This window comes from Rhizobium sp. CFBP 8762 (genome assembly GCF_014841565.1).
Classification (GTDB): Bacteria; Pseudomonadota; Alphaproteobacteria; order Rhizobiales; family Rhizobiaceae; genus CFBP-8762.
The window spans coordinates 165,116-221,710 of record NZ_JACYUD010000008.1 but is presented as its reverse complement, the minus strand read 5'-3'; the positions used below and the strand labels follow the sequence as shown (position 1 = coordinate 221,710).

The window sequence follows — 56,595 nt, the reverse complement described above, 5'->3', positions numbered from 1 at the left end:
GCCTTGGCGCGCTCGATGATGTCGTGCAGCCGCTGGCGGGAGCAATCCCTGACACTGCCAGCGCAAAGTTCCGCAAAAATGATATCGTGAACAACCGTGCGGTCGTCCGCGTTCGGCACGATGACGTCGAGCCCGTGCGTAGACATGCGGTCGGTGTAAAATCCATGCTCCATCGTGTAGCGGGTCGCCAGCAGAAGAGGGCGCTTCGCACCCTGCGCTTTCAACCGTAAAGCCGTCTCGTCAACTATATGAATTAGCGGCACGGAGATGGATGTTTGTACGTCATCAGCAATGAGATGCATCGTATTGGTGCAGATCATCACGCAATCGGCACCAGCGGCTTCCAGCCCACGGGCGACTGTGGATAGCCGGGCGGCAGCACCGGCCCAATTGCCTGCCTTCTGAAGATCGACAATGCTTTGAAAATCGACGGAGTGGAGCAGAATGTCTGCCGAATGCAAGCCGCCAAGCTGCGCGCGAACGGCCTCGTTGATCATGCGGTAGTAGACCGCCGAACTCTCGAAACTCATTCCACCGATCAAACCGATTGTCTGCATATCCATCTCCTTGGCTTCGTGCTTCACTATAAAAGCAATGTGTTGCAAGGAGCGTGCATTTATCTGCAATAAGGACGGTCAAGGTGCAAAAATTCTGCTATAATGGTCGAACGAATGCAAATAAAAATCAGGAATGATGATGGACGAGCGAGATCGGAAGCTTTTGGGCCTGATGCAGGAAAACGCGGATATATCGGTCAATGAACTGGCGGAACGGGTCCATCTCACTGTGTCCACCTGTTCACGCCGCATCGCCCGGCTAGAAGAGGGCGGTTACATCAAGGGCCGCGTGGCCGTTCTGGATCGCGTCCGCATGGGTGTGCCCACGACCGTGTTCGCGCTGGTCAAAACCGCCCATCACAGTGACGAGTGGATCGAGCGTTTTCGCAAATCCATCGCCGATATCCCCGAAATCGTCGAAACGCACCGGCTGACGGGGCACTATGATTACATCATCAAGCTCGTGCTGCCATCGGTGGAGCATTACGACACCATCTACAAGACGCTCGTGCGCCGTGTTGAACTGTTCGATGTATCAGCCTCCATTTCCATGGAAACGATCAAATCCGGCACGGCTGTGCCGCTGGATTATGTGCGCTAGGGAACGATTCACCCGGCAAACGGTTTACGCGTCTGTGATCAACACAGGGAGACGGGCCGTGCAAGTCAGCGAAGCAATGAGCATACAGGTGGTAACAGCCAAGCCCACCGACACGGTGCAGGATGTGGCCCGGATCATGTCCGAAATCGACAGCGGCGCAGTGCCGATTGTTGATGGCGGCGTCGTCGTGGGGCTGATCACTGACCGTGATATTGTTGTGCGCGTGGTCGCAGAAGGCGGGGATATCTCCAGCGCGGTGAAGGAGTTCATGACCGAGGGTGTGGAAAGCTGTCTGGAGGATGACGATATCACCGACGCTGCCAATCTCATGGCGGAAATGCAGATGCGCCGCCTTGTTGTTTATAACAATGACGGCGCGTTGACGGGCATTCTGTCGCTGGGCGATATTGCTCTGGAACATCGCGGCGATCTGGCCTCGTTTGCGCTCGAAGAAATCTCCGAGGACGACGACTGATCGGGTTTGCCTTAGAGCATAATCCGACCGGAGCGAAGCGAGGATCGAAAAGATTATGCTTACAAATAAATGACTTAGAGCGCCGATCTGATTCAATCAGATTGAATAGCGCTCTAGGGGCCGACATCGCTTTGAAGCTTTGCGGCCTCTTTTTCCAGCACTGCGCGGTTGTTTCCAAAGCGGGCAATCAGGTCTTTGACCTGCACCGGTAGCAATCCGTATTTCTCCGCGAAATACTCCACTTCGTAATCTTCCGATCCACTGACTTTCGTGCGGTCTCGTCCGTCCTGCTGCGTTTTATTATCGGTCATGACATTCCTCCTTCGTAACAACCAATAATTAACTCATGCAACTCGACAGTGTTCCGGCACGTCGCGGAGTGTTGCCATGAAGATTGCCAGTTTCAACATCAACAACATCAACAAGCGTCTGGGCAATCTGCTGGCATGGCTCAAGGATTCGAAGCCGGATGTGGTGTGCCTGCAGGAATTGAAGGCGCTCACACGCGACTTTCCCGAGGATGCCTTGGAGGAGGCGGGCTATCAGTCCGTCTGGAAGGGGCAGAAAAGCTGGAATGGCGTGGCCATACTGGCACGTGGAACACAACCGGTGATGACGCGCGATGTGCTTCCCGGCGACGATAGTGACGAGCAAAGTCGCTATATCGAAGCGGCGGTGAATGGCGTTCTGATTGGCTGCCTCTACCTGCCCAATGGCAATCCACAGCCGGGACCGAAGTTCGACTACAAGCTACGCTGGTTCGAGCGCCTGATTGCCCATGCGGCAGATCTGCGCAAGATGGATGTGCCTGCCGTGCTTGCTGGCGACTATAATGTGGTACCGACCGATTTTGACATTTACCGCATCCGGTCCATGAAGGACAACGCACTGGTACAGCCGGAAAGCCGCGCCTTGTTCCAGCGGCTGCTGGACGCCGGATGGACGGACGCGTTGCGGACGCTCCATCCCGATGACCCGATGTACTCGTTTTGGGACTACAAGTTTCAGGCGTTCGAGCGCAACCACGGTATGCGGCTCGATCATTTCCTGCTGAGTGACAATCTCGTGCCGCGCCTGACGTCAGCGGGTGTGGACCGGGATGTGCGGGCCGCTGACAATGCCAGCGACCACGCTCCTGCTTGGATGACTTTAAAGCACCGATCTGACTGAATCAGATCGGTTCTCTAAGCCAAAGCACGCTTGAACACGCGTGACAGCCGCGCGGAGAAGGCCCTCGCATCCTCCGGCTTGTCGCCATCCAGAATGCGGGCTTCATCCAGCAGAAGCTGCACGGCGTCTTCGCGGAATGTCTCGTCACCGCCAAGCTCACCAGAGGCGGCAGTGGCCAGCGCTGTAATCAACTCATGGGTCGGGTTGATTTCCAGCACCGGCTTGGTGGTCTGGCTCATGCGACCCGCGCCGGAGAGGATTTTCTCGAGCTGACGGTCCGGTCCGTTTTCCGGGGCAACAAGGCATACGGCGCTTTCCGTCAACCGGTCGGAGGCGCGCACATCCGTCACCGCGTCGCCCAGCGTCAGCCTGGCATAGGCGATGAACTGCTGCACATCGTCGGCCACCGGGACATCGGGCTTGGCATCGGCATCGTTCGCGCTGATGTCAGCCAGATCGGCCGCGCCCTGCGTCACGGATTTAAAGGTCTTGCCCTCAAACCCCTGCGAAGACGTGACCCAGAAACTATCGACCGGGTCAGTCAGCAACAGCACTTCAATGCCGCGCGCGCGGAACCCTTCCAGATGCGGAGAGCTTTGCAGTTGGGTCGCGTTGTCGCCGGTCAGATAGTAGATGGCCGTCTGCTTGTCCTTCATATCGGCAACGTACTCAGCCAGCGACCTCCAGCCGTCGCCCGCTGTGCTGCGGAAGCGCGACAGGCCAAGCAGTTGCGTCTGGCGCTCGTAATCCTCGTAGAGGCCTTCCTTGATCACGCTGCCGAAATTGTCCCAGACGGCGGTAAAGGTCTCGGGCTCGTTTTCGGCCAGTTTCTCGATGCTGGTGAGGATGCGGTTGGTGACCCCCTTGCGGATTGCGGCAAGGATCGGGCTCTCCTGAATCATCTCGCGCGACATGTTGAGCGGCAGATCGGAGGTATCGACAAGACCGCGCACGAAGCGCAGGTAACGCGGCAGCAGTTCCACATCATCGGTGATGAACACGCGCTTGACGTAGAGCTTCATGCGGCCTTTGCGGTCCGGGTCAAACAGATCGAACGGCTTGGAGCCGGGCACGAAGGCCAGCGTCGTATATTCATGACGCCCTTCGGCGCGGAAATGGACCGTTGTGGCGGGCTCATCATACTGGCTGGAAACACCACGGTAGAAATCCGCGTATTCCTCCTTGGAAATTTCAGCCTTGGGCTTGGTCCACAGCGCCGTACCATCGGCAATCTGCGCGGGTTCTGCGTCCGGCTTGTCCAGAATGGAGATCGGCACCGGCACGTGGCCGGATTGCGATTTCACGATATTCTCCACCTGATAGCGTTTGGTGTAGCCCTTTGCATCCTCGAGAAGATGCAGCGTAATGCGCGTTCCGCGCGCGGGCGCGTCGTTTAAGTCAGCCGGCGCGATGGTGTAGCTTCCCTTGCCGTCGGAGGACCACAGGAAGGCGTCATCCGCACCGGCGCGGCGCGAGACCACATCCACCCGTTCTGCCACCATAAAGGCGGAATAGAAACCAACACCGAACTGGCCGATCAACTGCGCGCCGTCCTTGTTCTGCGCCGCTGCCTCAACGCGCTCCATGAAGGCGCGCGTACCGGAGCGGGCGATGGTGCCGAGCGCTTCCGTCATCTCGGTGCGGCTCATGCCGATACCGTTGTCTTCCAGTATCAGGCGGTTGGCGTCTTCATCGAGCGTAATGGTGATGCGCGGGCTGGCGTCGCTGCCCAGAAGCTCCGGCGCGGTGATTGCCTCATAGCGAAGCTTTTCACAGGCATCTGCGGCGTTGGAAATCAGCTCACGCAGAAAGACATCCTTATCGGAATACACGGAATGCACCATCAGGTGCAAAAGCCGGCTTACATCCGCCTCGAAGACGTGGCTCTCGGCGGTCGCGTGTGGGGCGTCAGTCATAAGGGTCAAAACCTCCTTCAGATTGCGGCCAACAGGTGGCAAGCCCTGCGGGAAAATTCAAGACACATTTTGCTATCGCGAGAGATGGCTGGTCAAAACTTGCTCTTTTGAATGATTATAAGTGAACTGGGTCGAATTTTCTCTCGTATGGACGCGTTATATCATCCTATGAGCCCCACAGAGTGCTTGCGAAGCTGGTTTTCGAAGTTTAGTAAGTACATCCGTAAATACAAATGTTATGCGTCGTTAAACCGCAGCGGGTGAGTCACCATGCTAATGTCATCCCTCAGCCCATCTGTATTGAGCACCGAAGACCGCCTCGATATCCTCGAGAGAAAACTGGATGCAGGGATCTGGATGTGGGATCTGCAGACCTCGGAGGTTACGTGGTCGCCCGGTATTTACCGGCTCACCGGTCTGGACCCGGCAAAGGTTCGCCCCAGCCTTGATGTCTACCACTCGCTGATGCACCCCGAGGACCGGTTGAGCTTTGGTGATACGGTCGGGCTGGTGGAGGGCCCCACGCTGAAGGACCGCAAGTTCCGGGTTATCCTTCCCTATGGCCGTTTGCGTTGGATGCACAGTCGCGCCCAGACCTATTATGGCCGCAACGGTGAGCCGACCCATGTGGTGGGGGTGCTGCGCGATATCACGGAAGAGGTGGCGATTGAAAACGCGCTGAAAACCGAGACCGCGACCAATCAAACTATCGGCAAGCTCATCAACGGATGTGTCTGGCGCGCATCGGCAGACGGAAAGCTTCTGGATACCGCTGCCTGGACCCGCCTGACAGGGCAAACCACGATGGAGGCGCGCAACTGGGATGACCTTTCAGGTTTTCATCCCGATGATCGCCAGATGTTCAGTGAACATTGGGCGGCGGCCGTGGCCAACGCGTCTGATCTGAACGTTACCGTGCGCGTTCGCAAGGCGGATGGTTCCTACGTTACCATGACGCATCGGGCCACCCCCTTGCGCAACGGGCAGGGTGCCATCGATCAGTGGATTGGGATTTCAAAATATGTGTCGGCGGAACCGATGCGTATGGGTGCCAAAACGGATGTCAAGCTGTTACCACAGCATATTCGTGCTGGCCGTGCATTTCTAGGTTGGTCGGGACCGCGGCTCGCAAAGGAAGCGAAGCTATCATTCTCAACCGTGCGACGTATGGAGCAATCAGCCGATATCGTGCGTGACAAGAGCCTGCGTTGCGTATTGCGGGCATTCGAGGAGGCGGGAATCTCATTTGGCATCGGGAACGATGGTTCAATTTCCATGACAGTGAAACCTTTGTAAATTGCCTTTCGTATGCCCTTCTGTTCAAGACTGTCGGCGAAATTCCGAATGCGCTCGCCAACGGGCGAAAACCAATTGGTGAGTAATTTGACAAAAATTTCCGAGCGTCAGTTCCGGGAGTATGAGAACAATTATAACAAGAAAATGAATTCCGTCGGTCTTTTGACCGGTCTGTTCCTGTTCAATATGTACTTTATCGCGGACGTAATCTATGTGCCGGAAATCATTGAGATATCGTTTTTGGTACGAGCGGGATTGGTCACTCCAATCATGCTTTCGTACTTTATTTTCAGAAACTGGGCATTAGAGAGCGATCCCGCCTCTATAAACCATGAGATTGCCTACACAGTTGGCGGTATCATTATTACAATTCTTTATTTCATTGTATTCTCATCGATAAGTTTCGCTTCTACATCACTATATTTGATGCATGTGGCTGCAATGATAACCTATATGAACACGGTCCATAGAAAGCCCTTTTTTCTACATGCAGTTGGAACAGTCGGATGTTTGATGGTTGCTTGTATTGGCATGTATCAGTTGCCTATCACGCCACCTGGCGGTGAGACGGCTCTGATTTCCCTCCTCACTATCAGCTTGATCTCATTGTTTGCGGCTTATCGCATCAATCAGGCCGTTCGCCGGGATTTTATCACAACGTGGCGCGAACGCAGTATGAGAGCGGAGCTTCTACGCATCAATCTCGAACTGCAACATACGTCGAACACCGATGAGTTGACGCGTATTCCCAACCGCCGTGCCTTCGACCGCACAGCCTCTGCGGTGGATCAACGAAAACTGGATAATTTCGCCATCATCTTTATCGACGTCGACTACTTCAAGAACTTCAACGATTCGTTGGGGCATACGGTTGGCGATGACTGTCTGAAACAGATTGCGATCTGCATGCAGGCCGCACTAGAAAATACCGAGCATATGCTGGCCCGTTACGGTGGCGAGGAGTTCGCGATCTTGCTGGAGGATTGCGTGCCCGATGATGTCCAGGCACTCGCAGAACGCCTTCGTCGGTGCGTTTACGATCTCAACATCAAGCACCCCGCCCGGCAGGATAACCTGAAGAATGTCACGATCAGTGTCGGCTGGTCCATGAAGCTGGCGCAGACGGAAACCACGGTTGACGTGATGATGCGTGCGGATGATGCACTCTACGATGCGAAAGACCGCGGTAGAAACTGTAGTGTGTCGCATCTCAAGCGACTTGCTTGAGATGCTGACTGTGCTGCAATCCAAAAAATTGCGTCTCGCAAAGCCGCGCCAAGCATCGCGACAGCTCTAGCTCTCTTGTTTAGTCGCATTGCCCAGACGTGAAAACGACTCCGTTTTCACTGGAAATGCTCTAGCTTCCCAGATGACGCTGCCCACGGCTGCGGGCCAGTTCAATCTGGCGTTGGCGCTGCCGGTAGCGGTTCCGGTCCTCGTCCGTGCGCGTATCATGGCAGTGTACGCAGGTCACGCCATGCTCGTGTACGGGGGAGGCAATATCTTCCGGAGTCAAAGGTTGGCGGCAGGCGTGGCAAAGGCTGTGTTCGCCCTCCTGCAAGCCGTGGGTGACAGATACCCTATCATCGAAAACGAAGCAGGCACCTTCCCAAAGGCTTTCCTCCTGCGGCACCTCTTCGAGGTATTTCAGAATGCCGCCCTTGAGGTGGTAGACCTCGTCAAAGCCATTTTCTTTCATGAAGGCCGTTGCCTTCTCGCAGCGAATGCCGCCGGTGCAATACATGGCGATCTTTGGCTTTTGCAGCTTGTCTTCGTTCTGGCGGACCCAGTCCGGAAACTCCCGGAATGTTTTCGTCTGTGGGTCCAACGCGCCCTTGAAAACGCCGATAGCTGTTTCGTAATCATTGCGTGTGTCGATCACGATGGTATCGGGATCGCTGATCAGGGCATTCCAGTCCTGCGGCGCGACATAGGTGCCGACGATCTGGTTGGGGTCGATATCCTCGACGCCCATGGTCACGATTTCCTTTTTCAGGCGGACCTTCATGCGCAGGAACGGCATACGCGACGCGCGGCTTTCCTTGTGCTCCAGAGCGCTAAATTCCGGTTGCGCGCGCAGATAGGTGAGCACCGCCGCAATCCCCGCATCCGTGCCTGCAATCGTCCCATTGATGCCCTCATGCGCCAGAAGCAGCGTACCCTTCACGCCGTTTTCATCGCAGATGTGCTGCAGCGGTTCGCGAAACGCTTCAAAGCTTGGAAACCGGGCAAAATGGTAGAGGGCAGCCACCAAAAAGGGGCCACCGGGCTGGTGCTGTGACGTTGCGTGCATATCGGTCATGCGCGCTCAAATACAGCTTTCTGAGGTGCTACGCAATTGCCGTTGCTGTCGCAGGCACATTTCGTCGTTTCGTTCTCGACAAGAGCGGCTTTCCAGCGGTATTCAGAGGCCATCTTCGAATGACAGGAAACCGCCATGAGCAGCAAGACCGATACTCTCCTTTCCATCCTGAAACTTCAGCCCGTGGTACCGGTTCTGGTGATCGAGGATGCCGCGACCGCCGTACCGCTGGCACGCGCTCTTGTGGCAGGCGGCTTGAAAGCCATTGAAATTACCCTGCGCACACCTGCGGCACTCGACGCCATCCGCGCAGTTGCCAATGAAGTGGAAGGTGCCGTTACCGGTGCCGGCACTATCTTGAATGCCGCACAGTACGAACAGGCTGTGGAGGCCGGGTCAAAGTTTATCGTCAGCCCCGGCACAACGCAGGAATTGATTGACGCGGCCAATGATTATGAAGCCGCTTTTCTTCCGGGTGCTGCCACGGCCAGCGAAGTCATGGGCCTGCGCGAGGAAGGCTATCAGGTCATGAAGTTCTTTCCGGCGGAACAGGCCGGTGGCGCTGCCTATCTGAAATCCCTGTCATCCCCGCTGGCTGGCACCTTCTTTTGCCCCACGGGCGGCATTTCGCTCTCCAATGCGCGCGATTATCTGTCGCTACCCAACGTCGTGTGCGTTGGTGGCTCGTGGGTGGCACCGGCACACCTTGTAGCCGCAGGCGATTGGGCTGGTATCACCAAACTTGCAGCCGAAGCTTTTGCGCTGAAAACGGCTAATCCATAACGTCCGGTCGCCAGACAATTGAAATCCCGACATTGCGCCTTATTTCAGGAGTCCTGAATAACGAATGGAGCAAGGCGACAATGTTGGATCCGAAAAAATTGCTGGAACAGTTTCTGGGTGGTCAGTCTGGTGACAGGTCCCGTAGTGGCCAGTCCGCGGGCGGTCAGTCGATGGGCGGCTTGTTTGGCGGTGGTTCATCCGACCGGCAGGATCAGAATACACAGTCCGGCCAGTCGTCCGGCGGCGGTCTTGGTGGCTTGGGTGGCTTGGGCAGCGCGCTCGGCGGTGGCAACCTGCGCGACACGGCCAATCAGGCAATCGACATGATCCGCAATAACCCCGGCAAGGCTGCGGGTCTTGCTGCCGTTTTGTTTGGCACGGGTGCTGGCCGCAAAATGGCCGGTCCCGCAATTCAGATGGGTGGCCTGGCGGCAATTGCTGGGCTGGCCTATAAGGCTTACCAGAGCTATCAGGCTGGACAGGCACCGGCCGACCCCGCAACCGCGCAGCCCATTCAACACCTGCCAGCGCCGCCAGCCGACTCCGGCTTCCATCCGGACCTGAATTCCATGGATGATGATTTCGCCCTGGTGCTGGTGCGCGCAATGATTGCGGCCTCCAAGGCCGATGGCCATGTGGATGCCGAAGAGCGCACCCGTATCATGGAAAAGCTGAGTGTGTCCGGTCTCGGAAGCGAGGCGGAAGCCTTCCTTGAAAAGGAACTGGCAAACCCGATCGATATCGACGCGATTGTTGCTGCTTGTAAAAGCGAAGAGCAGCGCGTTGAGCTTTACACCGCATCGCGCCTGACGGTGAATGCGGATAACCGTGCCGAGCGCGGCTATCTCGATCTGCTGGCGGGTCGCCTCGGTATGGCTGATGCGTTGGTCGACCACGTGGAAGCCACGGTCTCCGCAGCGCACGTCTGACACGGCAAAAGGGGCGGCCTTGATTGCGAACAGGGGGCTGCCCCCTCATTTTTGTTGCGTGCGTATGCAACCTGCCCTATCCAGAACCTCCAACGGGAGGACACCATGGACAATCTGGCACATTGGAAGGGCTGCGCTGCCCCTGCCGCAATCACTGCAACGGGCCGGTTTGTGAGCCTGCTGCCCTATGATCGCGATGCCCATGTGCAAGCGCTTTGGGATGCCTTTGGTGGTAAGCAAGGGATCAACCCGCTGCTGACCTATTTTACGCAAGATGATTTTGGCTCGATAGACGATTTCGCCGCTTGGCTTGAAACCAACAAGACCAATGGCTGGGTGGCACAGGTTTTCCGCGATAATGCCACCGGTCAAGTCGTGGGAATGGCCAACTATATGCGCGCCGACCCGGCCAATGGTTCAGTGGAAGTGGGTGGAGTCATTCACGGTCCGGACATGGCCCGCTCGCCGCTCTCCACCGAAGTCCACTACCTGATGGCCAAACATGCGTTCGAAGATCTTGGTTACCGCCGTTACGAGTGGAAGTGCCACAATGGCAACCTCGCCAGCAAACGGGCAGCAGAACGGCTGGGCTTTACCTTCGAAGGCGTTTTCCGACAGCACATGATTTCCAAGGGTGCCAATCGGGATACCGCGTGGTTCTCCATGATTGACGGCGAGTGGCCCCTGCTGGCCCGAGCTTTCGATCTCTGGCTGGCCCGAGAAAATATTGGCGAAGACGGCGTTCAGAAACGCCGATTGCAGGATATCCGTGCCAGCCTGACCGATGGGGGTGAGGCGTGAGCCAGTTAGACAAGCAACCCCGGTCTCCTGCGTGGGCTGCGGCCATCATTCTGCTGATCGTCGGCTTTGCATTCTTCCTCTTGCCGACGATCATGATCGATCTCGGCCAGATTTCCCCCTGGCTTGCAGCCGTCGTCGGCACGGGCTTCGTGCTGGCGTTTTTCCTGATCTTCTGGCTACGGGCGCGCTACCAGCGTCGGCGCGGGCTTTAGAGCATAATCTTCGGATATGCTCTAAGCCGTTAGCGCGGCACCCAGAAGCGTCAGCCCCAGAACCAGCACCAGAAGCGCCCCGGCAATCTCAATGCCGTGGGTTACCAGCGATGCGGTGGACCCGGTCCTGACAAATCGCAGTGCCAGCCCCTTGGCCAGAACGGCCATCGTGGCCAGCACCGATACGGTGATGGCCGTACCAATCGACATGGCGAACACGGATAGCAACCCCGCGCCATACAGTCCGTTCAGCAGTGCGAAGGACAGAACGATCAGCGCACCCGAGCACGGCCGAAGGCCGACTGCGATGATTGCCGACCACGCTTCACGCAGATTGAAACGCTCACCACTGAGCAAGTGGGGGTCGGCGGCATGGCTGTTGCCGCAGACGGCACAGGCTTCGTTCTCGCCGATGGTCTCATGACGGTAGCTGAGCTTGACCGGCCCGCGTGCACCCGTGAGTGCGGAAGAAGCGCTAAAACTGGACGAAGCATTGCAGGCAACGTCGACCGATGCCGGGCGGGCCAGTAGCGAGCGGATTTTCTTGAACAGCAGCCACGCGCCAAAGGCAGCAACCAGGGCAAAGCTTGCAATCTCCAGAAATTGCGTCGCCTGCGTCATGGTGATCGAGGTTCCGCGCAGCACCAGATAAGCAGCCCCCACCACCAGAACGGCCACCAGACCTTGCAACAGCGAGGAAACGAAGGACAGCACAATGCCGCGTTTCAACTGGATTTCATTGGCTATCATATAGGATGAGATGACGGCCTTGCCGTGCCCGGGGCCAGCGGCGTGGAACACGCCATAGGCGAAGGAGATGCCAATCAGCGGCCACGCGGCGCTCCAGGGATTATCCCGCATGTCTTTCAGCCCGGCATTCAGGGCGCGGTAAAAGCTTTGCTGATGCTGGTTGATCCAGGCGAAGAACGAGCCAAACAGACCGCCGGTCTGAAAGGCCGGTTCCGCGCTGCCTATACCCAGAGGCGATTGCGCGAACGCAGAGTGGGAATACAGCACCAGCACACACACAGCGGCCAGCACGGTAACAGGTTTCAGTTTCAGCATGTTACCTCAAGGCGGGTCGCAAACATTTTTGACATGTCGGTGCCGGTTGGGTCATTGAAAAATGCATCCGTCAGGTTGGCCTGATTTTGTGCCAGAACCTCATCGGGATCGGGCCGCACAACCTGCTTTTTACAAGAGGCAAACTGCGGGCCAGTGGCAACGAGATCGTCGTCCTTGGTGAAATCCATAGCCGTATACATGGTGGGGTCCCAGACCCCGAATGTCATACGGCCCTTGATTGGCATCGGCTGGCTCGGCTTGACGGAAAAGAACATCAGAAGCCGTCCATCCTGAAAATCCACATGGATGGTATCCGGCTTGAGGACGGGAATGTTTTTGCCGTCCTGCGTAATAGACGTGTAATAATTATACTCTTCCAGCGATTCCAGCACCGTCTTGCTGACTTCCGCCAGTTCTTCCGGGTCCAGCTTCGTGTTGGCATTCTTGTCGAAATCCATCAGCACGCTGGCGGAAAACATTTCGTCAAAGCGCCAGACATCGCGCAGCTCGGAAATGGCGCCGTTCTCGCCAGCCATTACCTCAAGGCGGGCTTCGGCGAAGATATGAGGATGTGCCAGTGCCGATAGCGGCGCATAAAGCAACGCAGGCAGCAATGTGGCGGTGGTCAGAAACACGGTTTTCATAAATTGCTCTTGGCTGCCAAATTAGACGGAATTACGTAACGCATCTGTTTGACTGTTTTTACGAAACCAGCTGTGGAGAAAGTCAACCAGTGTGCGAACTTTGGCCGGAAGATAGCGGCGGTGCGGATATATTGCGTATATCCCCCGGTCAGTCGGCAGATATTCATCCAGCACGGCCACCAGCGTGCCCTCGGCAATCTTGGAGCGCGCGATGAATTCCGGCACCTGCGCCACGCCCAGACCAGTGGTTGCGGCACGAACGGCTGCGATGGGGCTGTTGACCTCGATATGGCCGCTGACCGGTACGCTGAACCCTGCACCCGAGGCGGGATCGACGAAACGCCAGTTGTTGTGAGAGCGGCCGTTGGTATCGATGATACAGGGCAGGCGGGCCAGATCGCTCGGATGCTTGATTTCACCCACCCGCTCCAGAAACTCCGGCGTTACACACATTTTGAGGGAAAAGTCATCGAGCTTGCGCGCAATCAGGCCGGAGTCTTCCAGCCGGGTGATGCGGATGGCAACATCGAACCCTTCTTCCACCAGATCGACGAAACGGTCATCGGACACGATTTCCAGCGAAAGCTCTGGATGTTCGCGCCCGAAATCAATCAATGACTGGCCGATTTCCGCGTCGACAAAGGTGCGTGGTGCTGAAATTTTGAGTCGTCCTTTGAGGTCGGTATTGTTCTCTCGAACCAGATCGGACAGGCTGTCGATCTCCTTCAGAATTTCCGATGCGGTGCGGTAGTAGGTATTGCCGGATTCGGTCAAAGAAAATTGTCGGGTGGTGCGATTCAACAGCAGCGCACCCAGCTCGTCTTCCAGCTCGCGAACATATTTTGACAGCAGCGCCTTGGAGCGCCCAACCTTGCGTGCTGCGGCAGAAAACCCTTGTGCATCAACCACATCGATGAAAGCGCGCATGCGTGTCAGAGTGTCCATAAAGTGTTGCATCCCGTCATAAAAGCAATTGTTCATGAAATGTGAACGATGCGCGCCCAACAGGCAACGAAAAAAATTCGGCTTCACTGAAATTAGGTCTTGATTGCGACAAAGATTTTTCATATCTCCGCCTTGCCCAAAGTCGCACGTGCCCATGTGTGTCCGCCGCTTCCTCGACAAGGTGAGGAAATCGGTAAGGTACCTGGAACTAACCCCTCCAGTCGTTTTCCCGGCCAACCGGGATGGCGAGGACATATGAAGCAACGACGGTGCGGGCCTTTCTGGTTCTCTGCCGGCTTTCCAACAGCCGGGGTTACTGAAGAGGCACACCATCATTGCCGACGTGCGGTAGGTTCACCCTCCCAATCCAAGGCAGACAAAGCCGAACCACATTCTCCTGACAGAGTGTGCGGTTCAAACTATCGCGGTCACGCGATGCGTTCTGTTCCAGGGTCTCCACAGGCTGGTTCGGAAGCGTTGCTGACTCAACTCTTTGTCCACCCCGGTTTTCCGGTTGTTCTGGCCCGGTTTTCCCGGATCTTTGGAATGGATCAGTTCTATGACAACAACGGCACGCATTCGCGACTTCATCACCACCCAGCGCCCGGAAGGTCCATGCCTTGTGGTCGACCTTGACGTTGTGCAGGACAATTTCAAAGCGTTCCGTCACGCCATGCCCGATAGCGCCATTTACTACGCGGTGAAGGCAAACCCGGCACCGGAAATCCTGAAGCTGTTGGCAGGCATGGGTTCCAATTTTGATTGCGCGTCCGTCGCTGAAATCGAAATGGCGCTGGCCGCTGGTGCGACACCTGCACGCGTATCCTACGGCAACACGATCAAGAAAGAGCGTGATGTGGCCCGCGCTTTCGCGCTCGGTGTTTGCCTGTTTGCGGTCGATAGCCATGAAGAAGTTGAAAAAGTGGCCCGTGCAGCCCCCGGCGCACGCGTGTTCTGCCGCGTTCTGACCGATGGCGAAGGCGCTGAATGGCCGCTGTCGCGCAAGTTTGGCTGCGTTCCGCAGATGGCTGTCGACGTTCTCGTCTACGCCCACCAGCTCGGCCTCGTGTCCTACGGCGTGTCGTTCCATGTCGGTTCGCAGATGACCAAGCTGGATGCCTGGGATGCCGCTTTGGGCGATGCCAAGCGCGTGTTCGTTTCGCTTGCCAAGCAGGGCATTGAATTGAAAATGGTGAACATGGGTGGGGGCTTCCCGACCAAGTACCTCAAGGATGTACCGACGGCAGAAGCCTACGGTCAGGCCATCTATGGTGCGCTGCGCAAGCATTTCGGCAACAAGCTGCCGGAAACCATCATCGAGCCCGGCCGTGGCATGGTTGGCAATGCCGGTGTGATCAAGGCGGAAGTGGTGCTGGTCTCCAAGAAGTCGGACAATGACGATGTGCGCTGGGTTTTCCTCGACATCGGCAAGTTCGGTGGTTTGGCAGAAACGATGGACGAAGCCATTCGCTACTCCATCCGGACCGAGCGCGATGGCGACGCGATGGAGCCCTGCGTTCTGGCTGGCCCGACCTGCGACAGTGCCGACGTGCTTTACGAAAAGAAGCCATACCCGATGCCGGTCACGCTGACGATTGGTGACGAAGTGCTGATTGAAGGTACAGGGGCTTACACCACCACCTATTCGGCGGTGGCATTCAACGGCTTCGAGCCCTTGAAGTCCTACGTTATCTAATCAAAAGAGCGCCGTAACAAATCGGCGCTCCCTTTCACAATTATCTTTACGTTTAATAGCGGGAGGCTTTCATGGCCGCTGTTGTTGACACTGCACGCGCTTTCCTTGGCGAAGCCGCGTTTACCATCGATGTTGAAAACGCTGGCGATGTCGTGGCGCGCGAGCGTCTGCTGGACCGCGCCATGGGCCCGGAGCGCCGCCGCAAGTCTTCCGAAACGCTGCGCCGCAATCGTGTGCCTGCGGAAGGTTTAGCGCTGGTAGCGCGCGACCGCGATGGTCACGTTATCGGCACCGTGCGTTTGTGGCATGTTTCAGCCGGCGTGAATGCTGGAGGCGAAACCGTGCGAGCCTTGCTGCTTGGGCCACTGGCGGTGGATTCAAGCTTTGAAGGGCAGGGTGTAGGTTCCAGCCTGATGCGCGCTGCCATTGGCGAAGCTGCAAAGCGCGGCCATGGTGCTGTACTGCTGGTGGGGGATGCCCCTTACTACGAACGTTTCGGCTTTTTCGCCCGCCATGCCCAGCATCTGGTGATGCCCGGCCCGTTCGAACGGTCGCGTTTTCTGGGTCTGGAACTGAAGGATGGTTATCTGGCCGATGCTGCGGGCATGTTGACGGCCAGCGGTGCCATGCTGGAGCGCCAGCCGCAGCGCAGAGCCGCCTGAACCGAATTCCTAATGTAAACGGTGGCCAAGTGCCACCGTTTGCTTTTGCATGATGATGTTTTCGTGCTTTTCAGTACCGAGTTCAAACCATGTTGACCCTATCGATGTGAAACCCTCGCGTTTGTAGAAGCTGATAGCGCGTGTGTTGCCGTGGTAAACAGTTAGCCAAACTGAGTCGGTTTCGCACCCAGAGAGCGCGTGCCGCAGCAAGTCAGCGCCGATACCTTGACCAACAAAATGAGACTGAACGTAAAGTGTGACGATTTCGGTCGTGCAGTCAGGGTCCGTAGGGCAGACGCTGCCGGTTTTCAGACGAATGAAGCCGAGGACATGGCCGTTCCGTTCATACAGCGTGAAGCGTTCGGCCGGATCGGCCAAAGCCGATGCGAAGGCCACTTCTGTCAATTCCGTCAGAACGTAGTTTGACAGTTCGTGCCGGATGCCCTGGGTCGCATAGGTATGCAACCAGACCTGAATAGACAAAGCTGCGAGATTGGCGGCGTCATCGACAGTTGCGCGGCGCATCATTTTTTGTAGGGCATCAACATGATGGCTGAGGTCAGCACCGCGCCGCCAAAGACGGATGCCAGCGGCAGGGATAGCATCAGAAACACCAGTATGGGGTTTTGCGAGTGGCCCAGTTGTGTGCCAATTCCGCCGAGATCAAAATAGACCAGAACACCCGCCACAACAATGCCAAGCACCATGCCGAAAGCAGCATTGGTCGCCATGAAGCGCAGCATTGCCCAGTGATCTCGCTTCGCTTCCTGCCTGCGACGTTCTTTCAACTGGTCCAGCATGCCAAACCTCGCTATGTGCTCTGGTTGATAAGGGGAGTATATCTCAAATTCCGTCCCGGCAACAGGCCAACTGAAACACGGCGCTCATGTCACCCTCCAAAATCTTTATTGTGGTTGCGGGCAGCGTGATGGTTTGTGTCATCGCGACGCTGTTGCTCTGGCCGGGTCAGGATGACGACGAGCGCCCCGATCCCGGTGCCACGAAGAGCCTGACCGAACGTCTGGCAACGGGGGATGCCAGTCAGGCATCCGGATTGATCGGCAGGTGCCAGCGCTGTCACACGATCGAAAAGGGCGGGCGAGCTTTGGCCGGACCCAATCTGTGGAATATCGTCAACCGTCGCGCGGCTGCTATTCCCACCGCAACCTATTCCGGTGCGATGCGCAAACGAGGCCGGGACGGCCATCTCTGGGACTTTGCGTCGCTGGACGCTTTTCTGGCAGCGCCCCGTACCTATCTGCCGGGAACGACGATGACTTACAGCGGAGTCAAAAATACACAGGACCGTGCCAACCTGATTTTATACCTGCGGACGTTATCAGATCAGCCGGCACCACTTCCGTAAATTATAAAACCCTAATTAAGACATAGTTGCTTCCGAGAGTATTCTCACGGGAGGCGGCATGAATCATCTTATTGTTTTTATTCTCATACTAACCTTGTCCGGTTGCGCAATGATCGATCCGCTGTTGCAGGCACGCGTGGAACGGGCTGTGCTGGAGCCACCCAATGGTGGACGGACAATGGTTGATCTTGATTATTACAGGTTTGATCGCACTTTGCTTGACGAGGCTTATACGGTCTCTGTCGGTCCTCCAAAGGCAACACTGGCCTATTGGGTTACCCGCCCGACAGAGGTTCGATTTCAACGGTTGCGTAAGGCATTGCCGTCGGGGATGACGCCTTGCGAGAGGGCTTCAGACAAGAGCCGCGTAGCGGTTCTGCTTCATGGTTGGTCACGAAACTCCGTCCGTCACGGAACGGATATGCGCAATGTCTATGCTGCGCTGTTGTGCCGGGGTTACACAATACTATCGCCGGATTTGCGGGGGTTTGGCGCGTCCACAGGGGATGTGGCGTCCAATGGCATTTATGACAAGCAGGACGTGAAGCAGATGATGGATGATGCGCAACGCCGCGGGTTCGGCAGGGGCGATTATGTCTTGCTTGGCCACTCCTATGGCGCGGCAGTTGCCATTCAAACCGCAGCGCATGACCCGCGCGTTCGCGGCGTCGTCGCCATGTCCGCGCCAAGGGATGTGTTGTCGCTCGGCCAACCCGTCCGCGCGATTGCACGCGAAGAGCAGCCGGTTTTGTATGCGCTCTTCGGCAGCAGATTGTCCGATGATATCATCGGGGCTGCTATTGCGGACGCTGCCAAGCGTCATGGCCTGGATCCCACACAGGCCAGCGCTGCCTCGGCAGCACGAAACCTGCGGGTACCTGTGCTCATCGCGCACGGAGAGAAGGACGCTGTCGTGCCGTTTGCACACGCCGAGGCGATACGCGCCGCCGCTCCCGCAAAAGCAACGTTATGGCGCAGCAAGACGGACGACCATTGGAGTTACCGTGACCGTGAGGTGTTTTTGCAGGCTTTGGGCCAGTGGCTGGTGAATTTGCGGTAGTGGTTAACCCGCAATATCCACCACGCCGCAGTCACCCTTTTCAGACGCAAAAGCCAGGCGGCGGCCTTCGCGGCTCCATGCCATGGCGGTGATTGCGCCCTTGCCGGGGCGACGCAGCAGAACCTCTTTGTTATCGGCAAAGCGGGCAGCCAGAATCATGCCATCGGTAAAGCCGATGGCAACGAGGTCTTCGGTCGGGTGGCAGCTGACTGACGTAACCATGATGTTGGCGCGGGTGCCGAGTTCCAGCGGTGGCTTGCCCATCGGGCCATCCTTGCCGGAAAACGGCCAGACAATGGCGGCAGGCGCGCCGGACGATGCGAGCCATTTGCCCTTGGCGGACCAGGACACGGACTTGATCTTGGCGGGGTAGCCGGTCATGCGCATATGGCGCGCTTCCGTGCCGGGTTTCACGTCCAGCTTCCAGCCATGAAGCGCGTTTTCCTGCATGGTAGTAACGATGAAGCGCCCATCGGGCGAAAATGTCACGCCGTTATGCGCGCCCTTCCATTCCAGATCCACCGGCTTGCCGGGTGTGGCGACCCAATGCAGGGAGACGCCATTGTAGCGGGCCGTGGCAAGACGCAGACCCTTTGGCGCAAACGCCAGACCTTCAATGGTGCGCTCCTCGGATAGCTCCTTGATCGTGCCGTCCGACATGCGAACGTGAGCGGTCTTGCCTACGGACCATGCGACAGTGCCCTGCGGGCCGCTTGCCAGCTGCGAAATCCATTTGCGCGGCACCTGACCGAGTTCCACAGCAGAGCCATCGCTCGCTACCCGCAGCACCTTGCCATCTTCACCGCCTGTCAGCAGCGTATCGGTAGCGGTATCGTGAATGCACACGGTCATGCCGTCATGCAGTTCGGTGATCTTGTGCCCCTGATCCAGCCGGTGAAGCCGCCCCGCCGCATCGGCAAAAACCGGCATATCGCCAAGGAACGTGACGAAGAGGACATGATCGTCCAGATCGAAAGGGGCAACTGTGGGCATGAAGGGCTTGTCCTGTTGATTCACGGTAACGCCCGGTATCAGTTCAGTGATACCGGGGGCTATCGACTATTATTCCAATGCCTGGCAGGCGTTGAAGGTGCGCTCCAGACGTTCGCGGTCCAGTTCACGGCCGATGAAGACGAGGCGGCTTTCACGCCTCTCGCCGTCCTTCCACGCGCGCTGGTGGTCGCCCTCGATAATCATGTGGACGCCCTGCACCACATAGCGCTCCTCATCGCCCTTGAAGGCGATAATGCCCTTGAGCCGAAGGATGTTGGGGCCTTCGGCCTGCGTGATCTTCTGAATCCACGGGAAAAAGCGATCCGGGTTCATCTCGCCGCCGCGCAAGGAAACCGATTGAACGGTAACGTCGTGAATGGGCGAAGGGGCGTGATCGTGGTGATCATGGCCGTGGTGGTGGTGATCATGATCGTGATGATCGTGATGATGATGATCATGCCCGTGGTCATGCCCATGGTCATGATTGCAATCCGGACCGCAGACGTGATCATGATCGTGCTCATCCGCCTCAAGGAAATGCGGATCGTTTTCCAGTGCGCGCTCAAGGTTGAACGCGCCCTGATCCAGAACCTGTCCCAGATCGATGGAGGAGCGCTCGGTGCGGTGGATACGGGCATAGGGGTTGATGGCGCGGACCGTGGCCTCCACCTTCGCCAGTTCTTCCGGGGATACCAGGTCGGTCTTGTTCAAGAGAACCACATCGGCAAATGCGATCTGATCTTCCGCTTCGCGGCTGTCCTTCAAGCGCAACGGCAGATGCTTGGCATCCACAAGCGCGATCACGGCGTCCAGCTCGGTTTTAGCGCGCACGTCATCGTCCATGAAAAAGGTCTGCGCAACGGGAACGGGATCGGCAAGGCCGGTGGTTTCCACGATGATGGCATCAAAGCGACCGGGGCGGCGCATCAGGCCTTCTACCACGCGAATCAGGTCTCCGCGCACGGTGCAGCAGATGCAGCCATTGTTCATTTCGTAAATTTCTTCATCCGACTCGACAATCAGATCGTTGTCGATGCCGATTTCGCCGAATTCGTTGACGATCACAGCATATTTCTTGCCGTGGTTTTCAGTCAGAATACGGTTCAGCAGCGTGGTTTTGCCCGCGCCGAGATAGCCAGTAATCACGGTGACGGGGGTTGGCTTTGCTGGTGTCTCGGTTGTTTCGGTCATGATTGCCTCTTGCAAATGGCTGCCGGTAACAGCGTTATAGTGTTTCATATAGGCGTTGCCAATTGGCCTTGCTAGAGCTTGCGAAAATCGCTCACATCGAAAGCGGCGACATCGGCCAGCAGAGCCAGAAAGCCGGAAACCGCATGGACAAGCAAAGCTTCGCCCCTTGCCGCCGTCGCTGCACGTGCATCGCCCGCCACGCCCTCAGCGTTCAGGTCCGACATGATCCAGCCGAACGCATGAGGGCCATAGGCGCGCAGATGGGTAAAGCGCGCGGCATATTCGCTCTGGCGCGAAGGGAAGGATTGGGCCTTGCCCATGTCCACCTTGTCGGGGTGCAGTGCCAGCATAACGGAGGTTTCAATATCCCCGCCGTGAATGTCGATGACCTTGTGCTCCGGCGAAATCCATCCGTGGGGCTGGCCGAAGCGGGTCCAGCTTGTGGCAACGGCCAGCATCTGAAAATGAATCCGCGCTTCCGTCGCGACAATCGTCATGAGCGGTGAATTTCCGCCATGGGCATTGAGCATCACAAATTTGCGGATGCCGGAGGCGTGAAGTCCCTCGGCAATGCCGAGCCAGCGATTGATGGCCTCATCGAACGCCAGTGAGCGGGTGCCAGCCACATGCAGATGCTCCGGCGAGTAGCCGACCGGCTCGGTGGGCAAAAAGGTCACGGGAAGGGCGGGTGGAAGGGCGGCGATGGTGCGGGTGGCGATGCCATCGGCAATCAGCGTATCGGTATCGAACGGCAGATGGGGTCCATGTTGCTCATGCGCACCCAGCGGCAAAACGGCGATCCAGTCACGCCGGTCATTTGGCGTCAGGGTTGCACTATTGTCTTCCCAACGTGGATTTGGTTGTATCATTGCTGTGCTTCCGCTTGGCCCCGGTGCTTCCATCTGTCATACATTCGCAGGCCGGTAGAGAGCAACCGCAGGCAACAGGGTGTGGGAATGGGCAAGAAAAACAAATCGGGCAAAAAGGACAAGGCATCCCGCAAAAAACATGAGCAGGGAACGACTGCGCAGGATTTTGGCGGTCTTGTTGTTCAGGTGGCCCGGTCCATGCGGACATTGCTGACACGCAACCTTACGGAAAGCGGGTTATATGCCGGACAGGACGGCGTGATGCTGGCACTGGCCGAGACCGACGGGTTGACGGCGGGGCAACTGGCGGCACGGCTTGGCGTGAAGGCGCCCACGATGACGCGCACCATCGGCCGTATGGAGGCGCAAGCCTTTGTGGAGCGCCGCGCCGATGAGGAGGATGCGCGCCTGACGAAGGTGTACCTGACTGCGGGTGGGCGGACGTTTCTGTCCGGCATTGAGCAGGCGGGCAAGGCCGCCGAGGCACGGGCCTTGGAAGGTTTGACCGACAAGGAGGTCAAAAACCTGCTGAAACTCTTGAGAACGGTTGAAGAAAATTTGCAGAAACCTGCGGAAACTGACGAGACACCTTAAAAATCGGGGTTGCTCGACGGATTTAAACGGTTTAGCTCCTTTTTAAACAGTTTATCGAATCCTTTAGAGCATGCCCTGCGAACACCCCGTTCGAAAGAAATGCTCTAAACATTATGTTTTGACGCATTGCCCAGATGTAAAAGCCTATCCGTTTTTACTGGCAATGCTCTAAGGAGCGGCTTTTGGCGCAAAAAATCAAGCTGTCGACGATTGCGGAAACGCTCGGTCTTTCCACCGCAACCGTATCGCTGGCCTTGCGCGACAGCCCTCTTGTAGCCGGTGCTACGCGGGACAAGATCAAGGAACAGGCGCGCGCGCTCGGCTATATCTATAACCGCAGAGCCGCCAGCCTTCGCACCTCCCGCTCCGGCATCATCGGCGTTGTGGTGCACGACATCATGAACCCGTTTTACGCGGAAATTCTGAAATCCATTGAAAGCGAGCTCGACCGCAGCCGCCAGACGTTCATTCTGTCCAACCATTACGATTCGGTCGAAAAGCAGCGCACCTTTATCGAGACACTGCTGCAACTGGGTGGTGATGGCGTGATCATGTCGCCCGCCATCGGCACGCCACCGGAGGATATCCGGCTGGCGGAAGACAACAATATGCCCGCCATTCTGATTGCCCGCTCGGTGGAAGGGCTGGATGTGCCGATTTTCCGGGGGGATGATTCCTACGGGATTTCACTGGCAACGAACCATCTGATCAGCCTTGGGCACACCTGCATCGCCATGGTTGGCGGTACCGACCAGACGTCTACGGGCCGGGATCGGTATCAGGGTTATGTTAACGCACTGCGCCGGGCGAATATCGAGGTGGACCCGGAACTGCGCATTCCCGGCCCGCGTTCCAAGCTGGGCGGGTTTGAGGCGGCGGTTACATTTCTGTCTCTGCCGCAAAAACCGACAGCGGCGGTCTGTTGGAACGATCTGGTCGCCATCGGCATGATGAACGGCATTGCCCGCGCCGGTCTGGTGCCGGGGCGCGATGTATCGGTGACCGGCTATGACGATCTTGAGGAAGCCTCCATTGCCACGCCGGCGCTGACGACGGTTGCAAACGGGCAAACGGAGGTTGGCCGCAATGCGGCGCGCGCGCTGCTCGACAAATTGTCCGGCAGCCATGAGCCGGATGGTATCCATCTGATCAAGCCGGAAATGCGCATCCGCCAGTCGACCGGTCCGGTCAAGCAACGGTAAGCACGTTAAGGGAGAGACAAACCGATGACGCAACACAGGATACTCGTGCCGGGGTCAATCCACCCTCATGTCGAAGAACGCTTGAACGCTGCGTTCGATGTGGTGCGCATCACCAAAGCCGATCCGGTTTTGATGACGGACGATCTGGCGCGCAGTGTGCAAGGCATCGCCGTGTCCGGCAGCTTGACCACCGATTTTGTCGAGGCCTTCGCGTCACTGGAAATCATTGCGAATTTCGGTGTGGGATATGACGGTATCGACGCCCGCCATGCGGGCGAGAAAAACATCGTTGTGACCAATACGCCGGATGTGCTGGACGAGGAAGTGGCTGACACGACCATCGGTCTGCTGCTGAATACGGTGCGCCAGTACCCGCAGGCGCAAGCGTATCTGAGGGCCGGTCGCTGGGAAAAAGATGGCGCTTTTCCACTGACACCCCTTAGTTTGCGTGGTCGCACCGTGGGAATGTACGGGCTTGGCAGAATTGGTCAGGCTATTGCCAAGCGGCTGGAAGGCTTTAGCGTTTCCATCGCTTATCACACGCGAAAGCCCCGTGAGGATGTAACCTACACCTACTATGACAGTCTGGAAGCACTGGCGGAAGCGGTGGATACGTTGATTGCCATCGTACCCAAAACCGATTGGACCCACAAAACCATCAACGCCGACATTCTTGCCCGGCTGGGTTCAAATGGCGTCTTGATCAATGTAGGTCGCGGATGGACGGTGGACGAGGATGCGCTGGTGGACGCACTCAAAACCGGCGTGATCGCCGCGGCCGGACTGGACGTGTTCTATGATGAACCGCATGTGCCCCAAGCGCTGATTGACCTGCCAAACGCAACGCTGTTGCCGCATGTCGCATCTGCTTCGCAGGATACGCGCCGGGCCATGGCCAATCTGGTGGTGGATAACCTTATCAACTGGTTTGAAAAGGGCGAGGCGTTGACGCCGGTGCCGGAGACACCATTAAAACGCTCTCAAATCCCAACGGCATAATTATCCAGCTTTTGCCTTCGCGTAAGCGCGAACCGCATCGCCAAAGGCGCGAAACAGTTTATCGGATGGTTCGTCTTTCGTGACCCAGTATTCCGGATGCCATTGGACACCAATGGCAAAGGCGGGTGCGTCGATGACGGACACGGCTTCGATTGTCCCGTCTTCGGCCACGGCTTCAATCGCCAGACGCGGCGCTTTTTGGGATATGGCCTGACGGTGAAGGGAATTGACCTGAACCGGCCCGGCACCAAGCACGTCGGCAAGGCATGTGCCTTCTGCCACGATGACCGGATGGCGGATACCGTACATGACGTCACGATCCTCGTGCTCGGGCTTGCGGTGGTCGGCGCGGTCGGGCAGGTCCTGTATTTCATTGTCGAGCGTGCCGCCCAGCGCTACGTTTAGCTCCTGTATGCCACGGCAGATCGCCAGCAACGGTATGCCGCGCTCGATGGCACGGGCGATCAGTGGCAGGCTTGTCGCATCGCGGGCGGGATCAAACGGGCCATGTGCCTCGGTCGCCTGGCCGTTGTACAGGGACGGATGAACATTCGAGCGTGATCCGCTGATCAACACACCGTCCATACGGTCCAGAAGAGCATCGATATCGGCACCCTTTTCCAGCGCCGGCACCAGCACGGGCATGACCTCGGCCCCCAGCACAGCCGCGTTGACATACTGTGCCGTGACGGCATGCCACAAGGCCCCATCCAGTTCACGCAGATCGGCCGGAATGGCGACGAGAGGCTTGGTCATCCAACGCTCCAGAATCAATTCGATATATGACCGGCTTATACAGCTCTTTGCGAAAAAATCATGTCATTTGACCTGACGGACAGAAACTTGAGCGGATGTGATGGAACCGAATATGCCGAAATGGGTTCTTACGTGCGTACTCCGGCAGCAAATGCTTGATTATACCCTAAAAATCATGTGTCGTACGGCAAGCATTCTTTAAAGCTCCAAGCGTAGCCTGCGTACAAAACCAGGAGCGAAGCTTAAATGAGGGCAGAAGGGCGTGGTGCGCTACCGGCGGACGTCTATTGGTCCTTCGTGAGCTCATTGTACCAAAAGCGTCAGACGCTGACGATCGGTATGCTGTCCCATGCCGTAACGTTTCTGCTTGTCTACGCCAAAGTGCGCGATCCCGCCTATGTTGTCCCAGCAATTCTGGTGGCGGTCATCTGGCTTTTCCGTATGTTTGGAATGCGCCGGTTTGATAGGCTGGACCCGCAAAAGCTTGACCGGCAGGACATTCGCCGCTGGGAAAACACCTATAATATTGGCGCGTTCTGTGTGACAGCGGTGCTTGGCATTGCCTGCGGCTATAGCCTGCTGGTGACCGGTGACTCCTTCGCGCAGCTTGCCTGCATATCGGTAACACTCGGAACGATGGTGTCAGTCGTCGGCCGCAATTTCGGCTCGAAACAAGCCGTTTCCCTGCTGACCTATTCTGCCTGTCTGCCGATTGTGTTCAGTCTGCTGGCCTTGCAGGACATTTTTATGGCCATTCTGGCCGTTCTCATTTTGCCGTTGATTGTGACGACACGCACCATGGCCAATGGTGTGCGCGAGTTTCTCTACCGCAACGTTCTGGCCGCCCGCGAAATTGCCACCATTGCCGACAGGCTGGATACGGCCCTGAACAACATGACCCATGGCCTGTTCATGCTGGACAAGGACCATCGCATTCTGCTGGCCAACCGGCGTGCTTGCGAAATGCTCCATCTGGGTGATCAGGCTCGCTTGAAAGACTGCCATCTGGATGTGGTGTTGCGTTACGGCGTGCGCCGCAGCTTTCTGGATGCGGGCCAGTTGAAACGGGTTCTGGTGCAGCTCGATCATCTCATTCAGGGCGGGCAGTCCCGTGCGCTCATCCCATTCTCCAGCGATATGTATCTGGAATTTTCCGCCAGCCGAAGGGAGGATGGCGGAATTGTGCTCATTTTTGAAGACGTCACGGCCCGCATCCGTGCCGATCAGAAAATATTGCACATGGTGCGGTATGATACGCTGACGGGCCTTGCCAACCGGGATTACTTTGGAGAACTGGTCAGTGCGGCCCTTCTGACAGACGATCCGGAGCCTCCGGTTGGCTTCATGCTGCTGGATATCGATGAATTCAAACACGTGAACGATGTGCGTGGGCACGGGGTGGGCGACAGCCTGTTATGTGCGGTGTCCGAACGGCTCAAGAAGGTCGCTGCGGCCAAGGCCCTCGTCGGTCGGCTGGTTGGCGACGAGTTCATGCTATTTTATCCCAATGACGATAATGATGAGGATATTCATCAGACCATGCGGGCGTTTCATCGCGCTCTGGCGGGTGATTACACCGTGGAGGACCAAACTTTTCGCGTATCGCTAAGCGCTGGCTATGCTGTGGCACCGCGCGGTGAATTCCGGTTGGAGGAGATGCAGATCCGCGCGGATCTGGCTTTGTTTGAGGCGAAGGCAAAGGAAAAGGGCGTCAGCAATCTCTTCGTGCCGGAAATGGATGCGCGCTACCTGGACCGCCAAAGCCTGAAGGAAGATTTGCGCACGGCGGTCAATAATGAAGCTTTGACGGTGGTTTACCAGCCGATGACGACGCCGGATGGGGCCCATGTCGAATGCTTCGAGGCGCTGTCTCGGTGGGTGCATCCCGAGCGTGGGGAGGTGCCCACCGCCCAGTTCATTCGCATTGCCGAGGAAATCAATGTTATCTCGGAGATTACAGCCCTCGTGCTGCGTCGCGCCTGTCGTGACTGTCTGACCTGGCCGGACTCGATTGCCGTCTCTGTCAATCTGTCAGCGCACGACCTCCGGGATGAAAAAATCATCGGGGTTGTCATGCACGCTCTGCTGATCAGCGGGCTACCGGCGGAGCGGTTGCATCTGGAGGTAACGGAAAGCTGCCTTCTGGATGAGCCGGTGAAAGTCAGCGGTATTCTGAAAGAGCTGCGCATGCGCGGCATTACAATTGCGCTTGATGATTTCGGCACCGGCTATTCCAGCCTCAGCTACTTGGATGCGCTTCCGGTCGACATCATCAAGGTGGACCGGGCATTCGTGCGCGATATCGTTCTGGATGGTCGCCGCTTCAAGCTTCTGCGCGGCATTGTTCATCTGGCCCGCGAACTGGGCTTGAAAATCGTCGTGGAAGGTGTGGAAACCGACGCGCAGTTACAGCTTCTGGTCAAGTACAACTGTGCCGATCTTGTTCAAGGTTATGTGTTTTCCATTCCCGTTGTTTCCAAAGACGTGAAAGCACTTCTGGTCGCTTTCGGCTAAATAAAATCATTTTATCTCAGTAAATTATAATATATAATTGTATTGTTAACCTTTACTATAGTTAATCGGTAACCTTAATAGTTAAAACTTTATTATAGTTTGATTCAATTCTTACCAATGATGGCCCTCCTGTTACGTTAACGTGTTGTTAACCTTTCAGGAAACCATGATATGAAACCGACGGAAACAGACCGTTTTTCGGAGAAGTTGTTGCGATTGCTGGACCGGGTGGAGTACCGCCGGGTTGAATCCGGGGAGGATATGGAGGAGGTCGCCCGTATCCGCTTCAAGGCCTACCGAATGGCCGATATCCTGCCGTTGTCAGGAAGCACATTGATCGACGATATCGACTTTGACTCGCATGCCTATGTGTTCGGTATCTACTACGAGGAGCGGCTGATCAGCACCATTCGCGTGCACCATGTCACGCCGCAACACCGGATCAGTTCGTCCGGTTCGGTGTTTGGGGAGGAGATTGACAGCTTTCTGGATGCGGGCATGAGCCTGATCGATCCCGTACGGCTGGCCGCCGACCCGGAAGTGCTGCGTGAAATGCCCGCCATTCCCTACCTGACCCTTCGGGTTGCAACCATGGCCTCGGAGCATTTTGATGTGGACCGGTGTTTGTCGCTGGTCAAGCCGCAACACGCGGCCTTCTACAAGCGGGTTTTCGATGCTGATACGGTGGTCACGCCACAGTCCAACTGCGGCAATTACAACATCGATCTCACGCTGCTCGCAGCGCGGGTTCGTGACATCCGTCCGTGGCTTTACAAGCGGTTTCCCTTCTTCAATTCCGAAGGGTTCGAGCGGCGTATGATGTTTGAAAGTGCGGAAACCATGCCGTTTACCCCACTTACCATTCGCCCCACCGCGCGGCTTGCGCTCAGCGCCCATGCGCGTAACAGTGCGCGCGGGTAAAAGCGTGTCGTCCTGGAACCGCACACCGGAAATTGTGTGCGGTTCTCATTGCACTTAAGGTTTGGTTTGTGTAAGGCGAATGGGAACAGTCTTTTGCCCCTTGGGGTGCTTATGAATGCCGCATGGCAGATCAGGCCACTGCGGTTGTTGTATGAACAATGGAGTGCGGGCTATGGCTGAAAAACCCACTGGACCTATCGAACTGGGCGCGCCGATGGACTATTCGGAGCATGAGAAGACCTATGGCTTCTTTTTGTCCGCTGCAAAATATGGAACGATGTTCGTGGTTACCCTGCTGATTGCCATGGCAATTGGGTTCTTCACGGGCGCCGGGTTCATCACAGCGCTCATCGCGTTGGTGTTCCTGAATATTGCGGGCGTATTTCTGCTTCGCGGATAGCCGATACGGGTGCTTCAGGCATTGCGGTATGCGCTTTGGGCAGGGGATGGCCCTGCGGAGAAGGGGGAATTTTGACAGTGATCATTTATGTGGCGAAGGAAACAGACGCTGACGAAGGCCGCGTTTCTGCATCCGCCGAGACCGTGAAGAAAATGAAAGGGCTGGGATTCGATGTTGTCGTCGAATCCGGCGCTGGCGACCGATCGCGTATTGCAGACAGCGATTACGAGGCCGTGGGTGCCCGCATAGGCCATGAAGCCGATGCGGGTAGTGCCGACGTGGTTCTAAAAGTTCGGCGTCCGTCATCGCATGAGATCACCACGTACAAGAACGGCGCAATCGTCATTGCCGTCATGGACCCGTATGGACATGAAGACGCTTTGGCCGAAATGGCGCGCGCGGGACTGACAACGTTTGCGATGGAATTGATGCCGCGTATCACGCGTGCTCAATCCATGGACGTCCTGTCGTCGCAGGCGAATCTGGCCGGCTATCAGGCGGTGATCGATGCGGCGTCGGTTTATGACCGTGCAATTCCCATGATGATGACGGCGGCAGGCACGGTGCCAGCGGCCAAAGTGTTCGTCATGGGTGCCGGTGTTGCAGGGCTGCAAGCCATCGCAACGGCGCGGCGTCTGGGTGCTGCGGTGTCGGCAACCGATGTCCGCCCTGCGGCCAAGGAGCAGGTGGCGTCGCTGGGTGCAAAGTTCATCGCCGTTGAGGACGAGGAGTTCAAGGCTGCTGAAACCGCGGCTGGTTATGCCAAGGAAATGTCGGCGGAGTATCAGGCCAAGCAGGCAGCGCTGGTTGCAGACCATATTTCCAAGCAGGATATCGTCATCACAACGGCGCTGATTCCGGGCCGCCCGGCACCGCGTCTCGTCACGCGCGATATGCTGAAAGCCATGAAACGCGGTTCCGTCGCGGTCGATCTGGCAGTGGAGCGCGGTGGCAATATCGAGGGATCGCAGGCGGGTGAGGTCGCAGACGTCGAAGGCGTGACGGTGATCGGTTACAACAATGTTCCCGGCCGCATCGCTGCCAGCGCTTCGGCGCTTTACGCCAAGAACCTGCTGACCTTCCTGGAAACAATGATCGACAAAAACACCAAGGCGCTGGCCCTCAACCGTGACGACGAACTTGTCAAAGCGACCATGCTGACCGACGCTGGCGCGGTGGTGCATCCCAAATTCGCCGGAGGCGCTTATAATGGCTAATGAGTTTCTTGATCGGGCACTGAACAATCTGGATCAAGCCGTGCAGGGTGTGCGTGATGCGGCCCTGACCGTTCCGGACATGGCAGGGGCAGCGGCCCATGGCCTGTCCGTTGGTGCTATCGATCCGTTCATCTTCCAGTTTGCGATTTTCCTGCTGGCCATTTTTGTCGGTTACTATGTCGTGTGGTCGGTAACGCCAGCCCTGCATACACCGCTGATGGCTGTTACCAACGCTATTTCCTCGGTGATCGTCGTCGGTGCATTGCTCGCCGTGGGCATTTCCATGAGCGGGCTGGCCACAGGGTTCGGTTTCATCGCGTTGATCCTGGCCTCGGTCAATATTTTCGGGGGCTTCCTGGTGACCCACCGCATGCTCGCCATGTACAAGAAAAAAGATAAGTGAGGGGCGCGATTATGTCTCAGAATTTCGCGGCTTTTCTCTATCTGATTTCCGGCGTGCTGTTCATCATGGCATTGCGCGGTCTGTCGCACCCGACAACCAGCCGCAAGGGCAATATTTACGGTATGGTGGGCATGGGCATCGCCATCGTCACCACGCTGCTTTTGGCCCAGCCCACCCTCGGCGGCCTTGGTCTAATTGTCCTTGGTCTGGCCATTGGCGGCGGTATCGGTGCGTATATTGCGCGCAGCATCGCCATGACCGCTATGCCGCAACTCGTCGCCGGGTTTCATTCGCTGGTGGGCCTTGCGGCCGTTCTGGTTGCTGCCGCAGCGCTGTATACGCCGATTTCATTCGGCATTGGCGCACCCGGTGCAATCCACGCGCAGGCGCTGGTTGAAATGGCCTTGGGTGCCGCCATCGGCTCTCTCACCTTTACCGGTTCCATCGTCGCGTTCCTGAAGCTGGACGGGCGCATGTCCGGCAAGCCCATTATGTTGCAGTTCCGCCATTTCATCAATGCCGGTCTGCTGGTGCTGGTCATCGCATTCGTGACGGTGCTGGCGTTGACGGAAAGCCATCTGGCGTTCTGGCTCATCGTGCTGCTGTCGCTGGCGCTGGGTGTGCTGCTGATTGTGCCCATCGGCGGCGCGGATATGCCGGTTGTTGTTTCGATGCTCAATTCCTACTCCGGTTGGGCAGCGGCAGGCATCGGCTTCACGCTCGGCAACTTTGCTTTGATTATTACAGGGGCCTTGGTGGGATCGTCCGGTGCCATCCTCTCCTACATCATGTGCAAGGGCATGAACCGGTCGTTTATCTCCGTTATTCTCGGCGGTTTCGGTGGCGATACTGCGGCCTCCGGGGCTGATGACGGTATTGATCGCACCATCAAGCAGGGCTCAGCCGATGATGCCGCCTATCTCATGGCCAATGCCTCGAAGGTCATCATTGTCCCCGGATACGGTATGGCGGTGGCGCAGGCACAGCATTCGCTTCGCGAGCTGGCCGACAAGCTGAAAGCCAATGGTGTTGAAGTCAAATACGCCATCCATCCTGTCGCGGGCCGTATGCCAGGTCACATGAACGTTCTTCTCGCAGAAGCCAATGTGCCTTATGACGAAGTATTCGAACTGGAAGACATCAACTCCGAATTCGCTCAAGCCGACGTCGCCTATGTGATCGGTGCGAATGATGTCACCAATCCGGCTGCGCGTGACGACAAGACGTCGCCTATCTACGGCATGCCCATTCTCGACGTGGACAAGGCCAAGACCTGCCTGTTCGTCAAGCGCTCGCTCGGCTCCGGTTACGCCGGGATTGACAACACGCTGTTCTACAAGGACAGCACCATGATGCTGCTGGGCGATGCCAAGAAAATGACCGAAGACATTGTGAAAGCGATGTCTCACTAAAGCACAAAGCCGTTCGCTTAAGGCGAGCGGCTTTCGTTTTTACCGCTCAACGATGCAAGGCTCCCGTGTCCGGTTTCCCCGACAATATCATCATCAGGCGCCTTGGAGTCGAAGATTCGCTTGGGGCGCTGACCAGCCTTCTGCACCGGGCCTATGCTGGGCTTGCCAGCCAAGGGCTGCGCTACTTGGCTACCCATCAGTCGGAAGAGGTGACCCGCGACCGGATTTCACAGGGCACCTGTTACGTCGCTGTAAAGAGCGACCAGATTGTTGGTACCATCCTGTTCAAGGATACCGGACAGACCTCGGGTTGCTCGTGGTATGATCGACCTGAGGTCGCCAGCCTTGCACAATTTGCCGTTGAGCCCGGCTTGCAGGCGCAAGGCCTTGGCCGCCAGTTGATAACGCTGGTTGAGGAAACAGCTGTTAGAAGCGGTGCTAAGGAGATCGCGCTAGATACCGCCGAACCCGCTACCCACCTTGTCAGCTGGTACACGAAGCTCGGTTACCGCTTTATCGAATATGCCCAATGGGGCCACACCAACTACCGCAGCGTTATCTTAAGCAAGATCTTGTAATCTAGCTTACGAAGTTATCGGCACTCCGTCGCGTGTCTTGCATGTCGCAATTGATGAGACGGAGATGGCGACTTCGACAAGCCGCCATCTTGAAACTGGTTGCTTGTTCGGCCTGCTATCGAACAACAGCGATAGCTTCAACTTCGAACAGCATCGCATCAACCGCCAGCTTGGGTACAGGTATAAGGGTTTGGGCGGGCAATGTGTCGCCGAATACCCTTTTGACGTGTTTAGTCAAAATGTCGAGTTTTGACATGTCATGATCAACCACGAGAACGGTCAGCTTGGCTACGTGTTCCGGTTTGGCACCCACACCTTCAAGGGATGTGAGGAGATTGGCATAGGCTTGCTCGACCTGATCTTCAAAATCAGTCGACAACGCCCCAGTATGATCCTGTCCTCCCTGTCCGGAAATATAGGCTGTCCGGCCATTCTCCGGGGCCAAAACCGCTGTGCTGTAGCCGAGAGGGGCAGGGTTGTAGAGGGTTTTGGGGTTGACGATCGTGAGCAAACGATCAGTTGCGTGCATGGTTGGCGGCGACGAGAATACAGTAGTCATAATAGCTCCTCCTAAAAGCAGTGCCCTTGCGTCAGAAAACATTATTGATATCCAAGAATCGTACAATGTACGAATGTATACACGTCGTACATTGTACGAGTCAACCGTGTGCTCTGGATATTGATGTAATTGCTGTCTAATCTGCTATCCGGAAGACAAGGAGCCGACATGGCAGCAAAGCAAGGTGCAACCCAAAACCGAAAGGCAAAGCGCGCACAGTCTGAAGGCAGTTTTAAGGACGGCGGCTCAAACCTGTCCCTCGAACGGATTGCAGACGCCGCTGTGGCACTGCTGGACGCGAGCGGCGTGGACGGTTTGACGATGCGGCGACTGGCTGATCACCTTGATGCCGGCACGATGAGCGTATACTGGCATGTTGCCAATAAGAACCAAGTCTTTGATTTAGCCCTGAACTCGGTGCTTTCCTATCGAGCCTCAACTGAAAAAGATGGTGCTGTCGATTGGCGCAGCGATATCACGGATATGCTGGAAGACTGGCGCGCCTGCATGTTACGGCATCCGTGGTCGATATCATTGCTGCCAAGCCGGGCGCTTGGGCGAAGTATTCTTGAAAGGCTTGAGTGGCTCGGTCAGACGTTGGCTAAAGCAGGCTTGGCTGACACGGACATAAACGTCGCGATTTGGTCGTTCTGGAACCATGTGATGGGTGCTACTGTCACAAAAGGCAACTTTGACCGCACAAAACGGGACCGGAATGCGGAAACGATGCAGTCGGTTGATATAGCCGACGCCTACCCGTCCATCGCACGTACGCGCCTTCTTCTCGACGATGGTTGGGATGGCGCGTTCAGAAAAGGCGTCGATTTGCTTATTGATGGTCTTGTTGCGAAACGCTGAATGGTAACGCCGACCCTAAGGATAAGATCGGCGCTCCTAGCCTTTTAACCTCAACTCACTAAGTCCAATATGCTCCTCATCAAGAAGCAGTGCCGACGCGAGCCAGACCGGCCTTTGCCGGGCCGTAGTTGCGGTCAAGCGATAGGGCGTGGCTGTAGGATTTGGATGCTTTCGCCTTTTCGCCACGGCGCTCGTAGACGAGGGCCTGATTGGCCCAGGATTCGGCCACTTTTCCATCCAGATTGATGGCATTGTTGAAGTCTGCAAAGGCGTTGTCGTCGTCACCCAGAGCGACGTAGGAGATGCCACGGCCGTTGTAGGGTTCCGGTGAACTCGGCGACAGCGAAATGGCCTTGGAGAAATCCTCGATGGCCTTGTCGTGCTGGTTGCGGGTCTGGAAGATCAGGCCCCGATTGTGGTAGGCGCGCGGGTCGGTCGTGTCGAGTTCTATGGCCTTGTTGAAATCGCCAAAGGCTTCGTTGTTGCGTCCAGCTTGCCGGTACAGATTGCCGCGTCCAATATAGGCCACGTCATAGCTGGGGTTCAGCTGAATGGCCTTGTTATAGTCCGCAGCCGCTTCCGCCTGCTTACCCATGCTGCGTAGCACCAGCCCACGGTTGGCATAGGCCTGATAGAAGCTTGGGTTGATGGCAATGGCCTGATTGAAATCGGCGAGCGCACGCTTGTTGTCGCCAGCGCGGCCATAGGCGGAGCCGCGAACATTGTAGCCCTCGGGATCGCGTGGATTGGCAGCAATAACGCTGGTGAGGGATGCGATATTGGAACTGGAGCCTTGAGCACTTTCAACGCGAATTACATCCGCTGATGTATTGGCCGTCTGGCAGGCTGAAAGCGCAACTCCCGCAACGATCAGCGTGGAGGCAAGCATAATCGAGCGAAGAGGCGCACGAAGCCGGAGGTCGGAACGGGCGGGATTTACAGATGCAACCAATGTCAATGTTTTTTCCTCAAGCAGCAGCGCCAGCAGTCCGGTTCAGGCGTCATTATGACAGCCGCCGGTACTGTTGTGAAGGATGTAGAGCACCGCATCGCGGCATTCCAGTCAAAGCAAAACCGCTTTCAACGGTTGGCAATGCCCCGATGCGAAGGGTTGGAGACCCGAATAAGGGAATGCGCAGTGGAACCCCTCAAAAGCAAAAGGCGGCGGCGAAAATAAATTCGCCTCCGCCAGACTTATGCATCCAGACCAGCCGGAAAAACGATTAGCGAGCAGCCGGACGACCGCCGGGTACAAGACCCTCACGCTGCAGGCGCTTGCGTGCCAGCTTGCGAACACGACGAACGGCTTCAGCCTTTTCACGAGCGCGCTTCTGGGAAGGCTTCTCGTAGAAATCACGCATCTTCATTTCACGGAAGATACCTTCGCGCTGCATCTTCTTCTTCAGAGCGCGAAGCGCTTGATCGACGTTGTTATCGCGGACTAATACCTGCACGTGAATCCCGTTCCTTCATTTGAGTTGTTTACCTGTCAAGGCAAAGAAATAACGTTCGCTCAAGCCATATAGCTTTACGATTGGTCAAGGCAATAGCAGATCATAATCTGCGAGTCCAGCACCGAGTTGCAGACCACTTCATATTCAGCGTTTTGTCGCTCCGACAAAAACAATCATGTCGCGCAGCGTCCAACTCGCGCCCCATTGCGTCGCAAAAGAAACGGCGCGACTCCTTTGGATTTGCGATTTCTAAAGAAAGTGGCGCTTCAAGTGCCATAAAAGAGACCGGTTCAAGGGGATGCTGAGTGCGCAAATATTCAGTTTTTGCAGTGGCGCGGGAAGCGCTCAGAGGCCACAGAGGCTGGGAAGCGCAATGGTCCTCGCCGGAGCCGCGTAAGGAGTATGATGTCATCATCATCGGTGCGGGTGGTCATGGCCTCGGCACCGCTTACTATCTGGCCAAGGAGCACGGCATCACCAACGTGGCCGTGCTGGAAAAAGGCTGGCTGGGTGGCGGCAATACCGGTCGCAACACCACCATTATCCGTTCCAACTATCTCTACGACGAGAGCGCAGGCATCTACGAACATTCGTTGAAGCTGTGGGAAAATCTCAGTCAGGATATCAATTATAACGTCATGTACTCACCGCGTGGCGTGATGATGCTGGCGCACAACGTGCATGACGAGCAGGTGTTTAAACGCCATATTCATGCCAACCGCCTGAACGGCATCGATAATGAATGGCTGACGCCGGAGCAGGCGAAAGCGTTCTGTCCACCGCTCGATATATCCGCTTCGGCCCGTTACCCCGTCACGGGAGCGGCCTTGCAGCGCCGCGGCGGCACAGCCCGCCACGATGCGGTGGCCTGGGGCTATGCGCGTGCTGCATCCGACCGGGGTGTGCATATCATTCAGAACTGCGAAGTCACCGGTATTCGCCGCAATCCGGATGGATCGATTGCGGGGGTGGATACGACACGCGGACCTATTGGCGCCAAAAAAGTGGGCGTGGTGGCCGCTGGACATACGTCCGTGCTGATGAACATGGCGGATGTCCGCATGCCGCTGGTGAGCTACCCATTGCAGGCTTTGGTATCGGAGCCGGTCAAGCCCGTTTTCCCCTGCGTTGTGATGTCCAACACGGTGCATGCCTATATTTCGCAATCGGACAAGGGTGAACTGGTCATTGGCGCGGGCACGGATCAGTATTCGTCCTACTCGCAGACCGGTGGCTTGCAGATAATAACCCACACGCTGGATGCGATTTGCGAACTGTTTCCCATGTTTACCCGTATGAAAATGATGCGCTCCTGGGGCGGCATTGTGGATGTAACGCCGGACCGCTCGCCCATTCTTGCCAAGACCCCTGTGAAGGGGCTGTATGTCAACTGCGGGTGGGGCACGGGCGGGTTCAAGGCCACGCCGGGGTCGGCCAATGTCTTTGCGCATACCATAGCGCGCGATGAGCCGCACAAGATCAATGCGCCCTTTACGCTGGAGCGGTTCCGCACGGGCCGTCTGATCGATGAGGCGGCAGCCGCCGCCGTTGCGCATTAACTGACAGATACGGGTTGAAAAACATGCTTTTGATTGCCTGCCCCTATTGCGAGCAAGACCGGCCGGAAATTGAGTTTCGGCAGGCTGGCGATGCGCACATCGTGCGCCCCACGGACATGACCACGATGACAGATGAGGAGTTCGAGGCGTTTTTGTACCTGCGTGAAAACCCGAAGGGCATAACCTTCGAGCGCTGGCACCATGCCAGCGGCTGCAACCGGTTTTTCAATGCCGCGCGTGATACGGTGTCGGACAAGTTTCTGGCAATTTATAAGGCTGGTGAACCTAAGCCCGACATCGAAACTTTACGTGCCGTGAAAGCCGAGATCGTAACCCCTGAGGAAATTGCAGGAGGCGGGCAATGACGCATTCCGGGAGCGGACCCTATCGTATCCAGGGCGCAGGTCGGTTGACCCCCGCCAAGACTCGCCGGTTTTCCTGGGATGGCAAGAGCTATACGGCACTGGAAGGCGATACCGTGGCGTCGGCGCTGCTGGCGCACGGTGTGCACCTGGTCGGGCGCTCGTTCAAATACCACCGTCCGCGCGGCATCGTTTCCGCAGGCGCAGAAGAGCCGAATGCGCTGGTGGGGGTAGAGCGGGACTCGGCCCGCACCCAGCCCAATGTGCGGGCAACCGTGCAGGAAGTGTTCGATGGGGTGAAGATCACCTCCCAGAACCGCTGGCCATCGCTGACATTCGATGTGGGGGCAGTCAACAATGTGCTGTCGCCGATGTTTGCGGCCGGGTTCTACTACAAAACTTTTATGTGGCCGAAGACCGCCTGGAAGAATATCTACGAGCCGCGCATTCGCGCCGCTGCCGGACTGGGTGAAGCACCCAAGCAGGCCGATACCGACCACTACGCCAACCGCTATGCGCATTGTGATGTGCTGGTGATTGGCGGCGGACTGGCGGGCCTTGCCGCAGCCCTCGGTGCAGCCCGGACTGGCGCGCGTGTTATCGTTTGCGATGAGCAGGCACAGATGGGTGGTGCGCTTCATTTCGATAGAGGCGTTACGGTCAATGGCGAGGATGGGTTTGCCTGGGCGCAAGCAACTGTCGCCCAACTGAAGGCCATGGCAAATGTGGAGGTTCTGACGCGCACCACGGCCTTCGGCTATTACGCGCAGAATCTGGTGTCCCTGACGGAACGTGTGACCGATCATGTATCGAGACCTTCGGCAAAGCTGCCGCGTGAACGGTTGTGGCAGGTACGGGCAAAACGGGTAATCATCGCTGCCGGCGCCATCGAGCGCCATATGGTGTTTGCCAACAATGACCGTCCGGGCATCATGCTGGCATCGGCGGCTCGCACGTTTCTCAATCACTTCGGCGTGGCAGTGGGCCGCAAGGTGGGCGTGTATACGGCCAATGATTCCGCCTATGAGGCAGCCTTCGACCTGACCCGGGCAGGCATGTCAGTGGAAGCGATTGTGGATTGCCGGTCAGCCCCTGCAGCGGACCTTTTGGCGCAAGCGCAGGCGCTGGGGATCACGGTGCTGACCGGTCATAGTGTTGTCGATACCAGTGGGCGGCTGCGCGTATCGTCCATGACGGTGGAGCGCAATGGCGGCGGGACCAAGCGCCGGATTGCTATCGATGCCCTGCTGACCTCGGCAGGCTGGACACCCTCGGTGCACATGTTCTCGCAATCGCGTGGCAAGGTCGCGTATGATGCGGCGGGCGAGCGGTTTCTACCCGGAACCACTGTGCAGGACTGCGTGTCCGTTGGTGCCTGCAACGGCACCCATGATGTGCAGGAAACTATCGACGAGGCGCTGGCCGCTGGCCGCCAAATGGCTGCCGAGGCTGGCTATGAGACGAGCGCAGAGGGCGACCAACCGACGCTCGTGGCGCAGGCACCCTACGTTTGGGAGGGCGGCATGGCGGGCGCCGGCCAGGGCGCGGGTGCCGATACGGATGTGAAGGCCTTCATCGATTTCCAGCATGATGTCTGTGCCAAGGATATTCGCCTTGCCGTGCGCGAGGGCATGCATTCCATTGAGCATATCAAGCGGTTTACCACCACAGGCATGGCGACGGATCAGGGCAAGCTATCCAATATTCATGGCTTGGCAATTGCAGCGGAAACGCTCGGGCGGCCCATTCCGGCCATCGGCCTTACCACGTTTCGTGCACCCTATACCCCGGTGACGTTTGGCGCGCTGATCAACCATTCCCGCGGTGATCTGTTCGATCCTACCCGCCGCACGCCGATGCACGGCTGGCACGACAGCCACGGCGCAATTTATGAGGATGTGGGGCCGTGGAAAAGGGCGCGTTATTACCCGAGACGCGGCGAAACGATGCACGAAGCCGTCAACCGCGAATGCCGGACGGTGCGCGAGGCCGCCGGACTGTTCGATGCCTCGACACTCGGCAAGATCGAAGTGGTTGGGCCGGATGCGGCACAGTTCCTCAACCTGATCTACACCAACAGCTGGGACACGCTGAAACCCGGCCGGTGCCGCTACGGTATCATGCTGCGGGAGGATGGTTTCATCTACGATGACGGTGTTGTGGGCCGTATCAGCGAAGATCGTTTCCACGTAACCACCACAACCGGTGGTGCGCCACGCGTGTGGAACCATATGGAAGACTATCTGCAAACCGAGTTTCCGCACCTAAATGTGTGGCTGACATCGACCACCGAGCAATGGGCAGTGATTGCCGTGCAGGGACCGAGGGCACGCGAGATTATCGCGCCGCTGGTGGAGGGGATCGACCTGTCCAATGAGGCATTCCCGCATATGAGCGTGCGAGAGGGCCATATTTGCGGCGTACCGACACGGCTGTTCCGCATGTCCTTTACCGGGGAAACCGGTTTTGAGGTGAACGTGCCCGCCGATTACGGGCAGGCGGTGTGGGAGGCGCTCTGGGCACGGGCCGAGCCGATGGGTGCGTGTGCCTATGGCACGGAAGCCATGCACGTTCTGCGCGCAGAAAAAGGCTATATCATCGTGGGTCAGGACACGGACGGAACGGTCACACCGCAAGATGCCGGCCTGAACTGGGCCGTCGGCAAGAAGAAGGCTGATTTCGTCGGCATTCGTGGTCTGCGCAGACCGGACCTTGTGGCCGCCGGACGTAAGCAGCTCGTCGGGCTATTGACCAAGGATCCTGCTGTGGTGCTGGAGGAGGGTGCGCAGATCGTGGCAGACCCCAACCAGCCGGTTCCGATGACGATGATCGGCCATGTCACATCGGCCTATTGGTCGGAAAATTGCGGACGCTCCATTGCGATGGCACTGGTGGAGAACGGGCAGGCGCGGATGGGCGAAACGCTTTATGTGCCGATGCCGGACAAAACCATCGCCGTCGAGATCAGCGATATGGTGTTTGTGGACAAGGACGGAGGTCGCCTCAATGGTTGATTCACTGAACGCAACGCGGCTTGAGCCGCTGGCGTACCGCCACGGCGGTTCGGGTGCCGCCACACTCATGCCCGCACAACCTGCCACGCGCGTGTCGCTGCGCTGCCGGGCCGATGCAGTGAGCGCAGTATCGTCAGCGCTTGGTCTGGACCTGCCCGTGCGCCCCCGCACATCCGCCAGCGCCAATGGCCGCCACGCGCTGTGGCTTGGTCCGGACGAATGGCTGGTGATCGACGAAGCGCAATCCGACCTGATGGCGGCTTGCGCATCCGCTAACGTGCTGCACTCTGCCACTGACGTTTCGCACCGCAACACCGCTATTCTGGTAACCGGAGCGAGAGCAGCGCAAGTCCTGAACGGAGCTTGCCCGCTGGACCTGTCACTCACTGCATTTCCGGTGGGCGCGTGTACGCGCACGCTGCTGGGGAAAATTCAGGTCGTGCTGTTTCGTACGGCGGAGGATACGTTTCGGGTTGAGTGCTGGCGGTCTTATGTCGGATATGCGTTCAGCATTTTGGCGGAAAGTGCAGATGATGCTTGAAGCTGGCCTCAGATATCCTGATCACGCCGAAATAAGCAGGTGCTTATTCGGCGTCCTGTGTACAAATTCCGCTTCAATGTGCCGTAATACGTTTCGCTGACCAACGAAGGGCACCATGTCTATCGCCGCTTGAAAGGGCACCCAACGAAAGTCGCTGTGTTCTCGGTTGATGATAACGTTTGCGGTACGATCGATATAACCCACAAAAACGGGTACCAGCGTAATCGAGTCCCGATCTGCTTCGTAAAATTGTTCGCAGATATCTGCTGAATAGAGTCTGTCACAATCTAATCCGGTTTCTTCCTTCACTTCACGAATCGCAGTTTGCCAAGCTTTTCGCCGTCTTCAATGCCACCGGCAATCTGACACCATTCACCAATGAGAGTGTCACTGCGGCGCAGCAGAAGCACTTGAGTCTCGTCTTGCAAAAATCGGAGAAGGACAACCGATACTGCGAAGCAACGGACTGGAATCTCAAACACCGCTTATATCCCTGGTAAAGTAAAGAATCTCTAATGCAATCTCCAGTGTTTTCAATCTGGACAGATTGTCTGGTGGGAAAGTTTTGGCACGTCCGGATTTGAGCATTCCGAATCAGAGATTTTTACTTTACCTTCGCTCTTGGCAACGTCCGAGCCGCCCCCCTCCGTCGGGAAAGTATTTTCATACTGGATGATAAGTCTATCGAACCAAGTGTTTGGGCGTTCGCATAAGGAGGGATTGCACACACAGCCTGCAACAGGAGGTTTATAATGGTGTCTGCGGCTATTTTTTATTTAAAGCGCAAGGCCAGACTTTTATCCCGTCAATTGCAAATTCCACTTCATGTCGCGCTCAATCGTGTGGCGCAGGAAGAGGGCTTTGGTAATTGGAGCCTGCTCGCTGACAAGCATCTTGAGAGTGCACACGCCACAAGAGTTTTCAGCCGCTTGGCTCCGGGCGATTTACTGTTGCTGGCTGCGCGTCCCAGCCAAGGGAAAACCCTACTGAGCCTTGAACTCGCTATTGAGGCCATGAGGTCTGGTCAGCGTGCCATATTCTTTTCACTGGAGTTTACCCAAAGCGACGTAGAGAACTGCTTTAGGCAAATCGGGGTTAGGCCAAAGGATTTTCACGGCCTGTTTGAATTTGATGGCTCCGAGGAATTGAGCGCACAGTACGTCATACAAACCCTCGTATCTGCGCCCCGGGGTACACTGGTCATTGTCGATTATCTTCAACTTTTGGATCAGAAAAGAGACAAGCCCGAACTGGCTATTCAGATGCGAGAATTACAAAGTTTTGCGAAAGACAAAGGGCTCATAGTTGTCTTTCTTTCGCAGGTTGATCGCTCCTACGATGCCGAAAGAAAGCCATTTCCTGATTTGGACGATATCCGGCTACCCAACCGCGTCGAACTTGGTGTTTTCACGCAAGCTTGTTTTTTGAACAAAGGTCATATGCACTTTCAAGCAGTGGGTCGATGACCTGGTCTGATTGATCCGTCGGATTGGTTATAACACAAAAATATTGACACATTAGTAGCTCCAATAATAAACAGAGTAGGCACTCTATTAATGGAGCTACAATGCGAACGGTTGACCCAAAGAAATTTGCGGCTCAAAAGCAGGCTATTCTCGAAGCTGCGCGACAATGTTTTTCAGAGAATGGGTTTCACAAAACGACAACGGAACTCATCGGGACCTATGCGAAGACAAGTGCCGGAAAGCTGTTTCATTATTTTCCGAACAAAAAGGCAATAATCCTTGCCGTTATTGAGGACCAAGCTGATCGTACCGCTCTGTTGATGGAAACGTTGGAGCAGCAAGAAAATGCGGTGGATGCTCTCCGCGAATTTTTTGATGTGATCTTGTATCTCGCGGGCAGTCCGTCTGAACGACAATTGATCCTTGAGATTGCCGCTGAGGCAGCGCGCGATCCTGATGCTCGTGCTTTCAGTGTCAAAGAGGACACCGTATTAACGGATGGACTTTTCACCCTTTTGAATAAAGCGACAGTTCAGGAGCGGTTGAAACCTGTCGTTTCAAACGATCACATCGTGCGCTTTCTGATGATTTTAATCGACGGTATTTTCAGTCGGGCTGCGACCGATGCCGATTTTGACCCGGTGGCAGAACGTTCAGCATTGCAAACCATTCTGTTGAGCGTCTTGCAGCCGGATGCGAGGAACCGGCATGCATAAAAAGAACCGAATTTCTGATATTGACGCCCTTCGGGGTTTCGCATTGTTCGGAATTCTTCAGGTTAACATCCTTGCGTTCTCATCGGTATTCTACGGTACAGGGCTTGTGTTTGAAAATGCACGGTCCGGTATGGATGCTGTACTGGCATTCCTGATTTCCGCTGTATTTGAACTGAAATTCTATCTGCTCTTTTCATTTTTGTTCGGTTACAGTGTCACGCTCCAAATGCGGTCGGCAGAGAAGGCGGGTGCTGCTTATCTCCCAAGAATGATGCGACGACAGGTTGGACTGCTTTTGATTGGCAGTTTGCACGCTATGGTCCTGTTTCATGGGGACATACTGGTGACGTATGCCGTCTTGGGGTTGTTGTTGCTTCTCGTACGCGACTGGTCAAACACGGCAATGCTTTGGCTGGCGTGCGTCCTCTTGTTTGTAACCTCGCTGTTCTGGTTCTTCGCTGCTTATTCGCAATCAGGTATGCCTGAACAGAATACAGCTACCATTCTGTACGATGCGCAGGCAGCCGTGACCGCGTACCGGGGAGGGCCGTTGAGCATTGTAACGCAGCACATCGTGGATCTACAGTCGTTTATCCCAGTGCTCCTCCTACTTCAGGCACCATGTGCTTTCGCAGCGTTCCTCATCGGATTTGTCGTCGGGCGGCACAATGGTCTTGCGCGGCCAGATCACGTTCAGAAGTACCGTAGTCGTATGCTCGGATGGGGATTTGGAATAGGATTGCCCGGAAGTCTTTTTTACGCTTGTGCAACACAGTTTGCGCCAGGTACGTCCTTGGAGACAGCAGGCTTGGCCGTTTCAATTTTGACAGCGCCGTTTCTTACGATGGCCTTTATGGCATCAATACTGGCGCTATTGAACACGGGCAAAGTCAATTGGTCGCGTGATCGTCTGGCGAGCGCCGGTCGTATGGCACTGACCAACTACTTGATGCAATCTTTTGTCTGTGCAGCCATATTTCATGGATACGGATTCGGCTTCGTTGATCGAATATCGCTGACTTGGACCGTTTGTATCGCTGTCGGTATTTTTGGGTTGCAGGTCATCATCAGCCACTGGTGGATGGCGCGATATGCTTACGGACCAGTCGAATGGCTATTACGGAGCCTAACGATTGGCCGCTGGCCGCAATGGAAAGCAGGTGGCGTTGTTACACCTCATCCGGCCGATCCTTCGGATCGAACTGGATGATCGTCAGCCACGTGGCGGTGAGAGCCGGTTTGCGGTCGTCTTCAATTTCCACGCTCACATCGTAGGTTACGACCAACATTCCGGCGCCGCGGAAGCGGGCTTCGGTCATGGTGAAGTGGCCGCGCACGCGCGCGCCGCTTTTCACCGGATGCAGAAAGCGGACTTTGTCGAAACCGTAATTGATGCCCATGGTCTGCTCGCGCACTTTGGGCAGGCAGTTGTGGTTCATGGCTGAAAGCAGCGACAGAGACAGAAAACCATGCGCAATGGTGCCGCCATAGGGGGTCTCAGTGCTTGCACGGGCCGGGTCCACGTGAATGAACTGGTGGTCGTCGGTCGCGTCGGCAAAACGGTCGATCATATCCTGACTGACGGTGATCCAATCGGACACGCCAATTTCGGTGCCCACCAAAGCCGTGATTTCACTCAAGCCAATTTCCTGGCCAATTTCGCTGCCAGACTCCTGGTCAATGCCCCGGCTCATGCCCATATCGAATTCCTTACACCAATCCCCCCAGAACTAACTATGGGGATTCTCGCTCAAACGCGCAAGTCCGTCTCGAAGAATGCGACCGAGCGCGCAGCTAAAGTGAGGCCGTTCAAGGGGTTGTAGGGGTGCGGCAGGGTAAAGGCCTGTGGCGTTTCAGCGCGGTTGATGAGGATGGCGAGCGGGGATGCGTTGGCGGGTGTCAGGAGCAGGGTAAGCGCATTGGTCTGCGCGTTTTGCCAGTCCAGTGTCGTCATCCGTTGCCCATCGGGGCGCAACCATGCACTGTCGTTTTCGGTCAGAAAGTGTTGCGCGGTCAAAGCCGGGTTGCTCTGGCGGATAGCAGATAGATCGGCGGTGTGAGCAATCAGCGTTTCATCCAACGCGGACCAATCCAGCCATGTGATAGTGTTGTCCTGCGCATACGCATTGTTGTTGCCGTGTTGAGTGCGCCCGCCTTCGTCCCCGGCTGTCAGCATGATGGTGCCGCGTGTGGCAAACAGAGTGGACAGCAGCGCCATGACGTCGTTGCGGCGGCGCGACTGAACAGTCGGGTTGTCGCTTTCGCCTTCCACGCCGTTGTTCCAGGAGTGGTTGTCGTTGTGGCCGTCGCGGTTGTCTTCGCCATTGGCATGGTTGTGTTTGGTGGTGTAGGACACCAGATCCATCAGCGTAAAGCCGTCATGCGCGGCCAGAAAATTGACCGTGCGCGTGCGGTTGCCGGAAAACACATCGGACGAGCCCGCAAGCCGCGTTGCCAGCGCCCCGACCATGCCGCTATCCCCGCGCCAGAAGCGGCGGATGTCATCGCGTGCGCGGTCGTTCCACTCCAGAAACGCAGGCGGAAACTGGCCGAGCTGGTAGCCGCCCGGACCGATATCCCATGGTTCCGCAATGAGGATACGGTCTTGCAGAACGGGATCGGTCAGCAGAGCACTTATCAAGGGTGCATTGGCATGAAAGCCGCTGGCGTCGCGGCCCATGATGGGTGCCAGATCAAAGCGGAAGCCATCGACACCCGCATGGGTTACGAAATGGCGCAATGTATCCAGCACCAACTGCTGCACCACGGGCTGGTGGCAGGCCAGCGTGTTGCCACAGCCGGTATCGTTAATCATCATTCCCGCTTTGTTTTCGGCACGGGAATAGTAGGTGAGATTGTCCAGACCGCGCATGGAGAGCGTCGGGCCAAAACGGTCACTTTCGCCGGTGTGGTTGAAGACGAGATCGAGGATAACGCCGATACCTGCATCATGGAGGGCGGATACCGTATCGCGCAGTTCTTTTACGCCGCCCGGCACCAAACGGGGATCCAGCGCCATAAGCGCGACAGGGTTGTAACCCCAGCTATTGGTGAGCCCCAGAGGCCTGAGATGGCGCTCATCGATCCACGCCGTGATCGGCATGAGTTCTACGGCGCTGACGCCGATCCGTTTGAGATGCGCTATAATGGCGGGGTGTGCCAGTGCTGCGACTGTGCCACGCTGGCTCTCTGGAATATCCTGATGCAGCATGGTGAAACCGCGCACCGCGATTTCGTATATCAAGCCGCCCTCCCGGAAGATTGCCGGTGCATGGGAGACAGTCGTCGGGACTGTCGTTCGCGCTTTCGGCACCAGATGGGCTGTGTCGGTGCCGAACTCACTCAACAACGGGTCATAGACGAAAGCACGGTCCAGCTCAATGGCATAGGGGTCCACCAGCACTTTGCTCGGGTCGAACCAAAGGCCTTCGTCCGGTGCATAGCGGCCATGGGCGCGAAAGCCGTAGAGTGTGCCTGGGCTAAGATCGGGAACGGTGACTGTATGGACATCCCCCTCACGCGCCATCGGCAGGCGCGTTTCAATGCCTATCTCAATGGCTGAAAACAGGCAAAGCTCGATACGCTCCGCATGGCGGGACCAGACGGAAAACTGTGTTCCGTCCGGTGTTATCGTTGCTCCCATAGGTGGGCTTGGGGGCAGGCTTGAGGTCACGTAATCACGCTGGGTGCATCGCGACCGGTACGGGTGCGGATATCGGCAATCTCATCGGCCAGCGTAATGAGGTCGGCCAGTGCTTCCTGCGTTTCGATATCATGGCGCGATGCGTCAGGCTCATAGCGCTCAATGTACACGCGCAACGTGGCACCCGATGTGCCGGTGCCTGACAGGCGGTAGACAATGCGCGAACCGCCTTCAAACAGGATGCGGATGCCCTGATGATCGCTGACGGAATGATCGACGGGATCGTGATAGGCAAAATCATCTGCCGCTTCCACCTTCAGCGCGCCGAAGCTTGTGCCGGGCAGGCTTGGCAGCTTTTCGCGAAGGGCTGCCACCAGTGCATTTGCCGCGTCAGCGTCCACCTCCTCGTAATCATGACGGGAGTAGTAGTTGCGGCCATAGCTCGCCCAATGCTGGCGCGAGATTTCGGCCACGCTTTCGCCGCGCACCGCCAGAATGTTCAGCCACAGCAGCACGGCCCACAGGCCGTCTTTCTCGCGCACATGGTTGGAACCGGTGCCAGCACTTTCCTCACCACAGATGGTGGCCATGCCTTCATCCAGCAGATTGCCGAAGAACTTCCAGCCGGTGGGCGTCTCGTACATGCCGATGCCGAGCTTTTCGGCAACGCGATCTGCTGCGCCGCTTGTGGGCATGGAGCGGGCAATCCCTGCCAAACCTCGTGCATAGCCGGGTGCCAGATGCGCATTGGCCGCCAGCATGGCCAGACTGTCAGATGGGGTCACAAACATGCCCTTGCCGATAATCAGGTTACGGTCGCCATCGCCATCGGATGCCGCACCGAAATCGGGCGCGTTCTCGCTCATCATTTCTTCATAGAGCGCGCGGGCATGAACAAGGTTCGGGTCAGGGTGGTGACCGCCAAAATCCGGCAGCGGCATGAAATTCAGCACGGAACCTTTTGGCGCGCCCAGGCGGTTCTCGATGATTTCCTTCGCATAGGGACCGGTCACGGCACTCATGGCATCGAACACGACACCGAAACCGTTGCTGATCAGCGCCCGAATGGCCGGAAAATCGAACAGCTTCTCCATCAGTTCGGCATAATCGGCTACGGGGTCGATCACCGTCACGGTCATGCCGCCGATTTCGCTCTCGCCTTCCATGTCGAGATTGATGTCGTCAGCCTCAACGATTTTGTAAGCGTCGATGGTCTTGGTGCGGGCAAAAATAGCGTCGGTGATTTTCTCCGGTGCCGGGCCGCCATTGCCAGTATTGTACTTGATGCCAAAATCCTCGGTCGGACCGCCGGGATTGTGGCTGGCAGACAGAATGATGCCGCCAAAGGCCTTGTATTTGCGGATAATGTTGGATGCAGCCGGTGTGGACAAAATACCGCCGCGCCCCACCAAAACCTGCCCGAATCCGTTGGCCGCCGCCATTTTGATGGCAATCTGAATGACGTCGCGGTTGTAGAACCGGCCATCGCCGCCGATAACCAGCGTCTTTCCGGCGAAGCCTTCGAGCGAATCGAAAATCGATTGAATGAAGTTTTCCGCGTAATTCTTCTGCTGGAAAACCGGCACCTTCTTGCGCAGACCCGATGTGCCGGGCTTCTGGTCGCCATAGGGGGTGGTGGATACGGTTTTGGTCATGATGATGTTCGATCCTTTATCAGGCGGGAATAGAGGCTGACATAGCGCGCCGCGCTCATGTCCCAAGAGACGTCCGATTTCATTCCGCGTGTTTGCAGCCGCGTCCATATCTGCGGATCGGCATAGGCTGCAAAAACACGCCGCAGCGCCAGCGACAGGCTGGCTGGTGTGACGGGCGAGAACTTGAAGCCGGTGGCAACGCGTGATGAGAGCGCGGCCTCATTGGCATCGATGATGGTATCCGTCAGCCCACCGGTGCGCGCCACCACGGGCACGCAGCCATAGCGCAGCGCATATAGTTGGGTCAGGCCGCAGGGCTCGAAACGAGAGGGGATGACGATGGCATCCGAGCCCGCCTGCATCAGGTGAGACAGCGGCTCATCATAGCCGATGACCATGCCGACACGGCCGGGGTGACGGTCGCTGGCGTCCTTCAAGGCGCGTTCAATCCATGGCTCGCCGGAGCCCAGAATGGCAAGCTTGCCGCCATGGCTCACCAGTTCGTCCACCACGTCGGCCAGTACGTCCATGCCCTTCTGCCCTGTCAAACGGCTGACAACGCAGAACAGCGGGCCGGTATCGTTATCAAGATCGAACCGGCGGCAGAGCGCTGCCCGATTGGCACTGCGGCGACGCAGCGACGAGGCGGAATAATTTTTTGCCAGATGCGGGTCGGTATCGGGGTCCCAGACATCGGTATCAATGCCATTGACGATGCCCGAAAGATCGGACAGGCGTGATGCGATGACGCCTTCCAGACCCATGCCGAATTCATGTTGCAAAATTTCCTGCGCATAGGACGGGCTGACGGTCGTGATAGCCGTCGCGCTTTGCAGACCGCCTTTCAGGTAGCCGACATGGTTGTAGTATTCGACGCTATCGACCGCGAAGGCAAAAGAGGGAAGGCCGAGATAAGGGAAAATCCCGGGATGGAACATGCCCTGAAACGCAATATTATGGATCGTCAAAACGCTGGGCACCGCATGGGCACGGCCAAAGCACATATAGACGGGAGCCATGGCGGCCTGCCAGTCATGGGCGTGGACGAGATCGGGCTGATAGCCGTCCAGCGCACCCGCTGCCAGCTCCGCTGCAACAAAAGACAGAGCGGCAAAACGTCGCCAGTTATCGGCAAAGTCCGCGCCGGTGCTGTCGCCATAGAGGCCCCCTTCACGCTGGTAAAGGGCGGGAATATCCAGCACCAGAAGGTGCAACCCCTCGTGATGGGCTTCCAGCAATGCGGCACGCTCGCCCAGCACATCTGGAAACGTCATCACTTTGTTGGTGTGACCGAGCTTGGCCAGCAGGGCCGGATAGCCGGGCACCAGTGTGCGGGTCTCCACACCATGGGGTTTCAGCGCATGGGGCAGAGCGCCCGCCACATCGGCGAGCCCTCCCGTTTTGACCAGCGGATAGATTTCGGACGTGACGGCCAGAACCTTCATGAGGATTTCAGCCGGTCGATCATGGGTTGGGTGATCAGGCAAATGCCGTTTTCCGAACGGCGAAACCGGCGCGCATCCAGTTCCGGATCTTCGCCGACCACCAGTCCTTCCGGAATGGTTACATGGCTGTCGATCACCACATTGCGCAGTTGCGCATGGCGCTCGACACGCACGCCCGGCAGCACCACCGCATTTTCCACGCGCGAATAGGAATTGACGCGCACGCCCGTAAACAGAAGGCTGCGGTTCAGCGTTGCGCCGGAAATGATGCAATCGCCCGAAATCAGCGAGGACGTTGCCGAGCCGCGCCGGGTTTCATCGTCATGCACGAATTTGGCGGGCGGGGTGATTTCGGCAAATGTCCAGATCGGCCAGCTCCGGTCATAAATGTCCAGTTCCGGCGTCACATGCGTCAGGTCAATATTGGCCTGCCAATAGGCATCGATGGTGCCCACATCGCGCCAGTACGCTTCCCGCTCAAAGTTAGAGCGGACGCAGGACTGGGCAAACCGGTGGGCGATGGCTTTGCCGTTGGACACGATATAGGGAATGATATCCTTGCCGAAATCGCGGCTTGATTGCGGGTCTTCCGCATCGCGACGCAGCAGTTCCATCAGAAATTTGGTGTGGAAGACGTAAATGCCCATGGAGGCCAGCGCCATATCCGGGTTCCCGGGAATGCCCGGCGGATCTGCGGGCTTTTCGACAAAGGCGATGATCTCGTCCTTCTCATCCACATGCATCACGCCGAAGCCGGTAGCCTCCATACGCGGCACTTCCAGGCAGCCCACAGTGACATCGGCCCCGGAATCCACATGCTGGCGCAGCATGAGCTCATAGTCCATCTTGTAGACGTGGTCGCCCGCAAGAATGACCATGTACTCGACGCCGCTGTCTTCGATGATATCGGCGTTCTGATAGACCGCATCGGCGGTGCCTTCATACCACTGCGTTTCAGACACGCGCTGGCTGGCGGGCAGAATATCGAAGCTCTCGTTGCGCTCGGGCCGAAAGAAATTCCAGCCGTGCTGCAAATGCCGGATGAGCGAATGGGCCTTGTACTGGGTGGCAACGCCAATGCGGCGAATGCCGGAGTTGAGCGCATTTGACAGCGCAAAGTCTATAATGCGCGCCTTGCCGCCAAAGTGAACGGCAGGCTTTGCGCGCCGGTCCGTCAACTCCTTGAGGCGGCTGCCGCGACCGCCTGCCAGCACATAAGCCATCGCATCACGGGCGAGGGGGTGTATCCGCTTATCCATTGTGTCGTCCTCCCGACAAAAAAGTTTTGTTCTATAATTCTTGTTCCAGCATCAAGGTGCCAAGCGGCGGCAGGGCAAGAGTTGCCTGGATTGCACCGGATGCTGTCTTTTTGGCTTCCACCACGCCGCCGTTTCCTTTTCCGCTCCCTCCATAAATCTCGGCGTCCGTGTTGAGGATTTCTTTCCACTTGCCAACGCTTGGCAGGGGAATGGTGTAGTGTTCGTGGGTTACGGGCGTAAAATTGGTAATCACGGCAATGGTTTTTTCACCCGGTGCCTTGCGCAACCATGCAAACACCGAGTTCGTATCATCGTCCCCGATCAGCCATTCAAACCCCTCCGGCTCACAGTCTCTCGCATGCAACGCGGGCTTACTGCGGTAGGTTCCGTTGAGGTCGCGCACCAAACGGCGGATACCCTGGTGCAGCGGATATTCCAGCAGGTTCCAGTCCAGATTGCGGTCTTCCGACCACTCCCGCCACTGGGCAAACTCCTGCCCCATAAACAGAAGTTTCTTGCCGGGGTACCCCCACATGAATGCGTAGTAGGCGCGAAGATTGGCAAATTTCTGCCAGTCATCGCCCGTCATCTTGGCAATCAGCGAGCCCTTGCCATGCACCACTTCATCATGGCTGAGGGGCAGCACGAAATTCTCACTATAGGCGTAGACCATGCCGAAGGTGATATCATTATGGTGGAACTTGCGGTGGACCGGGTCGCGCGAGAGGTAGCGCAACGTATCGTTCATGAACCCCATATTCCACTTGAAGCCGAAGCCCAAGCCACCCTCATGCACCGGGTGGGAAACCTTTGGCCAGGAGGTGGACTCCTCGGCAATGGTGAGAATGCCGGGATGGCTGCCGTAGACGCTGGCATTCATGGTTTGCAGAAAGCGCACGGCCTCCAGATTTTCATTGCCGCCATACTCATTGGGCACCCACTCGCCATGCTTGCGGGAGTAATCGAGATACAGCATAGAGGCGACCGCATCGACACGCAGACCATCGAGATGGAATTTTTCCGCCCAGTACATGGCGTTGTTGACGAGGTAGGACAGCACTTCCGTGCGCCCGAAATTATAGATGGCCGTGTTCCAGTCCGGGTGGAAGCCCTTGCGCGGATCGGCGTGCTCGTAGAGCGCCGTGCCATCAAACTGGCGCAGGCCGTGGGCGTCAGTCGGGAAATGGGCGGGCACCCAGTCGAGAATAACGCCGATGCCGACCTTGTGGGCACCATTGACGAAGCGGGCGAAGCCTTCCGGCTCCCCAAACCGTGCCGTTGGCGCGTAAAGACCGGTGGTCTGGTAGCCCCATGACGGATCATAGGGGAACTCGGTGATCGGCATAAATTCGATGTGGGTAAAGCCCATATCGATGCAATAGGGGATCAGCCGGTCGGCCATCTCGTCCCAGGTCAGAAAGCTGTTGTCGCGGTGACGCGCCCAGCTTCCGGCATGGACCTCATAGATGGAAATGGGTTGGCGGCGCGGGTCCACGCTGGCCCAATGGGTTCGGTGGGCATCGTCCTCCCAATCCTGTTCAATCTCGCCCGTTGTCAGCGATGCGGTTTGCGGGCGCAGTTCGGAGCGGCGGGCAAACGGGTCTGCCTTCAGCGGCTGGACCTGCCCGTCACTGCCGATAATCTCGTATTTATAGGCCGTGCCGGGGTTGATATCCGGCAAAAAGATTTCCCAGATACCGGTATCGGTGCGCAGCCGCATGACGTCGCGGCGGCCATCCCACTGGTTGAATTCCCCCACAACGGAAACGCGCCGCGCATTGGGTGCCCAAACGGCAAAATGGAAACCGTCCGCACCCTCGTGGCGCAGCGGATGCGCGCCCATCTTGTCGAAAAGACGCAGATGCGAGCCTTCGCGAATATAGTAATCGTCCATCGGCCCCAGAACCGGGCCAAAGGTATAGGGGTCCGTGACCTGCCATTCGGCATCAGCATTCTTGGCCGTATAGCGCAAGGCTTGCGCCTTTTTCAGCGATACCACACCGGTAAACAGCCCCGCTTCGTGAATGCGTTGAAGCGTGCCAACCTCACGACCCGATAGCGTATGGGCGGTCACGGTTTGTGCACCCGGCAGGAAACAGCGGGCCGACCAGCCGCCCTGCCAAGGGTGAACGCCCAGAACCGCGAAAGGATTGGTGAAAGAGCCTGTTACAATTGCCTCGATATCTGTTGCCGCCAGCATGTCCCCTTGCGGCCCGTCCGTATTTACGACCGGGGAAACGTTGGGGATGTTTTCAGGCGGTACAGTCATCCAGCTCTCCAAATCTCGTCCGCATATTCGCGGATCGTGCGGTCGGATGAGAACCATCCCATCCGCGCCGTGTTCCGGATTGTTTTTTCAAACCACCCCTTTGTATCGGTCCACATGGCATCCACATCGCGCTGCGCTTTGGCGTAGGCATCGAAATCGGCGGCCACCATGAACCAGTCGTGTTGATATAGGCCATCCATCAAGCCCGTAAAGCGGCTGCGATCATCTGGCGAGAAAACGCCCGAGGAAATCGCCGCCATCGCCTGCGCGAGTTCCGGCGATCCCTCGATGATAGCCCTTGGATTGTGGCCTTCCGCGCGGGTTTTGGCGACTTCCTCAGCCGTCATGCCAAATATCACTATATTTTCAGCACCCACATGATCACGCATCTCGACATTGGCCCCGTCGAGCGTGCCAATGGTCAACGCGCCGTTGAGCCCGAATTTCATATTGCCGGTGCCGGACGCTTCCATACCCGCCGTGGAAATCTGCTCCGAAAGGTCGGCGGCAGGCACGATCACTTCTGCCAGGGACACATTGTAGTTGGGGATGAACACAACCTTTAACAGACCACGCACGGCCGGGTCATTGTTGATGACACGCGCCACATCATTGGCCAGCTTGATGATCAATTTCGCGTTGGCGTAGCTGGGTGCAGCCTTGCCGGCAAACAGCTTGACGCGTGGGACCCAGTCGCGCTCCGGGTGGGAGCGGATCTGGTCGTACAGCGCAACCGCTTCAATGATGTTCAACAACTGGCGCTTGTACTCGTGTATCCGCTTGATCTGGATATCGAACATGGCCGACGGATCAAGCCGGATGCCCATGCGGCTTTGCACGAGATTGGCAAGGCGCACCTTGTTCTCTCGTTTCACGGCCGCAAAGCGCTCCTGAAAGGCTGCGTCTGTTGATTGGGTATCGAGGTTTTGCAGCGCATCCGTGTGATCCAGAAATTCGTCGCCGATGGTCTCGCGGATCAAGCCGGTCAAGCCGGGATTGCACTGCATCAACCAGCGGCGCGGGGTAATGCCGTTGGTCTTGTTGTTGATGCGGGTTGGGTACAGCCGGTGCAGGTTGGCAAAAACGGTCTCCTTCATCAACTCCGTATGCAACGCCGAAACGCCGTTGATGCTGTGGGAGCCGACAAAGGCCAGATTGCCCATGCGCACCCGCCGCTCGCCACCTTCCTCGATCAGCGAAATGCTGCTGATGTCAGCGTCACTGAACGAGCCCTGCGCCCGCACACTCAACAAAATTTTCGCGTTGATGGCGTAGACGATCTGCATATGGCGCGGCAAAAGCCGCTCGAACAGCGGCACTGACCAGCTTTCCAGCGCCTCCGGCAGCAGCGTGTGGTTGGTGTAGGAGAAGGTGCGGCTTGCCAGATCCCAAGCGGTATCGAAATCCAGCCGGTGTACATCGGTCAACAATCGCACCAGTTCGGCCACCGAAATGGCGGGGTGCGTATCGTTGAGTTGAATGGCGACCTTGTCCGGCAAGGATGTGAAATCAGGATACTGCTGCAAATGGCGGCGCAGAATGTCCTGAAGCGAAGCAGAGGAGAAGAAAAACTCCTGTCGCAGCCGCAGTTCTTGCCCCGCCGGTGTGCCATCGGCAGGGTAGAGAACGCGGGTCAGGCTTTCGGCCTTGTTGCTCTCGCGGAGCGCGCCGATGTGATCGCCTGCGTTGAACGCATCGAGCAGGATGGGGTCGATGGGCTGGGCCGTCCACAGGCGCAGCGTATTGACCCGCTTGGCGCGCCAGCCGACCACCGGCGTATCGTAGGCCGTGGCGATTACACGCTCTGCGGGCTTCCAGATGTAGCGGGGGGCCTCCTCATCGGAGGACACGATATCGATGGAGCCGCCAAAACCGACTTCATAGGAGCTCTCCTGCCGCTCGAAATCCCAAGGGTTGCCGTGGGCGAGCCATGTTTCGGGCAGTTCCACCTGCCAGCCATCGGCCATCTGCTGGCGGAAAAGCCCGTGCACATAGCGGATGCCGTAGCCATAGGCTGGCACATCCACGCTGGCCATTGACTCCATAAAACAGGCCGCCAGACGGCCCAGGCCGCCATTGCCCAGCGCCGCATCCGGCTCCAGTTCAGCCGTAATATCCAGATCAACCCCCAGCGACGCCAATGCGGTGCGCAGGTCATCCATCAGGCCCAGATTGCTGACGGCGTCGCGCAGAAGGCGACCGATGAGGAACTCTAGCGACAGGTAATAAACACGCTTGGCATCTGTCGCATAGGCGCGCCGGGTCGATTCCATCCAGCGATCAATGATGCGGTCGCGCACGACCAGAATGCTGGCAGTCAGCCAGTCATGCGGCTTGGCAACCTTGGCATCCTTGCCGATGTTATAGGTCAGCTGCTCAATGATTTCGGCGGCGAGAACGTCAGGGTTGGAGACACGCGGGGCGGGGCTTGGCAGATCGGCAGGCACAACGCTGTTTACCATCGGCAGTCACACATCCTTTGACTTCGCGGGCGGGCAAAGCGTGCCCCGCGATATTTCGTCTATAAGGATTTATGCACCGATCCGATGGACTGGCAAGCGCGGAATTGTGATTGTTCGTTGACGTACGCTTAATGCGCGTTACCGGATAAGTTTTGCCTGTGTCGCCGTCGCAACGGAGCCGATTGTGTTGATGGCAGCACTGAATTCTACTGCATTGCCAGCGCGAAAGTAACGGTCAGTGGACGAAGCGCAAGTGCGCACCATTGTCTCCGCATCCTTCACAACTGCGTCAGTAAAAAAACGGTTTTGCAGGAATATCGTATAGATGATGACACCTTGAGCTTTTATGTTGCTACAACTTTTCAGCGTTTTGGGATCGTTTATCCAAGGGTAGGCGTTGGCTCCATCTGTTATATAAACAAGGTATTTGGGTGCCACCGAACCATGCTTGGCAAGATGAAGGCTATCCTCCTTGGCGAAGGCTTTTTCTGCGATTTCAAAGGCGGGCGCCGAATTCGTTCCGCCGGCTGCAAACAGCTTGTCGATATAGGTCAGTGTCGTGTCGGTCCGGTCCGTCATCGGGTGTTCGGTATCGACATAAAGGTGAAAGGAAATCGCTCCCGTCCGAGCATACAGCGTGTCATTTCGGTTTGCTTTGAACTTTGCAAACAACGCTGCAAGAGATCTCTTCATGACCTCCATTTTGGTGAGATAACACGGATCGGTATAGATGGTAATTGTGGGATACTTGTAGACGTAACAGGCGTATTTTTTCGTATCAATCTGATCCGTCATTTCAATCAT

The 56,595-nt window shown here is 57.0% G+C and carries 55 protein-coding genes and 1 pseudogene (2 of these 56 only partly in view); 31 read left to right on the top strand and 25 right to left on the bottom strand.

What is annotated here, in order from left to right; translation table 11 throughout:
• On the bottom strand, window positions 1-563 hold the 5' portion of the coding sequence (locus IFT84_RS18070) for an aspartate/glutamate racemase family protein (RefSeq protein ID WP_192121934.1). 157 nt of this gene lie to the left of the window's left edge; the window shows 563 of its 720 coding nt (coding positions 1-563); its start codon is at window positions 561-563; its stop codon lies beyond the left edge, outside the window.
• A 130-nt stretch (window positions 564-693) separates the two neighbouring features.
• Between IFT84_RS18070 and IFT84_RS18065 the strand changes: the two genes are divergently transcribed.
• Both IFT84_RS18065 and IFT84_RS18060 read left to right on the top strand, forming a co-directional pair.
• Window positions 694-1,158: an Lrp/AsnC family transcriptional regulator gene (locus IFT84_RS18065; protein ID WP_192122056.1), complete on the top strand. Its 465-nt coding sequence runs from the start codon at window positions 694-696 to the stop codon at window positions 1,156-1,158.
• A gap of 58 nt (window positions 1,159-1,216) precedes the next feature.
• A complete protein-coding gene (locus IFT84_RS18060) occupies window positions 1,217-1,633 on the top strand; it encodes a CBS domain-containing protein (protein ID WP_192121932.1) in 417 nt (138 codons plus the stop codon).
• 113 nt (window positions 1,634-1,746) lie between these two features.
• Here the strand turns inward: IFT84_RS18060 and IFT84_RS18055 are convergent, their stop codons facing one another.
• Window positions 1,747-1,944 carry a DUF3606 domain-containing protein gene (locus tag IFT84_RS18055; RefSeq protein WP_192121930.1) on the bottom strand — a complete coding sequence of 66 codons (198 nt, stop codon included), beginning with the start codon at window positions 1,942-1,944 and terminating at the stop codon, window positions 1,747-1,749.
• Window positions 1,945-2,020: 76 nt separating this feature from the next.
• Here IFT84_RS18055 and xth point away from each other — a divergent pair, with 76 nt between their 5' ends.
• The gene (gene xth / locus IFT84_RS18050) at window positions 2,021-2,803 is read left to right on the top strand and encodes an exodeoxyribonuclease III (RefSeq protein ID WP_192121928.1); all 783 of its coding nucleotides are present in this window, start codon (window positions 2,021-2,023) and stop codon (window positions 2,801-2,803) included.
• A 14-nt stretch (window positions 2,804-2,817) separates the two neighbouring features.
• Here the strand turns inward: xth and htpG are convergent, their stop codons facing one another.
• Window positions 2,818-4,719, bottom strand: a complete 1,902-nt coding sequence (gene htpG / locus IFT84_RS18045) for a molecular chaperone HtpG (RefSeq protein WP_192121927.1) — start codon at window positions 4,717-4,719, stop codon at window positions 2,818-2,820.
• Between the two features lie 270 nt (window positions 4,720-4,989).
• Here htpG and IFT84_RS18040 point away from each other — a divergent pair, with 270 nt between their 5' ends.
• Together IFT84_RS18040 and IFT84_RS18035 are read left to right on the top strand one after the other, a co-directional pair.
• Window positions 4,990-6,015, top strand: coding sequence for a PAS domain-containing protein (locus IFT84_RS18040; protein ID WP_192121926.1), 1,026 nt, complete (start codon window positions 4,990-4,992; stop codon window positions 6,013-6,015).
• Between the two features lie 87 nt (window positions 6,016-6,102).
• Window positions 6,103-7,242 (top strand): GGDEF domain-containing protein, encoded by a 1,140-nt coding sequence (locus IFT84_RS18035; protein WP_192121925.1) that lies wholly within the window; start codon window positions 6,103-6,105, stop codon window positions 7,240-7,242.
• Window positions 7,243-7,372: 130 nt separating this feature from the next.
• Here IFT84_RS18035 and trhO read toward each other — a convergent pair whose 3' ends face one another.
• On the bottom strand, window positions 7,373-8,317 hold the full coding sequence (gene trhO, locus IFT84_RS18030) for an oxygen-dependent tRNA uridine(34) hydroxylase TrhO (protein WP_192121924.1): 945 nt from the start codon (window positions 8,315-8,317) through the stop codon (window positions 7,373-7,375).
• 135 nt (window positions 8,318-8,452) lie between these two features.
• On the opposite strand from trhO, the gene IFT84_RS18025 reads away from it, so the two are divergent.
• The 4 genes from IFT84_RS18025 (at window position 8,453) to IFT84_RS18010 (ending at window position 11,042) form a co-directional block, all read left to right on the top strand.
• Complete coding sequence (locus IFT84_RS18025) at window positions 8,453-9,100, top strand: 2-dehydro-3-deoxy-phosphogluconate aldolase (protein ID WP_192121922.1); 648 nt, start codon at window positions 8,453-8,455, stop codon at window positions 9,098-9,100.
• A gap of 80 nt (window positions 9,101-9,180) precedes the next feature.
• The gene (locus tag IFT84_RS18020) at window positions 9,181-10,029 is read left to right on the top strand and encodes a tellurite resistance TerB family protein (RefSeq protein ID WP_244651268.1); all 849 of its coding nucleotides are present in this window, start codon (window positions 9,181-9,183) and stop codon (window positions 10,027-10,029) included.
• A 105-nt stretch (window positions 10,030-10,134) separates the two neighbouring features.
• Entirely contained in the window at window positions 10,135-10,830 is a 696-nt protein-coding gene (locus IFT84_RS18015) for a GNAT family N-acetyltransferase (protein ID WP_192121920.1), read from the top strand.
• A complete protein-coding gene (locus tag IFT84_RS18010; protein WP_192121918.1) occupies window positions 10,827-11,042 on the top strand; it encodes a hypothetical protein in 216 nt (71 codons plus the stop codon). Before IFT84_RS18015 ends, IFT84_RS18010 begins: the two co-directional genes overlap by 4 nt.
• A gap of 21 nt (window positions 11,043-11,063) precedes the next feature.
• Here the strand turns inward: IFT84_RS18010 and IFT84_RS18005 are convergent, their stop codons facing one another.
• From IFT84_RS18005 to IFT84_RS17995, 3 genes are read right to left on the bottom strand one after another with little or no spacing between them, the layout of a single operon-like run.
• On the bottom strand, window positions 11,064-12,107 hold the full coding sequence (locus tag IFT84_RS18005) for a nickel/cobalt transporter (protein WP_192121916.1): 1,044 nt from the start codon (window positions 12,105-12,107) through the stop codon (window positions 11,064-11,066).
• Complete coding sequence (locus IFT84_RS18000) at window positions 12,101-12,751, bottom strand: DUF1007 family protein (RefSeq protein ID WP_192121914.1); 651 nt, start codon at window positions 12,749-12,751, stop codon at window positions 12,101-12,103. Before IFT84_RS18000 ends, IFT84_RS18005 begins: the two co-directional genes overlap by 7 nt.
• 21 nt (window positions 12,752-12,772) lie before the next feature.
• Window positions 12,773-13,696 (bottom strand): LysR family transcriptional regulator, encoded by a 924-nt coding sequence (locus tag IFT84_RS17995; RefSeq protein WP_192121913.1) that lies wholly within the window; start codon window positions 13,694-13,696, stop codon window positions 12,773-12,775.
• A 559-nt stretch (window positions 13,697-14,255) separates the two neighbouring features.
• Here IFT84_RS17995 and odc2 point away from each other — a divergent pair.
• Window positions 14,256-15,392, top strand: coding sequence for an ornithine/lysine decarboxylase (gene odc2, locus IFT84_RS17990; protein WP_192121911.1), 1,137 nt, complete (start codon window positions 14,256-14,258; stop codon window positions 15,390-15,392).
• 71 nt (window positions 15,393-15,463) lie between these two features.
• Window positions 15,464-16,054 carry a GNAT family N-acetyltransferase gene (locus IFT84_RS17985; RefSeq protein WP_192121909.1) on the top strand — a complete coding sequence of 197 codons (591 nt, stop codon included), beginning with the start codon at window positions 15,464-15,466 and terminating at the stop codon, window positions 16,052-16,054.
• Between the two features lie 9 nt (window positions 16,055-16,063).
• On the opposite strand, the gene IFT84_RS17980 is transcribed toward IFT84_RS17985, so the two are convergent.
• Both IFT84_RS17980 and IFT84_RS17975 read right to left on the bottom strand, forming a co-directional pair.
• Entirely contained in the window at window positions 16,064-16,582 is a 519-nt protein-coding gene (locus IFT84_RS17980; protein ID WP_206757419.1) for a GNAT family N-acetyltransferase, read from the bottom strand.
• Window positions 16,579-16,854: a hypothetical protein gene (locus tag IFT84_RS17975; RefSeq protein WP_192121905.1), complete on the bottom strand. Its 276-nt coding sequence runs from the start codon at window positions 16,852-16,854 to the stop codon at window positions 16,579-16,581. Before IFT84_RS17975 ends, IFT84_RS17980 begins: the two co-directional genes overlap by 4 nt.
• 86 nt (window positions 16,855-16,940) lie before the next feature.
• Here IFT84_RS17975 and IFT84_RS17970 point away from each other — a divergent pair, with 86 nt between their 5' ends.
• Complete coding sequence (locus IFT84_RS17970) at window positions 16,941-17,420, top strand: c-type cytochrome (protein ID WP_192121903.1); 480 nt, start codon at window positions 16,941-16,943, stop codon at window positions 17,418-17,420.
• A 58-nt stretch (window positions 17,421-17,478) separates the two neighbouring features.
• Complete coding sequence (locus IFT84_RS17965) at window positions 17,479-18,480, top strand: alpha/beta hydrolase (RefSeq protein WP_192121901.1); 1,002 nt, start codon at window positions 17,479-17,481, stop codon at window positions 18,478-18,480.
• 3 nt (window positions 18,481-18,483) lie between these two features.
• Here the strand turns inward: IFT84_RS17965 and IFT84_RS17960 are convergent, their stop codons facing one another.
• From IFT84_RS17960 to IFT84_RS17950, 3 genes are all read right to left on the bottom strand, one after another.
• A complete protein-coding gene (locus tag IFT84_RS17960; protein WP_192121899.1) occupies window positions 18,484-19,473 on the bottom strand; it encodes a WD40 repeat domain-containing protein in 990 nt (329 codons plus the stop codon).
• 69 nt (window positions 19,474-19,542) lie between these two features.
• The gene (locus IFT84_RS17955) at window positions 19,543-20,664 is read right to left on the bottom strand and encodes a CobW family GTP-binding protein (protein ID WP_192121897.1); all 1,122 of its coding nucleotides are present in this window, start codon (window positions 20,662-20,664) and stop codon (window positions 19,543-19,545) included.
• Window positions 20,665-20,735: 71 nt separating this feature from the next.
• Window positions 20,736-21,533 carry a creatininase family protein gene (locus tag IFT84_RS17950; protein ID WP_192121895.1) on the bottom strand — a complete coding sequence of 266 codons (798 nt, stop codon included), beginning with the start codon at window positions 21,531-21,533 and terminating at the stop codon, window positions 20,736-20,738.
• Between the two features lie 87 nt (window positions 21,534-21,620).
• Here IFT84_RS17950 and IFT84_RS17945 point away from each other — a divergent pair, with 87 nt between their 5' ends.
• From IFT84_RS17945 to IFT84_RS17935, 3 genes are all read left to right on the top strand, one after another.
• The gene (locus IFT84_RS17945; RefSeq protein ID WP_192121893.1) at window positions 21,621-22,127 is read left to right on the top strand and encodes a MarR family winged helix-turn-helix transcriptional regulator; all 507 of its coding nucleotides are present in this window, start codon (window positions 21,621-21,623) and stop codon (window positions 22,125-22,127) included.
• A gap of 182 nt (window positions 22,128-22,309) precedes the next feature.
• Window positions 22,310-23,329, top strand: a complete 1,020-nt coding sequence (locus IFT84_RS17940; RefSeq protein ID WP_192121891.1) for a LacI family DNA-binding transcriptional regulator — start codon at window positions 22,310-22,312, stop codon at window positions 23,327-23,329.
• 24 nt (window positions 23,330-23,353) lie between these two features.
• Window positions 23,354-24,328 (top strand): 2-hydroxyacid dehydrogenase, encoded by a 975-nt coding sequence (locus IFT84_RS17935; protein ID WP_192121889.1) that lies wholly within the window; start codon window positions 23,354-23,356, stop codon window positions 24,326-24,328.
• Here the strand turns inward: IFT84_RS17935 and IFT84_RS17930 are convergent, their stop codons facing one another.
• On the bottom strand, window positions 24,329-25,084 hold the full coding sequence (locus tag IFT84_RS17930) for a gamma-glutamyl-gamma-aminobutyrate hydrolase family protein (RefSeq protein WP_192121887.1): 756 nt from the start codon (window positions 25,082-25,084) through the stop codon (window positions 24,329-24,331).
• 246 nt (window positions 25,085-25,330) lie between these two features.
• Here IFT84_RS17930 and IFT84_RS17925 point away from each other — a divergent pair, with 246 nt between their 5' ends.
• The 7 genes from IFT84_RS17925 (at window position 25,331) to IFT84_RS17895 (ending at window position 32,529) form a co-directional block, all read left to right on the top strand.
• A complete protein-coding gene (locus IFT84_RS17925; protein ID WP_192121885.1) occupies window positions 25,331-27,598 on the top strand; it encodes a putative bifunctional diguanylate cyclase/phosphodiesterase in 2,268 nt (755 codons plus the stop codon).
• A 171-nt stretch (window positions 27,599-27,769) separates the two neighbouring features.
• Window positions 27,770-28,519, top strand: a complete 750-nt coding sequence (locus IFT84_RS17920) for an N-acyl amino acid synthase FeeM domain-containing protein (protein ID WP_192121882.1) — start codon at window positions 27,770-27,772, stop codon at window positions 28,517-28,519.
• A gap of 172 nt (window positions 28,520-28,691) precedes the next feature.
• On the top strand, window positions 28,692-28,919 hold the full coding sequence (locus IFT84_RS17915; RefSeq protein ID WP_192121880.1) for an aa3-type cytochrome c oxidase subunit IV: 228 nt from the start codon (window positions 28,692-28,694) through the stop codon (window positions 28,917-28,919).
• Between the two features lie 71 nt (window positions 28,920-28,990).
• Complete coding sequence (locus IFT84_RS17910; RefSeq protein WP_192121878.1) at window positions 28,991-30,136, top strand: Re/Si-specific NAD(P)(+) transhydrogenase subunit alpha; 1,146 nt, start codon at window positions 28,991-28,993, stop codon at window positions 30,134-30,136.
• Complete coding sequence (locus IFT84_RS17905; protein ID WP_192121876.1) at window positions 30,129-30,539, top strand: proton-translocating transhydrogenase family protein; 411 nt, start codon at window positions 30,129-30,131, stop codon at window positions 30,537-30,539. The genes IFT84_RS17910 and IFT84_RS17905 overlap by 8 nt, the downstream gene beginning before the upstream one ends.
• Window positions 30,540-30,550: 11 nt before the next feature.
• Window positions 30,551-31,951 (top strand): NAD(P)(+) transhydrogenase (Re/Si-specific) subunit beta, encoded by a 1,401-nt coding sequence (locus tag IFT84_RS17900; RefSeq protein WP_192121874.1) that lies wholly within the window; start codon window positions 30,551-30,553, stop codon window positions 31,949-31,951.
• A 65-nt stretch (window positions 31,952-32,016) separates the two neighbouring features.
• Complete coding sequence (locus tag IFT84_RS17895) at window positions 32,017-32,529, top strand: GNAT family N-acetyltransferase (RefSeq protein WP_192121872.1); 513 nt, start codon at window positions 32,017-32,019, stop codon at window positions 32,527-32,529.
• A gap of 115 nt (window positions 32,530-32,644) precedes the next feature.
• Here IFT84_RS17895 and IFT84_RS17890 read toward each other — a convergent pair whose 3' ends face one another.
• Entirely contained in the window at window positions 32,645-33,130 is a 486-nt protein-coding gene (locus tag IFT84_RS17890) for a RidA family protein (RefSeq protein WP_197975597.1), read from the bottom strand.
• A 126-nt stretch (window positions 33,131-33,256) separates the two neighbouring features.
• On the opposite strand from IFT84_RS17890, the gene IFT84_RS17885 reads away from it, so the two are divergent.
• On the top strand, window positions 33,257-33,946 hold the full coding sequence (locus IFT84_RS17885; protein ID WP_192121870.1) for a TetR/AcrR family transcriptional regulator C-terminal domain-containing protein: 690 nt from the start codon (window positions 33,257-33,259) through the stop codon (window positions 33,944-33,946).
• Between the two features lie 79 nt (window positions 33,947-34,025).
• Here IFT84_RS17885 and IFT84_RS17880 read toward each other — a convergent pair whose 3' ends face one another.
• The gene (locus IFT84_RS17880) at window positions 34,026-34,835 is read right to left on the bottom strand and encodes a tetratricopeptide repeat protein (RefSeq protein ID WP_192122051.1); all 810 of its coding nucleotides are present in this window, start codon (window positions 34,833-34,835) and stop codon (window positions 34,026-34,028) included.
• 334 nt (window positions 34,836-35,169) lie between these two features.
• A complete protein-coding gene (gene rpsU / locus IFT84_RS17875) occupies window positions 35,170-35,406 on the bottom strand; it encodes a 30S ribosomal protein S21 (protein WP_342212890.1) in 237 nt (78 codons plus the stop codon).
• A gap of 299 nt (window positions 35,407-35,705) precedes the next feature.
• Between rpsU and IFT84_RS17870 the strand changes: the two genes are divergently transcribed.
• Genes IFT84_RS17870 through IFT84_RS17855 form a run of 4 tightly spaced genes read left to right on the top strand, consistent with a single transcriptional unit; the run spans window position 35,706 to window position 40,876 of the window.
• Entirely contained in the window at window positions 35,706-36,959 is a 1,254-nt protein-coding gene (locus IFT84_RS17870) for a sarcosine oxidase subunit beta family protein (protein ID WP_192121866.1), read from the top strand.
• 23 nt (window positions 36,960-36,982) lie between these two features.
• Complete coding sequence (locus tag IFT84_RS17865; protein ID WP_192121864.1) at window positions 36,983-37,324, top strand: sarcosine oxidase subunit delta; 342 nt, start codon at window positions 36,983-36,985, stop codon at window positions 37,322-37,324.
• On the top strand, window positions 37,321-40,335 hold the full coding sequence (locus IFT84_RS17860) for a sarcosine oxidase subunit alpha (protein ID WP_192121863.1): 3,015 nt from the start codon (window positions 37,321-37,323) through the stop codon (window positions 40,333-40,335). Before IFT84_RS17865 ends, IFT84_RS17860 begins: the two co-directional genes overlap by 4 nt.
• Window positions 40,328-40,876, top strand: a complete 549-nt coding sequence (locus IFT84_RS17855) for a sarcosine oxidase subunit gamma (RefSeq protein WP_192121861.1) — start codon at window positions 40,328-40,330, stop codon at window positions 40,874-40,876. Before IFT84_RS17860 ends, IFT84_RS17855 begins: the two co-directional genes overlap by 8 nt.
• A gap of 21 nt (window positions 40,877-40,897) precedes the next feature.
• Here the strand turns inward: IFT84_RS17855 and IFT84_RS17850 are convergent.
• A pseudogene (locus tag IFT84_RS17850) lies at window positions 40,898-41,358 on the bottom strand (NUDIX hydrolase).
• Window positions 41,359-41,625: 267 nt separating this feature from the next.
• Between IFT84_RS17850 and IFT84_RS17845 the strand changes: the two are divergent.
• The 3 genes from IFT84_RS17845 (at window position 41,626) to IFT84_RS17835 (ending at window position 44,268) form a co-directional block, all read left to right on the top strand.
• Complete coding sequence (locus tag IFT84_RS17845; RefSeq protein ID WP_192122049.1) at window positions 41,626-42,342, top strand: DNA helicase; 717 nt, start codon at window positions 41,626-41,628, stop codon at window positions 42,340-42,342.
• A gap of 101 nt (window positions 42,343-42,443) precedes the next feature.
• Entirely contained in the window at window positions 42,444-43,058 is a 615-nt protein-coding gene (locus tag IFT84_RS17840; RefSeq protein WP_192121859.1) for a TetR/AcrR family transcriptional regulator, read from the top strand.
• A complete protein-coding gene (locus IFT84_RS17835) occupies window positions 43,051-44,268 on the top strand; it encodes a DUF418 domain-containing protein (protein WP_244651267.1) in 1,218 nt (405 codons plus the stop codon). The genes IFT84_RS17840 and IFT84_RS17835 overlap by 8 nt, the downstream gene beginning before the upstream one ends.
• On the opposite strand, the gene IFT84_RS17830 is transcribed toward IFT84_RS17835, so the two are convergent.
• From IFT84_RS17830 to IFT84_RS17795, 8 genes are all read right to left on the bottom strand, one after another.
• The gene (locus IFT84_RS17830; RefSeq protein ID WP_192122047.1) at window positions 44,228-44,716 is read right to left on the bottom strand and encodes a MaoC/PaaZ C-terminal domain-containing protein; all 489 of its coding nucleotides are present in this window, start codon (window positions 44,714-44,716) and stop codon (window positions 44,228-44,230) included. The genes IFT84_RS17835 and IFT84_RS17830 overlap by 41 nt on opposite strands.
• 92 nt (window positions 44,717-44,808) lie before the next feature.
• Entirely contained in the window at window positions 44,809-46,701 is a 1,893-nt protein-coding gene (gene glgX / locus IFT84_RS17825) for a glycogen debranching protein GlgX (protein ID WP_192121855.1), read from the bottom strand.
• 26 nt (window positions 46,702-46,727) lie between these two features.
• On the bottom strand, window positions 46,728-48,356 hold the full coding sequence (locus IFT84_RS17820; protein ID WP_192121853.1) for an alpha-D-glucose phosphate-specific phosphoglucomutase: 1,629 nt from the start codon (window positions 48,354-48,356) through the stop codon (window positions 46,728-46,730).
• Window positions 48,353-49,801: a glycogen synthase GlgA gene (gene glgA / locus IFT84_RS17815; RefSeq protein ID WP_192122045.1), complete on the bottom strand. Its 1,449-nt coding sequence runs from the start codon at window positions 49,799-49,801 to the stop codon at window positions 48,353-48,355. Before glgA ends, IFT84_RS17820 begins: the two co-directional genes overlap by 4 nt.
• Window positions 49,798-51,060: a glucose-1-phosphate adenylyltransferase gene (glgC, locus tag IFT84_RS17810; RefSeq protein ID WP_192121851.1), complete on the bottom strand. Its 1,263-nt coding sequence runs from the start codon at window positions 51,058-51,060 to the stop codon at window positions 49,798-49,800. The genes glgA and glgC overlap by 4 nt, the downstream gene beginning before the upstream one ends.
• 31 nt (window positions 51,061-51,091) lie before the next feature.
• Complete coding sequence (gene glgB / locus IFT84_RS17805) at window positions 51,092-53,329, bottom strand: 1,4-alpha-glucan branching protein GlgB (protein WP_446737615.1); 2,238 nt, start codon at window positions 53,327-53,329, stop codon at window positions 51,092-51,094.
• Window positions 53,326-55,791 (bottom strand): glycogen/starch/alpha-glucan phosphorylase, encoded by a 2,466-nt coding sequence (locus tag IFT84_RS17800; protein ID WP_192121849.1) that lies wholly within the window; start codon window positions 55,789-55,791, stop codon window positions 53,326-53,328. Before IFT84_RS17800 ends, glgB begins: the two co-directional genes overlap by 4 nt.
• 138 nt (window positions 55,792-55,929) lie before the next feature.
• On the bottom strand, window positions 55,930-56,595 hold the 3' portion of the coding sequence (locus IFT84_RS17795; RefSeq protein ID WP_192121847.1) for a vWA domain-containing protein. 465 nt of this gene lie beyond the right edge of the window; the window shows 666 of its 1,131 coding nt (coding positions 466-1,131); its start codon lies beyond the right edge, outside the window; its stop codon occupies window positions 55,930-55,932.

What these genes read in the sequence shown, in the direction of transcription:
- IFT84_RS17890 (WP_197975597.1), bottom strand. Translation starts at nt 33,130, where the DNA reads ATGTTTTCTGACGCAAGGGCACTGCTTTTAGGAGGAGCTATTATGACT.
- IFT84_RS17925 (WP_192121885.1), top strand. Translation starts at nt 25,331, where the DNA reads ATGAGGGCAGAAGGGCGTGGTGCGCTACCGGCGGACGTCTATTGGTCC.
- IFT84_RS17965 (WP_192121901.1), top strand. Translation starts at nt 17,479, where the DNA reads ATGAATCATCTTATTGTTTTTATTCTCATACTAACCTTGTCCGGTTGC.
- IFT84_RS17900 (WP_192121874.1), top strand. Translation starts at nt 30,551, where the DNA reads ATGTCTCAGAATTTCGCGGCTTTTCTCTATCTGATTTCCGGCGTGCTG.
- IFT84_RS18025 (WP_192121922.1), top strand. Translation starts at nt 8,453, where the DNA reads ATGAGCAGCAAGACCGATACTCTCCTTTCCATCCTGAAACTTCAGCCC.
- IFT84_RS17975 (WP_192121905.1), bottom strand. Translation starts at nt 16,854, where the DNA reads ATGCTGGACCAGTTGAAAGAACGTCGCAGGCAGGAAGCGAAGCGAGAT.
- IFT84_RS17920 (WP_192121882.1), top strand. Translation starts at nt 27,770, where the DNA reads ATGAAACCGACGGAAACAGACCGTTTTTCGGAGAAGTTGTTGCGATTG.
- IFT84_RS18040 (WP_192121926.1), top strand. Translation starts at nt 4,990, where the DNA reads ATGCTAATGTCATCCCTCAGCCCATCTGTATTGAGCACCGAAGACCGC.
- IFT84_RS18015 (WP_192121920.1), top strand. Translation starts at nt 10,135, where the DNA reads ATGGACAATCTGGCACATTGGAAGGGCTGCGCTGCCCCTGCCGCAATC.
- xth (WP_192121928.1), top strand. Translation starts at nt 2,021, where the DNA reads ATGAAGATTGCCAGTTTCAACATCAACAACATCAACAAGCGTCTGGGC.
- IFT84_RS17985 (WP_192121909.1), top strand. Translation starts at nt 15,464, where the DNA reads ATGGCCGCTGTTGTTGACACTGCACGCGCTTTCCTTGGCGAAGCCGCG.
- trhO (WP_192121924.1), bottom strand. Translation starts at nt 8,317, where the DNA reads ATGACCGATATGCACGCAACGTCACAGCACCAGCCCGGTGGCCCCTTT.
- IFT84_RS17820 (WP_192121853.1), bottom strand. Translation starts at nt 48,356, where the DNA reads ATGACCAAAACCGTATCCACCACCCCCTATGGCGACCAGAAGCCCGGC.
- IFT84_RS17955 (WP_192121897.1), bottom strand. Translation starts at nt 20,664, where the DNA reads ATGACCGAAACAACCGAGACACCAGCAAAGCCAACCCCCGTCACCGTG.
- IFT84_RS17835 (WP_244651267.1), top strand. Translation starts at nt 43,051, where the DNA reads ATGCATAAAAAGAACCGAATTTCTGATATTGACGCCCTTCGGGGTTTC.
- IFT84_RS17960 (WP_192121899.1), bottom strand. Translation starts at nt 19,473, where the DNA reads ATGCCCACAGTTGCCCCTTTCGATCTGGACGATCATGTCCTCTTCGTC.
- IFT84_RS18000 (WP_192121914.1), bottom strand. Translation starts at nt 12,751, where the DNA reads ATGAAAACCGTGTTTCTGACCACCGCCACATTGCTGCCTGCGTTGCTT.
- IFT84_RS17915 (WP_192121880.1), top strand. Translation starts at nt 28,692, where the DNA reads ATGGCTGAAAAACCCACTGGACCTATCGAACTGGGCGCGCCGATGGAC.
- IFT84_RS17800 (WP_192121849.1), bottom strand. Translation starts at nt 55,791, where the DNA reads ATGGTAAACAGCGTTGTGCCTGCCGATCTGCCAAGCCCCGCCCCGCGT.
- IFT84_RS17930 (WP_192121887.1), bottom strand. Translation starts at nt 25,084, where the DNA reads ATGACCAAGCCTCTCGTCGCCATTCCGGCCGATCTGCGTGAACTGGAT.
- IFT84_RS17980 (WP_206757419.1), bottom strand. Translation starts at nt 16,582, where the DNA reads ATGATGCGCCGCGCAACTGTCGATGACGCCGCCAATCTCGCAGCTTTG.
- IFT84_RS18055 (WP_192121930.1), bottom strand. Translation starts at nt 1,944, where the DNA reads ATGACCGATAATAAAACGCAGCAGGACGGACGAGACCGCACGAAAGTC.
- IFT84_RS17935 (WP_192121889.1), top strand. Translation starts at nt 23,354, where the DNA reads ATGACGCAACACAGGATACTCGTGCCGGGGTCAATCCACCCTCATGTC.
- IFT84_RS18065 (WP_192122056.1), top strand. Translation starts at nt 694, where the DNA reads ATGATGGACGAGCGAGATCGGAAGCTTTTGGGCCTGATGCAGGAAAAC.
- IFT84_RS17950 (WP_192121895.1), bottom strand. Translation starts at nt 21,533, where the DNA reads ATGATACAACCAAATCCACGTTGGGAAGACAATAGTGCAACCCTGACG.
- IFT84_RS17885 (WP_192121870.1), top strand. Translation starts at nt 33,257, where the DNA reads ATGGCAGCAAAGCAAGGTGCAACCCAAAACCGAAAGGCAAAGCGCGCA.
- IFT84_RS17905 (WP_192121876.1), top strand. Translation starts at nt 30,129, where the DNA reads ATGGCTAATGAGTTTCTTGATCGGGCACTGAACAATCTGGATCAAGCC.
- glgX (WP_192121855.1), bottom strand. Translation starts at nt 46,701, where the DNA reads ATGGGAGCAACGATAACACCGGACGGAACACAGTTTTCCGTCTGGTCC.
- IFT84_RS17860 (WP_192121863.1), top strand. Translation starts at nt 37,321, where the DNA reads ATGACGCATTCCGGGAGCGGACCCTATCGTATCCAGGGCGCAGGTCGG.
- IFT84_RS18005 (WP_192121916.1), bottom strand. Translation starts at nt 12,107, where the DNA reads ATGCTGAAACTGAAACCTGTTACCGTGCTGGCCGCTGTGTGTGTGCTG.
- glgB (WP_446737615.1), bottom strand. Translation starts at nt 53,329, where the DNA reads ATGACTGTACCGCCTGAAAACATCCCCAACGTTTCCCCGGTCGTAAAT.
- IFT84_RS17880 (WP_192122051.1), bottom strand. Translation starts at nt 34,835, where the DNA reads ATGCTTGCCTCCACGCTGATCGTTGCGGGAGTTGCGCTTTCAGCCTGC.
- IFT84_RS17840 (WP_192121859.1), top strand. Translation starts at nt 42,444, where the DNA reads ATGCGAACGGTTGACCCAAAGAAATTTGCGGCTCAAAAGCAGGCTATT.
- odc2 (WP_192121911.1), top strand. Translation starts at nt 14,256, where the DNA reads ATGACAACAACGGCACGCATTCGCGACTTCATCACCACCCAGCGCCCG.
- glgA (WP_192122045.1), bottom strand. Translation starts at nt 49,801, where the DNA reads ATGAAGGTTCTGGCCGTCACGTCCGAAATCTATCCGCTGGTCAAAACG.
- htpG (WP_192121927.1), bottom strand. Translation starts at nt 4,719, where the DNA reads ATGACTGACGCCCCACACGCGACCGCCGAGAGCCACGTCTTCGAGGCG.
- IFT84_RS17970 (WP_192121903.1), top strand. Translation starts at nt 16,941, where the DNA reads ATGTCACCCTCCAAAATCTTTATTGTGGTTGCGGGCAGCGTGATGGTT.
- IFT84_RS17865 (WP_192121864.1), top strand. Translation starts at nt 36,983, where the DNA reads ATGCTTTTGATTGCCTGCCCCTATTGCGAGCAAGACCGGCCGGAAATT.
- IFT84_RS18020 (WP_244651268.1), top strand. Translation starts at nt 9,181, where the DNA reads ATGTTGGATCCGAAAAAATTGCTGGAACAGTTTCTGGGTGGTCAGTCT.
- IFT84_RS17995 (WP_192121913.1), bottom strand. Translation starts at nt 13,696, where the DNA reads ATGGACACTCTGACACGCATGCGCGCTTTCATCGATGTGGTTGATGCA.
- glgC (WP_192121851.1), bottom strand. Translation starts at nt 51,060, where the DNA reads ATGGATAAGCGGATACACCCCCTCGCCCGTGATGCGATGGCTTATGTG.
- IFT84_RS17855 (WP_192121861.1), top strand. Translation starts at nt 40,328, where the DNA reads ATGGTTGATTCACTGAACGCAACGCGGCTTGAGCCGCTGGCGTACCGC.
- IFT84_RS17945 (WP_192121893.1), top strand. Translation starts at nt 21,621, where the DNA reads ATGGGCAAGAAAAACAAATCGGGCAAAAAGGACAAGGCATCCCGCAAA.